Raw genomic sequence first — 55,569 nt, forward strand, 5'->3', positions numbered from 1 at the left:
CTGAGAGCGTTTCGTCTCAACCGAGGCGCGCATTCTACGCTTTCCTCATTGCCTGTCAAGCGTTTATTTTGAAGTTTTTTGAAGCGCCTTACTCGAAGACTTGAAACTTCAACCGCCGACCGACTTTCCCGCTGCGTTACTCGCTGCGAGGTGGCGAATAATACGCGCTTTGAATCTGGAGTCAACCCTTTGATTTAAAAACTTTTGCGCGTGTACCGCCCCACTCCGCGCAACTTAATGAGGCCGCGGTGAATCTGTAGATAAACTCACCACGGAGCGTAGCGGTAATGAGCGAGGCGCAAAGCGAGAAAACCCCGGGCCTATCTGCAGAAGAACAACAGGAGGTCAGCTCCAACCAGCCGCCACGTGCGGCAGTGCTTCACGAAACCATCCGGTTGCAGGGCGACCAGGAACTGGAACGTACATTGGCTGCGCTCTGGTGGTCAGCCCTTGCCGCTGGTTTGTCCATGGGGCTGTCACTGATGGCCATGGGTCTTCTGTACTCGCGCCTGCCGGACGGCGAGAGCGCGCAGGTCATCGCCAGTATCGGCTACAGCGCCGGCTTCCTAGCCGTCATCATCGCACGGCAGCAGTTATTCACCGAGAACACTCTGACCGCCGTCCTGCCGGTGATGACGACGCCAACGCTAGGCAACTTCGGTCGCCTGCTGCGTCTCTGGGGCGTGGTCCTGGCCGGCAACCTGGCCGGTACCTTGCTGGTGGCCTGGGTAATGCTCGAACTGCCCATCTTCGATACCAAGACAGACATCGCCTTCCTGGAGGTGGGGCGTAAGGTGATGGAAAACGACGTCAGCCAGATGTTTGCCAAAGGCATTGTGTCCGGCTGGATGATCGCCACCATGGTCTGGATGATCCCCTCCATGGAGCATGCCAAGATCTGGATCATCCTGGTCATCACCTACCTCATGGCATTGGGCGACTTCACCCACATCGTGGTGGGGTCGGTAGAGGTTTCTTATCTGGTCTGGGCAGGTGAGGAGACCTGGAGCAACTTCCTCCTGCACTTTGCCCTGCCTACGCTGGCCGGCAACATCATCGGCGGCAGTTTCATCTTTGGCCTGATCAGCCATGCCCAAGTGCGCAGCGACAGCGGCAAATCGCCTTCGCAGTTACTTAAAGATGAACAGCCCTCGCGAAAACGCCAAGACGATCAGCAAAATGAAACATAGCCTTACGGCGTGCGGGTAACCTCTTCTCTTCTTCTATAAGGAAGCTGGGCAAAGGCGTGCCGACAACGCTGCCCAGCTTTCCCGTCTTCTTTCAGATCCCAGTCAGGCATACTCGCCTCCACTGCTCGCATCACCCGTGATTTGGCTTGCAAGGCCATGTCTCGTGCGTCGCCCATGGCCCAGAATACTCACGCACGTTAAGCAATAAGCGCCCCGATTAGAGATGACATCCATGGACACACGCACCGGCAAGGGCCTTTCGTTTGCCAAACGGATTTATCTGCCACGGGTACTGGGCAAGGGTGTGGGGCTTTTCGCGGTAATGGCCGCAGTAGAACCCTTGTCTCCCCCCGTCTGGGTTTGGGCATTCATGCTGTTCAACGGCTTGCTGTGGCCACATTTGGCCTATCTGTGGGCGGCCCGGTCCAAAGCCCCCTACCAGGCCGAGCAACGCAACTTTTTTCTTGATTCGCTAATGGGTGGGTTCTGGGCCGGTGCCATGCAGTTCAATCCGCTGCCGACGGTTACCGTTCTATCGATGATCACCATGAACAACGTCGCAGCCGGCGGCAAGGCCTTGGCTATTCGCGCAGGCATGGCGCAAGTGGCAGGCATGCTTACGGCTTGCGTCTTGCTGGGGGCGGGATTTCAACCCGATGCCACCGCCTTTCAGGTCTATGCTTGCCTGCCGATGCTGACGTTGTACCCGGCGGCGCTAGGGTGGGTGTGCTATCGACTGGCAATCAAGCTGGCCGAGCACAAACGCCGACTCAACACCCTCAGCCTGACCGATAGCCTGACCGGGCTGCTCAACCACGGCGCCTGGAAAGACCTTCTAGCGAGGCGTTTTCACGGGTGCAGGAAACAGCGCGGTGAAGCGGTAGTTGCCCTGATCGACATCGATCATTTCAAGACCATCAACGACACCTTTGGCCATGTAGTGGGCGATCAGGTGCTGCGCCAGGTGAGCATCGAGTTGCTCGGCGCCCTGCGCGAGGGCGACAAGGCCGGTCGCTACGGGGGTGACGAGTTTTGCGTGATACTGCCGAGCACCACTGAAGCCCAGGCCTGCCAGGCCATGGAGCGCCTGCGCGAGCGCGTAGCGGCCTACCGCGACCCGCAGACGCCGCACCTGCGCATCAGCTTGAGCATTGGCCTGTGCCCGTTCGACCCCTCGCTGGAGACGCCGGACGGCTGGTTACGCCAGGCGGACACCGCTTTGTATGTAGCCAAGCGCAACGGTCGGGATCGCGTCATGGCCACTCATCGAGCCGATACCAGCGTGACGCCTTCTGCCGAGCCCCCCGCCTTCATATCCCTGGCGCGATGACGCCTGCCGGGTGCAAGCGCCGCTCGGCCACAATCTCCGGCAGGTCCTGCCGACGTAGGTAAGCCCTCAGCGGCTCACTCACATTCAGCCGCTCATCCATGCGTTGCTCCAGCAACAGGCCCAGCCGCTCGCGACACAAGGCCATGCGATGCCCCTGCTCAGGTCGCCATACGAACTCGTTGCACGGCATGATGCTGTCGTCGGCGATATCCATGCCGAAGGCATCCTCGGAGAAACGCATGAGATAGAGGCCACGTTTACCGTGAAAGCCGACGAAGCCCTTGAGCTGCTCGGCTGCATTGCAGATATCCTGGGATGTAATGGTCATGCCCCACCTCACGATGAATGGAACGCGCTGCGCAGTCATCAAACGCAAATGCTTGCCGCTGCCAGCCACGCCCGCGCGTAACGGCCCACGTCGCCGGAACAAATGCCAGGCAAAAAAATGGGCGACCGAAGTCGCCCTAAATGCCTTGCGTGCTCGTGAATCGAGAAGGTCAAGGGCGCTTGCGCTTGCTCGAGTCCTTCCAGATGAAAATGCCTAGACCGGCGAAGAAAGCCACCATCAACCCCACCGTTACCACCCCTGCGATAACCACGTTGTCGAAGAACATGCCGACCTCTCCATTTGTTTGCCGTTGTCCGATGGGAGAACAGTAACCAATGCCAGACGGGAGAAAATTGACCAGGGTCAATGACGCCCGGGGACGGGCGCGCGGGGCGGGTGCAGGGTTGACCTGCGTCAAGCATCAGCGCTTCTTGGGCTTGCGCTTGGACTTCTTCTTGGCAGCATTCAAGGGCAGTGCCTGCTCGAAGGCATCGCGCATCTCGTTCAGGCGCTTTTCCTTGATGTCATGCACGCGGCGTGCACGTTCGGCATCGAAGTCAATGAGATTGTCTTGGCTCATACTGGGCTCTACACGCTACGGATACTGCATGATGGGGCCAGAACCAGACGCTTGCCAGTCCCGTTTCATACTTCGATGTCCACCAGCAGCCCCTGGCGCACGGGCTCGCCCATCAAGGGCACCACTGGCACGGTATTGTCGGCGTTGACCTCATTGCCCGGCAACGCGTCGAATCGCTCATCGTGACCTTTGCCTTTACCCTGGCGTTGCTGCTGTCGGCGCTGCTCCTCGCGCAGCAGCAACTGCTGGTCCTGCGGGTCACGCTGGCGCTTTAGGTCGATTGCACTTTCACCGGACGCAGGCTGCGCCGGCACTACCGGCTTTATATCCGGGGTCGGTTTGACCGGGTCCTGCTGCGAGGTGACCGGGGCAGCGCTGAGCGGAATGATCGGTGGCAGCATGGCGGTTCTCCTGTACCCCTGTATCGGCAGCCCTGCTGCTGCCTTGAAGTCATGGACAACATTTAGCCCGGTTCGTCCGCCGCCTCATCCTGGTCCTGCAAGGCGGTTTCGCTCCAGGGACGCTGGTAGACCTGCTGCCACACTGCATCCATATGGGCCCGAACCCAGGCCGGGGCGGCCTTGAGCGAGGCACTGTCCTGGCGCTCGCCGCCGATCGGGTCTTCGCCTGCCGGGGTGATCAGCGACTGGCCCGTGATGCTGTAGACCGTTTGCCCGTCCCGCATCTCGATGGCGATGTCATGGGGCTCGACACCTCCTCCGCAGAACGCATGACTGGCCACCGTCACCTCGGCCGCACCGTTCTGGTCGAGGTCGGCCACGTCGCTGACATCGGTGTAGAAATCCACATCCAGGTCCAAACCCGGACACGTGGCTTGCTGATCGATCTGCCAGCGCGCCTGGAAGGCTTCCTGCGCTTTGCTTCGGCCGTACAAGGTGGCCTTGAGCACAACCTTGTCCACTTCCTGCTCACTTTCAGGGTCGCTGGCCTGGCCATCGACACGGCTCAAGACCAACAGCCCTTCGCCGTCCCTGTCGCGGTAGTGCACACTCTTGAGCGGTGCCTGTACGCCCAGCACCTCCAACTGCTCCAGGGGGATAGGCGGCAACCTTTCGAAGGTCTTCGGCTTGCATCCTGCCAGGAGCAAACCGCCGACCGTGAGGCTCAAGACAACGCAAAGAGGCTTGGCAGGCATGGGATGCAGAACCCTCGTCGGCACGGCAGGAAGCGACGAAACGGCTAGACTGATGCACCGGCCGAGACCGTTCGGCACCCTCAGGTGCACTCGGCACTTTGGTCTGCCCGGCCGATCCGTTAACATAATCGGCTTTTTCATCGCGGGAGTGCAGGCAGTATGGCGCAGCAGTATCAACCGGGGCAACGCTGGATCAGCGACAGCGAGGCAGAGCTCGGCCTGGGTACCATCCTGGCGCAGGATGGCCGCCTCCTGACCGTCCTCTACCCGGCCACTGGCGATACCCGCCAATATTCCCTGCGCAATGCGCCGCTGACACGCGTGCGCTTCTCGCCAGGTGACCAGATCACTCACTTCGAAGGTTGGAAGTTGACCGTGCGGGAAGTCGAGGACATCGACGGCCTGATGGTCTATCACGGGCTCGACGGGCAGAATCAGCCCCGCACGATGCCGGAGACCCAGCTGTCGAACTTCATCCAGTTCCGCCTGGCCAGCGACCGCCTGTTCGCCGGCCAGATCGACCCGCTGTCCTGGTTCAGCCTGCGCTATAACACCCTGCAGCATACCAGCAAGCAGATGCAGTCCACGCTATGGGGCCTGGGCGGCTGCCGTGCCCAGCCCATCGCCCACCAGTTGCACATCGCCCGCGAAGTAGCCGACCGCAGCGCACCTCGCGTACTGCTCGCCGACGAAGTGGGCCTGGGCAAGACCATCGAGGCAGGCCTGGTGATTCATCGCCAACTGCTGACCGGCCGCGCCAGCCGGGTGCTGATCCTGGTGCCCGAGAACCTCCAGCATCAATGGCTGGTGGAGATGCGCCGGCGCTTTAACCTGCAGGTCGCCCTGTTCGATGCCGAACGGTTCATTGAAAGTGATGCCAGCAACCCCTTCGAGGACGCCCAGCTCGCGCTGGTCGCGCTGGAGTGGCTGGTCGACGACGAGAAGGCCCAGGACGCGCTGTTCGCGGCGGGCTGGGACCTGATGGTGGTCGATGAGGCGCACCACCTGGTCTGGCACGAGGAACACGCCAGTGCCGAATATGCACTGGTCGAACAGCTGGCCCAGGTCATTCCCGGCGTGCTGCTGCTCACTGCAACCCCTGAACAATTGGGCCAGGACAGCCATTTCGCACGTCTGCGCCTGCTCGATCCCAACCGTTTCCATGACCTGGCGGCCTTCCGCGCCGAAAGCGAGCATTACCGCCCGGTGGCCGAGGCGGTGCAAGAGCTGCTGGACGAGGGACGCTTGTCGCCAAAGGCCCACGCCACCATCCAGGGTTTCCTCGGGGCCGAGGGCGACGCACTGCTCGCGGCGGTCAACGACGGGGACAGCCAGGCCAGCGCCCGACTGATCCGGGAGCTGCTCGATCGTCATGGCACGGGCCGAGTGCTGTTCCGCAACACCCGTGCCGCCATCCAGGGGTTCCCTGAGCGTCAGTTGCACCCTCACCCACTGCCTAACCCAGAGCAATACGCCAGCTTGCCTGAGGGCGAACACGCCGAGCTCTACCCTGAGGTCGCGTTCCAGTCCCAAGTGGACCAGGCGCAGGAAGAGCGCTGGTGGCGCTTCGACCCGCGGGTCGACTGGCTGATCGACACCTTGAAAATGCTCAAGCGCACCAAGGTGCTGGTCATTTGCGCCCATGCCGAAACCGCCATGGACCTGGAAGACGCCCTGCGCGTGCGTTCCGGGATTCCGGCTTCGGTCTTCCACGAGGGCATGAGCATCCTGGAGCGCGACCGCGCGGCGGCCTACTTCGCCGATGAAGAATTCGGCGCCCAGGTGCTGATCTGCTCGGAAATCGGCAGCGAGGGGCGCAACTTCCAGTTCGCTCATCACCTGGTGATGTTCGACTTGCCTGCCCACCCCGACCTGCTCGAACAACGTATCGGCCGTCTGGACCGTATCGGCCAGAAGCACACCATCGAGTTGCACGTGCCGTACCTGCAAGGCACGCCGCAAGCGCACCTGTTCCAGTGGTACCACGAAGGGCTCAACGCCTTCCTCAACACCTGCCCCACCGGTAACGCCCTGCAGCATCAGTTCGGCCCCCGCCTGCTGGCACTGCTGGACAGTGATGACAGCAAGGCCTGGGACAGCCTGGTCAACGAAGCGCGAAGCGAACGTGAGCGGCTCGAAGCCGAGCTGCATACCGGCCGTGACCGCTTGCTCGAACTCAATTCCGGCGGCGCCGGAGAGGGTGAAGCGCTGGTGGAGGCCATCCTCGAGCAGGACGATCAGTTCGCCCTGCCGATCTACATGGAAACCCTGTTCGATGCGTTCGGTATCGACAGTGAAGACCATTCGGAAAACGCGCTGATCCTAAAGCCCAGCGAGAAGATGCTCGATGCCAGCTTCCCTTTGGGCGATGACGAAGGTGTGACCATTACCTATGACCGCGGCCAGGCGCTGTCGCGTGAAGACATGCAGTTCCTGACCTGGGAGCACCCGATGGTGCAAGGCGGCATGGACCTGGTGCTGTCCGGCTCGATGGGCAATACCGCTGTGGCGCTGATCAAGAACAAGGCGCTCAAGCCTGGGACCGTGCTGCTCGAGTTGCTGTTCGTCAGCGAGGTGGTCGCGCCGCGCAGCTTGCAACTGGGCCGGTACCTGCCGCCAGCCGCCCTGCGCTGCCTGCTTGATGCCAACGGCAATGACCTGGCGTCGCGGGTAGCATTCGAGACCCTGAACGATCAGCTCGAAAGCGTACCCCGTGCCAGTGCCAACAAGTTCGTCCAGGCACAGCGCGACGTGCTTGCAAAGCGTATCGGCAGCGGCGAAGAAAAGATCGTCCCGCTACACGAGCAACGGGTGGCCGAAGCCCAACGACGCCTGGCCGCCGAGGCCGACGAAGAGCTCGCACGCCTGGTGGCACTGCAAGCGGTCAACCCAAGCGTGAGGGACAGTGAAATCGACGCGTTGCGCAAGCAGCGCGAAGAGGGCCTGGCCATGTTGGCCAAAGCAGCGCTGCGCCTTGAAGCGATCCGCGTACTGGTCGCAGGCTGACCGCAGCGGGCCCGCCTGACCTGCAGCGGCCTTACCCGTCTTGGGATGAGGCCGCTGCAGGTCAGACCGTCCCAACCTCGCGCGGTTTCCCTACCGCGCGCTTGGGCAGCACCTAGTCCTGGCGTTTGATTCGATACTGCTCGACCAAGGTCGAAGGGTCCTGGTCCAGGTAACCCTGACTGCCGTGCAAGCGCATCAATTGGGCAGCCAGACCCGTCAGCGGTGTCGCCGCGCCCTGTTCGCGTGAAAACTTCACGGCACCATCCAGGTCCTTGAGCAGCGTTCGCACATGCCACTTTATGGGAGCGAAACGGCTTTCTGCCATCTGCGGGGCCAATATCTGCAAAGGCTTGGAATCAGCAAATCCGCCTGCCAGGGCCTGGGCGATCAACCCGGCGTCCACCCCGGAACGCTCGGCCAGCGCGATGACCTCGGCAATGACCAGGGCATTGCACGCCACGATCATCTGGTTGCAGGCCTTGGTCACTTGGCCCGCGCCAACGCCCCCCATGTGCGTCACCCGCTGACCAAGTACCTCCAGCACTGGGCGAGCACGCGCCAGGTCAGCCTCCTCCCCGCCCACCATGATGGCCAGTGTACCTGCCTGCGCGCCCGCCGTGCCGCCGGACACCGGGGCATCCAGCCAGGCCATCCCACACAAGGCGCCCAGTTGGGCTGCCATTTCCCGGGTAGCGCCAGGCTCCAGGCTGGAAAAATCCACCAGTAGCTGGCCCTGCCGCCCGCCTGCAGCAACGCCCTGATCGCCAAATACCACCTCGCGCACCACGGCGGTATCGGCCAGGCATAGCAATACCATGTCCACCTGCCGTGCAAGCTCGGCGGGGCTTGCGGCCAGTCGTGCGCCTGCGGCAACCAGCGCCTGGCATTTTTCCGGGCTGCGGTTCCATACCCACAGCCGATAGCCGGCCGCCAGCAGGCGCTTGCACATCGGCAGGCCCATCAGACCGACATCAGCGAAACCAAGTGAAGGTAATGCGTTGCTCATCAGGTACTCCTGGCTGAAAAAGGGGCTGGGGCAACGCCGCGCTGCGTGACTGCGGCGACGACCACCTTTACGCATGCCGTAAACTGTTACCGCCACGCCGAATTGTTACTTACCTCTACCTCAATTGAGCAATGACGAGCACCCAAAAGAGGCGCCTGCGCGTTTTCGCGCACCAAAAAAGCACAAGGCTGCTATTCACTGCCTGACTTGAATGACGATGAACGGCGCCACAACCACCGCCCAGATCTCTGGATCGCGGGTTTGCAGTTCACTGGCCTGTTCTGCCGTCACCGGGCCGACAGTGCCATCAGTGCGCCACTTATCGAAGAGATCACTGCGGTTTTCGGCCATTGCCGTGGCCACGGTGATCAGATCCAGGGCGGGATCGACCCAAATCAGGTCACCTTTTGCCCAGAATCTTTCCAGGGCTTTCCACTCGATGGTGGCGGTCTCTCCGAGCAATTTGGCATAGAGGGTGCTTGTTCGATCAGTCATGGGAATATCCGCTGGAAATCTGGCTTTGAAAGGGCCGGCATTTTTGCAGAAAAACCTGGTTTCAAATATGCAATTGGCTGGCAGGCCGCATCTTTTCGAGGTGCGACTGCCAATATAGGCCATCTGATGGCGCCTTTTTGTACTTTAGTGTCAAGCAAGCGACAACCGTGAAACCAGGCGCTTTTTGCCCGCTTTTCAAGCGCGCAGACAGCGCTCTACACTGTACCGGTACAGTTCCGGGACATGTTCCGGGGAAGGTGGGCTTGCGCGTTGGCATGACCACGCCGCAACCCGCCTGGTCTGTAGCCCTGGCCGCCAGGACTATAAGAATTACAACAGAATGAGTGGAGCACTATGATCAAGATTTCCAAGCTGTTCGCTGCAATGGTTCTGGCCGGGGTAGCCAGCCATTCGTTTGCCGCCGACACCATCAAGATCGGGATCGCCGGGCCCAAGACCGGCCCCGTGACCCAGTATGGCGACATGCAGTTCATCGGTGCCAAGCAAGCCATCAAGGACATCAACGCCGCAGGCGGTGTCGATGGCAAGATGCTCGAAGCCAAGGAATATGACGACGCCTGCGACCCTAAACAGGCCGTGGCCGTCGCCAACAAAGTGGTCAACGACGGCGTCAAGTTCGTCATCGGCCACCTGTGCTCCAGCTCTACCCAGCCAGCGTCCGACATCTACGAAGACGAAGGCGTGATCATGATCACCCCGGCGGCAACGTCCCCGGAAATCACCTCCCGCGGCTACAAGCTGATCTTCCGCACCATCGGCCTGGACAGCGCCCAAGGCCCTGCCGCCGGCAACTACATCGCCGACCACGTCAAGCCCAAGGTAGTCGCGGTACTGCACGACAAACAGCAGTACGGTGAAGGCATCGCCACGGCCGTCAAGCAGACCCTGGAGCAAAAAGGCACCAAGGTTGCCGTGTTCGAAGGCCTCAACGCCGGCGACAAGGACTTCTCGTCCATCATCCAGAAGCTCAAGCAGAACAACGTCGATTTCGTGTACTACGGCGGCTACCACCCAGAGCTGGGCCTGATCCTGCGTCAAGCGCAGGAAAAAGGCCTGAAAGCCAAGTTCATGGGCCCGGAAGGCGTGGGTAACGACTCCATTTCGCAAATCGCCCAGAATGCCTCCGAAGGCCTGCTGGTCACCCTGCCCAAGTCGTTCGATGCCGACCCTGAGAACAAGAAGATCGTCGACGCGATCAAGGCTGACGGCAAGGACCCGAGCGGCCCGTTCGTCTTCCCTGCCTACTCGGCCGTCGAGCTGATCGCCCAAGGCATCAAAGCCGCGAAATCCGAGGACACCGACAAGGTGGCCGAGGCTATCCACAGTGGCTCGTTCAAGACCCCTACCGGCACCCTGGCCTATGACGACAAGGGTGACCTCAAAGACTTCAAGTTCGTGGTTTACGAATGGCACTTCGGCAAACCGAAGACTGAAGTCTCCCCTCAGTAACAAGCGTGACTAATAGCTGACCGAGAAGCCCACTGTGCGAGCAGTGGGCTTTGTTTTACGAGGTTCATGGGCCCGCCCCCGCGATCCGGGGACGGGCTCACCTGAAAATCTTAAAACCGTCACCCGCGGTTTCCTGGCCGTACCCCGGCCAGCGAAATGCAAATCAGGTTTTTAGGAGCGCTGTAATGCCTGAGATCTACCATTTCTTCCAACAACTGGTTAATGGATTGACCATCGGCAGCACCTATGCCTTGATCGCCATCGGCTACACGATGGTGTACGGCATCATCGGCATGATCAACTTCGCCCACGGCGAGGTTTACATGATCGGCTCGTATGTGGCGTTCATCGCCTTGGCGGGTCTGGCCATGATGGGTATTCATTCGCTACCGATCCTGATGACCGTTGCCTTCGTCGCGACCATTTTCGTGACCAGTGCCTATGGCTACAGCATCGAACGGGTTGCCTACCGCCCGCTGCGCAACAGTAACCGGCTGATTCCGCTGATTTCTGCCATCGGTATGTCGATTTTCCTGCAGAACACCGTGCTGTTGTCCCAAGACTCCAAGGACAAGTCCATTCCCAACCTGATTCCGGGCAGCTTCTCGTTCGGACCAGGCGGCGCAGAAGAAGTCCTGGTGTCCTACATGCAAGTACTGGTGTTCGTGGTAACACTGGTGGCCATGACCCTGCTGACCCTGTTCATCTCCCGTTCGCGACTGGGCCGCGCGTGTCGCGCCTGCGCCGAGGACATCAAGATGGCCAACTTGCTGGGCATCAACACCAACAACATCATCGCCCTCACCTTCGTCATCGGTGCTGCCCTGGCGGCCGTCGCGGCCGTGCTGCTGAGCATGCAATACGGGGTCATCAACCCTAACGCCGGCTTCCTTGTTGGCCTGAAGGCCTTTACCGCCGCGGTGCTAGGCGGTATCGGCAGCATTCCGGGCGCCATGCTCGGTGGGCTGGTGCTGGGTGTGGCCGAAGCGTTCGGCGCCGACATCTTCGGCGACCAGTACAAGGACGTCGTGGCATTCGGCTTATTGGTTCTCGTCCTGTTGTTCCGGCCGACCGGCATTCTGGGCCGCCCGGAGGTTGAAAAAGTATGAACAAGAATCTCAAACCGGCGTTTTTCAGCGCCTTGCTGGTATGGGCCGTGGCCTTCCCGGTGCTCGGCCTGAAGCTGAGCATCGACGGCATCAGCCTGGTGGTGCATAGCCAGGGCTCGTTCACTATCAGCATCATCGCCGTTTGCTCGGTGCTGATGTTCCTGCGGGTGCTGTTCGACCGGCAGTGGAGCTCGGTGATGAGCCGTCGCTCGGACCGCAAGCTGATCCCACCTGCGCTAAGCAACTACCTGACCCTTCCCAAAACCCAGCGCTGGGTGATTCTGGGGCTGGTCGTGGTGGCCCTGATCTGGCCCTTCTTCGGATCGCGCGGCGCGGTCGACATCGCCACCCTGATCCTGATCTACGTGTTGCTCGGCCTTGGCCTGAACATCGTGGTCGGCCTGGCCGGGTTGCTGGACCTGGGGTATGTGGGCTTCTACGCCGTGGGTGCCTACAGCTACGCCATGCTGTCGCACTATCTGGGGTGGAGTTTCTGGGTCTGCCTGCCGATTGCCGGACTGATGGCCGCCACCTTTGGCTTCCTGCTCGGTTTTCCGGTGTTGCGCCTGCGGGGTGACTACCTGGCGATCGTGACGCTGGGCTTCGGCGAGATCATTCGCCTGTTCCTGCGTAACCTCACCGACTGGACCGGTGGCCCCAACGGCATCAGCAACATTCCCAAGCCCGAATTCTTCGGCCTTACCTTCGAGCGACGCGCCGCCGAGGGCATGCAGACCTTCCACGAGTATTTCGGCCTGCCCTACAACTCGATCAACAAGGTCATCTTCCTGTACCTGGTTGCACTGTTGCTGGCACTGCTTGCGCTGTTCGTGATCAACCGCTTGTTGCGCATGCCCATCGGCCGTGCCTGGGAAGCGTTGCGCGAAGACGAGATCGCCTGCCGTGCCCTGGGCCTGAACCCCACCGTGATCAAGCTCTCGGCCTTCACCCTGGGTGCCTGCTTCGCAGGTTTTGCCGGCAGCTTCTTTGCCGCTCGCCAAGGGCTGGTGACGCCGGAATCGTTCACGTTCATCGAGTCGGCCATCATCCTGGCCATTGTGGTGCTCGGCGGCATGGGCTCGCAGCTTGGCGTGATCCTCGCTGCCATCGTCATGATCCTGCTGCCGGAGCTGATGCGCGAATTCAGTGAATACCGGATGCTGATGTTCGGTGCGCTGATGGTGCTGATGATGATCTGGCGTCCGCAAGGTCTGCTGCCAATGCAACGTCCCCACATGGAGCTGCGTCGATGAGCCGCGAAATTCTGCAAGTCAGCGGCCTTAGCATGCGCTTCGGCGGCTTGTTGGCGGTCAATGGCGTAGGCCTGACCGTCAAGGAAAAACAAGTGGTGGCGCTGATCGGTCCGAACGGCGCCGGCAAAACCACGGTGTTCAACTGCCTGACCGGTTTCTACCGGCCCAGCGGCGGCACCATCCTGCTCGATGGCGAGCCCATCCAAGGCCTGGCCGGGCACCAGATCGCGCGCAAGGGAGTGGTACGCACCTTCCAGAACGTGCGCCTGTTCAAGGAAATGACGGCGCTCGAAAACCTGCTGATCGCCCAGCACCGGCACTTGAACACCAACTTCTTCGCCGGGCTGTTCAAGACCCCGGGGTTTCGCCGCAGTGAAAAGGAAGCCATGGAGCGGGCGCAGTACTGGCTGGACAAGGTCAACCTGACCGAATTCGCCAATCGCACCGCCGGCACCCTCGCCTACGGCCAGCAACGGCGCCTGGAAATCGCCCGCTGCATGATGACCCGCCCGCGGATCATCATGCTCGACGAGCCGGCTGCCGGGTTGAACCCGAAAGAGACCGAGGACCTCAAGGCATTGATTGCCTATTTGCGTGAATCACACAACGTGACCGTGCTGCTGATCGAGCATGACATGAAGCTGGTGATGAGCATTTCCGATCACATTGTGGTCATCAACCAGGGCACGCCCCTGGCCCACGGCACGCCCCAGGAAATCCGCGACAACCCTGAAGTGATCAAAGCCTACCTGGGGGAAGCGTAAATGCTGAAGTTCGAGAACGTTTCCACTTTCTACGGCAAGATACAGGCGCTGCACAGCGTCAACGTGGAGATCAACCAGGGCGAAATCGTCACCCTGATCGGCGCCAACGGCGCCGGCAAATCCACTTTGCTCATGACCCTGTGCGGTTCACCCCAAGCCCACAGCGGCAGCATCAAGTACCTGGGCGAGGAACTGGTCGGCCAGCCCTCCTCGCACATCATGCGCAAGAGCATTGCCGTGGTGCCCGAAGGCCGCCGGGTGTTCGCCCGGCTGACCGTCGAGGAGAACCTGGCCATGGGCGGGTTCTTCACCGACAAGGGCGACTATCAGGCGCAGTTGGACAAAGTGCTGCAGCTGTTTCCGCGCCTGAAGGAGCGGTATGCCCAGCGCGGCGGCACCATGTCCGGGGGCGAACAGCAGATGCTGGCCATCGGGCGTGCCCTGATGAGCAAACCCAAGTTGCTGCTGCTCGACGAACCCTCCCTGGGCCTGGCACCGATCATCATCCAGCAGATCTTCGACATCATCGAACAACTGCGCCGTGATGGCGTGACAGTGTTCCTGGTAGAACAGAACGCCAACCAGGCACTGAAGATCGCCGACCGGGCCTATGTGTTGGAGAATGGGCATGTGGTGATGCAGGGTACGGGCGAAGGGCTGCTGACCGATCCAAAAGTGCGTGACGCCTATCTAGGCGGTTGATGCCAGCGGGGCCTGCCAGGGCCCCGTTATCTTGACACTGCACGCTTGCACCCCCGGTTCACGATCAAACAGCACGGACTGCGCGCAGGTGGCAGCCGTCTATTTATCTTCGCCGGGCTTGTATTGCCCCTGCCTGCCTCAGTAACGTGACGGCCTCTCGAACACCGGAGCCCGTCATGCGCCTGACCCCTTCCCTGCTACTGACCGCCTTGTTGCCCCTGTTCGCGGGCTGCCAGCTCCTGGCCGAAAAACCCGCCGACCCTGATATCGGCAGCACCCGCATGCAAGGCCAGGTTCACGCTGCCGGTGGGCAGTTGCTATTCAAGCCCTGCAACGAACCCCGCAGCTTCGTCATCAACGATGCCGCCGCCACGGGTATCCTGCAGGAAGCAGCGAACCTTGCAACCGGTGCCAACGACACCCTGTTCGCCGACGTGCGTGGCCGGCTTACAGGCAGCAAGCAGGCCAATACCGATGGGCAGCTGGACCTGCGCCGCCTGTACCGCCTGGAACACGCCAGCAATGGGTGCATCGACCCCAACTTCAAGCAGCTCACCCTGCGAGCCGGTGGCCACAAGCCTGACTGGGACGTCAAGGCCAATAGCCGGGGCATGGTGCTCAACCGTGCCGACCAACCCCCGCTTGCCCTGCCCTTTTTGGAGGAGCAGGTACCCGGTGGCGGCTTGACGCTGACCAGCGAAGCCAATGGGCAGCGCGTCGAACTCTGGCTGGCGCCACAGCGCTGCATGGACCCGGCCACGGGCGCGTTCAACCATCTGCGCGCCGAGCTGCGCATTGATGGCACGACCCTGCAAGGCTGCGGTTATTACGGTGGCGCGCGCGATGACTGATGACCGGGCGGCTTAATCCTGCCAGTCGAGGCGGCTAAAGCTTTATACTTGGCGGTTTGTGTTAAGCCGCCGGCCGCCCATGGCCGGGATACTGGACCCTGCCATGCTACGAATCACCGAACTCAAGCTGCCCCTGGACCATCCCGATGAAGCACTGCGCGAGGCCATCGTCCAGCGCCTGGGCATCCGCGACGAGCAGCTGATCAGCTTCAACCTGTTCAAGCGCAGCTACGATGCGCGCAAGAAGAACACCGAACTGCTGTTCATCTACACCATCGACCTGCATGCCAGCAACGAAGAAGAGTTGCTGCGCAGGTTCGCCGACGACCATAACGTCGGGCCCGCGCCGGACGTGACCTACAAGTATGTCGCCCATGCTCCTGAGGGCCTGGGCGCAAGACCCATCGTGGTGGGCCTGGGCCCGTGCGGGATTTTCGCCGGTTTGCTGCTGGCGCAGATGGGCTTCAAGCCGATCATCCTCGAACGCGGCAAGGAAGTGCGCCAGCGCACCAAGGACACCTGGGGCCTGTGGCGCAAGAGCGTGCTCAACCCCGAGTCCAACGTGCAGTTCGGCGAAGGCGGCGCCGGGACATTCTCCGACGGCAAGCTGTACAGCCAGATCAAGGACCCGCAGCATCACGGCCGCAAGGTGTTGGAGGAGTTCGTCAAGGCCGGCGCGCCTGACGAGATCTTGTACATCAACAAGCCGCACATCGGCACCTTCCGCCTCACCGGCATGGTCGAGCAGATGCGCCAGGAAATGATCGCCCTGGGGGCCGAGGTTCGTTTCGAACAAAAGGTCACCGACCTGCTGATCGAAGAAGGTCAGGTTCAGGGCGTGGTGCTTGAAAGTGGGGAGCAGCTGCTTTCACGGCATGTGGTTCTGGCATTGGGCCATAGCGCCCGGGACACCTTCCGCATGTTGCATGCTCAGGGTGTGTACATGGAAGCCAAACCGTTTTCCGTCGGTTTCCGCATCGAGCACCCGCAATCGCTCATCGACAAGGCGCGCCTGGGCAAATATGCAGGCCACCCCAAACTGGGTGCGGCGGACTACAAGCTGGTGTATCACGCCAAGAACGGGCGGTCGGTCTACAGCTTCTGCATGTGCCCAGGCGGCACGGTAGTGGCCGCCACCAGTGAACCCGGCCGCGTCGTCACCAATGGCATGAGCCAGTACTCACGCAACGAACGCAATGCCAACTCCGGCATCGTCGTCGGCATCGACCCGGAACGGGACTACCCCGGCGGCCCGCTGGCCGGCATCGAGTTGCAAGAGCGCCTGGAAGCGCACGCCTACGTCATGGGCGGGAGCAACTACCAAGCACCGGCGCAGCTGGTGGGCGATTTCGTGGCTGGCAAGCCTTCGACCGCACTGGGCAGTGTCGAGCCGTCCTACAAGCCTGGCGTGACCCTGGGTGACCTGGCGCCAAGCCTGCCGGCCTTCGCCATTGAGGCAATACGCGAGGCCTTGCCCGCCTTTGATCAGCAAATCAAGGGCTATAACCTGCATGACGCGGTGTTGACCGGGATCGAGACCCGCACCTCTTCGCCGCTTCGCATCACGCGGGGCGACGACTTCCAGAGCCTGAACGTAAAGGGGCTGTTCCCTGCCGGCGAAGGGGCGGGCTATGCAGGTGGCATTCTGTCTGCAGGGGTTGATGGCATTCGGGTTGCTGAAGCGGTGGCCAAGGCCATGCTGGCCCAGTAGCAAGCCCTGAAATGCCGGTACAAAAAAAACCGACCAGGCCAGAAGCCTGATCGGGTTTTTCCAGGGCGTTGATCAGTGCGAGACGCGGCTGGTGCCATCGACCGTCATGATGCGCACACGGTCGCCCACTCGGAAAATCTCGTTTTCCTGCACGGACTGCACATAAGCGCGCATGCTGCCGTCGTCTTCGCGCACCGTGATCTCCACACCCTGGGTACGGGTGATGCCCTCTTCGGCGGCCGAACCGGCCAGGCCACCGGCAACGGCACCAATCACGGCAGCGACGATGCTGCCACGCCCGCCACCGACGGCGCTGCCCGCCAGGCCACCCACTACGGCACCAGCGCCTCCGCCAATCGGCGTCTTGGTACCTTCGATCTTTACAGGGCGCAGCGATTCGATGGTGCCCATGCGCACGGTTTGCACACGGCGGGCCTCATCGCGCGAATAGCTGTCGCCGCTCAAGTTTGACGCACAGCCACCGAGTAGCAGCGCGGTGGCTGTGAAGGTCGCAACCAGCAAAGCGGATTTACGCATGGGTAGAATCTCCATAAGTCAGGTACTCATTAGACGCTGCACATTGACGGCTGTCACGGTACTCACTGCATAAAATTGCTTTCATTCAGCCAGCGTACAGCCAACGCGGTCAGGCAGGGCGCTTACCCATCAGACCAAGGATAACCATGGATTACTTCATCGTCGTGGTCGCCACCCTCGCCGGGTTGGGTTTCCACGCCTGGCTGTACGTGCGCATGCGGCGATGGATGGACCGTGACCTGGCGCTGTCACTGGCAGGTGGCGACCCGCACAAGCAGGCGTACATGCTGCAGCGGTTGCAACATGCGCGTCAGTCGAAGATGGGGCGCAAGGCACTGGCTCAGTGGCTTGCGCAGGAGGCGGCGGCGTATTCGCGCTGAAGAACAGAGCCGATGGGGCTATCTCGTAGCCCCGTGTATCAAGGCGCGAGACGCTCGCGATGCCAGCCTTGGGCCGCCTTGCGGTAGTTCAGGCGGTCATGCAGGCGACTGGCGCGCCCTTGCCAGAACTCGATGCGCTCTGGCAGCAGGCGATAGCCACCCCAATGCTCGGGGCAATGAGGCTGGGTGTCGGAGAAACGCGCCTCGGTCGCCTTGACCAAGGTTTCGAGCGCCTCGCGCCCAGCGATCACCTGGCTCTGGGGCGATGCCCAGGCGCCCAGGCGGCTGCCCAACGGCCTGACCTGGTAGTAATCGTCCGATTCCTTGGCCGAGACCTTCTCGACACGGCCCTCGATACGCACTTGCCGTTCGAGCGCCGGCCAGAAAAAGGTCATGGCGGCGAACGGGTTGGCCTGCAGCTGCCTACCCTTGGCGCTGTCGTAGTTGGTGAAGAACGTGAAGCCCTGCTCGTCCAGCCCCTTGAGCAACAGCACACGGCAGTGCGGTCGCCCATCGGCGTCCACCGTGGCCAGGGTCATGGCGTTAGCTTCCACCGGCGCCTGCTCTGTTTGCACGGCATCGCCGAACCATTGGTGAAACAAGGCGAACGGCTCGGCCGGGGCCTGAGCCTCGGTCAGGCCGTCGCGGGTGTAATCGCGGCGCATATCGGCCAGGGATTGGGTCATTGCTGCGTTCCTTGACGATCAGTTGGTCTTCGCAGGGCTGTTGGCAGCTACCTTCTTGTCAGTGGCAGCTTTCTTGGCGGCAGGTTTGGCGGCCGCCGCTTTTTTGGTCGCCGTCTTGGCCGGTGACTTGGCTTTGGCGGCAGGCTTCTTGGCAGCGGTTTTGCCGGCTGGCTTGGCTGCAGCTTTGCTTGGCTGGGCCTTGGCGGCTGTAGCCTTGGTCACAGGTGCCTTGGCATCCTGCACGGCTACCATGGCAGCCGGCGACGGCGTTGGCGTGGCCTGTTGATACTTGCTCAGCAGCGCGACCATGGTGTTCTGTGGGGTCAGCAGCATTTCCACGCGGCGGTTCAGCGCACGGCCTTCGGCACTGTCGTTGGCGGCGCGAGGCATCACCGAGCCCATGCCCTTGAGGATCAGGCGATCACGTTGTAACCCGCTCAGGCGGAAGATGGCCGATACCGAGGCAGCCCGCTCAAGGCTCAGCTTCTGGTTGGCAGCCACCACGCCGCTGGTGTCGGCGTGGCCCAGCACCAGCACGGCCGTCTTGGGGTCGCCTTCGACCGTCTTGGCCACGCGGGTGATGGGGCCCAGGGTGACGGGCAATAACATGTTCGGACGGTCAGGGTTGTACGCGCCGTCTACTGGCAAGGTGACTGCCAGCACGTTGTCGCGCCGCTCGAGCTCCAGCTTGCTGTCCTTGATGGCCTCGCGCAGCTTGGGTTCGTACTCGTCCAACCAGGCCTGGGTGGCCTGTTGGTCGATCTTCGGCACCACCGGCCCTTGGGCCTGCTTCTGCTCACCGCCAAACGGCCACCACCAGCGGCTGCTGCTTTCGGATTTGGCGTCGGCCTTGGCGACCTTTTCCGTGACTGCTGCCTTCACTTCCTGTTCGGCGACCTTGTCCGAGCCGAATGGCCACCAGCTTGAACTGGCGCTCTTGGCAGAACCCTCGGGATGGCTGGCGCAGCCGGTGACAGCGGTCAGGCACAGGGCGAGTGCTAAGGTTTTATGTGAAGACATCAGCGATACACCATGAATTAGAAAGAAATTTTGCCCACACTCTTGAGGCGTCGGCATTGAGGATAGTCAAAGAGGCTGGGCAATACCCGCACTAACCGATCAAAGGCATTGCCCAAGTACGCGCACCAGTTTCTGGGCGCGAGGGTCCATCAGCACGTAGGGGCCCAAGGTATTGACGACAAAGCCAAAAGCCACATCTCGCTCCGGATCTGCAAACCCGACCGAGCCCCCGGCACCGGGGTGACCGAAGGCGCGAGCACCCAAGCCGAAGGTGGCATTGGCCACATCAGGCTGGTCGAGCATGCAGCCCAGCCCGAAGCGCGTCTGGGTCAGCAAGGTCCGGTCCTGGCCTAGGCTGTGTTGGCGAGTGAACGCCTCCAGCAGCTCCGACTCCAGCAGGCTGCCTTCGAGCAGGCCTGCATAGAACCCAGCCAGGCTGCGGGCATTGCCATGGCCATTGGCTGCGGGTTGCTGCATGCGCCGCCACTCAGGTTTGTTGGTACTGGTCAGAATGGCGGGTGGGTTGGTAAACGCCCTTGTAGACAGCGCCTCGGGCTCACGCAGCGTCACCTGCAGCAGGCGCTGGGCAGCAGCGTCACCAGGGTTGCCCTTGCCGCGTGCAATATGGGCCACCCGATGAAACTCCTCGTCGGCCAGCCCCACATGGAAGTCCAACCCCAGCGGCCGCGCCGTACGCGCCACGATGGAGTCGCCTGGGCCGCGCCCATCTGCGCGACGAATCAACTCACCGATCAGCCAACCAAAGGTGATAGCGGCGTAGCCGTGCTCGCTACCCGGTGTCCACCACGGTGTTTGCGCGGCCAGGGCATCGACCATTGCCTGCCAGTCGTAAAGGGCCTCGGCTGGCAGCAGCTCGCGAATCGCAGGCAGACCGGCACGGTGGCTGAGCAATTGTCGTAGCGTGATAGCCGCTTTGCCCGCCTGACCGAACTCAGGCCAATAACGCGCCACCGGGGCATCCAGTTCGAGTTTGCCCTCGCCCACCAGTTGCAAGGCGGTGACGGCGGCAAAGGGTTTGGTGCAGGAAAACAGGTTGGCGATGGTGTCGCTGTGCCAGGGCTGCTGGCCATCCTTGTCGGCGGTGCCCGCCCACAAGTCCACTACCGTTTCACCGCCCACCTGAATGCACAGCGCAGCCCCGCGTTCCTGGGGATCATCGAACAGCGCCGCGAAGGCTTCGCGCACTGCTTCGAATTTCAGCTCAAAATGACCCTGAATCTGCACCCTGTGTTCTCCATGCGGCATGTTGGCAAAAGGGCCTGCATTGTTTCAGTAGTTCGGCCTTTTGCCTACAGGCGCCCATCGCTCGTCACGGCGACGCTGGCGCTTGGCTGTGCGCGCGCAACTGGTCCAATGCTTCGAGGTTGCTCTTGCGCACGGCCTGGACGAAGCCTGGGTAGGCGATGTCGGTGATGGCAACCAACCCCAGGTGCCCGTTCTCTGCGTCCAGCAATCGGCCGCTGGCAGGCTGGTCAAGGTACTGGAACCAATGGGCGCCGACGATCGTGGGTTGGGCGAGCGCCGCCTTGAGGAAATTGCCATAGGCAGGCCCGCGGTCTTCCTCGCGTGCGACCTCCACCGGCCCCGGCCAGAACGGCCCGCGATCGCGCGAGCCGAATTGGAACTCGGACACCAGCACCGGCTTGTCCAGCTCCGCCAGGCGCGCGAAGTCATAGCCGTCCTGAGGCTTGAGGGTATAGAAATTGAAGCTGAGCACATCGCAGAACTCGGCGCAGGCCTTGACCGCTTCGGGCGTACTCACGGCAAACCGCCCACCCAGCAAGAGGTGATTCGGCGCATGCCACTTGAGCGAGTCGGCGAGGGTCTTGAAATAGGTCTGGGCGAACACCTGCTGGAAATACTGGTAGTCGCGTTCGATTTCCGGGTGTTCCGGGCTGGGCAGTGGGGCCTCGAAACCGGGGTCTTCCATCAACTCCCAAGCCGACAGCTCGATGCCCCAGGCCTTGGACAAGCCTTCCTGATTTCGGTACTTGTCACGCAGCTGCTTGAGGAATGCGCGCTTGGCCGGTACGTCGGTGGTCAGGCGCAATGTACCGTAGGCCAGCCCATAGCGCGCTTTCGGGTCATCGCCCGGGGCCGCCCAGGCCAGCTCGTTGTCGGCAAAATAACCAATCAGCCAAGGGTCATCGCGGTGGTCGCGGGCGGCGATGGCCACGGCCCGTTCGGTGGCCATCGCAAAGCGTGGGTCGAAGGGATCGGGCATGCGGCCCCACCAGTCCATGCCGGTGCTGATGCTCGCGTAATCGCCCACGATGGACAGCGGCAAGGTGTAAGGCACGCGCTGGTGCTCGCCTAAGGCCGCATCGCTCCAGTTGCCCAATGTGTTGAAGCCCCAGGCCTGCAGCCGGTCGAGTGTATGGCGCTGCCAGCGGGCGCTGTCCAACTTGGCAGGAGGGCAATTGGCTGGCTGCGCTGGCGCCTGCGGGTCGGCCCCCTGGCACGGTGCTCCGTAGGTGCGTTCGAGATTGGCGGCATAGAAGTCGAACCACTGCCCCTTCTTGAAGGCGCGCCCCTGGGACGAGGCATTGCCGTCATCGTTATTGCCCTGGCCATAGAAGGCGGACAAGGGCTCGCCCTGTTGCGGCAGCGCCTTGAACATCCCCTCGCGCCCCGCCACATACGTGCGCCCGCCATCTGCGGCCACGGCATTGACGCCCAGGGAATAGAACGGGTGCCCCAGCGGCGTCACCAGGTACCAACGACCCTCGCGTTTTTCGGTACGGAAGAACCCGGTAGCCTCGAAGGGCGTGCCTGCCGTCAAGCCGCCATAGGTGTCCAGCGGCTGCTTTTCACGTTCGGCCAACCACCCCCTGATCTGCTGTTGTTCACGCCCGGCGCTCGCCTTGAGCTGCTCATCACTGGTTACTTTCTCAGGCCAGGTGCTGCGCGTGGACTGGCCGTAGGCGTCGATGAGTTCGCGGTAGGCCGCCTGCCACGCCTGGTCGTCATCCTGAATACCCACGCGCTCGATCAGCAGGCTCTGGGCTGCCTTGGGACCAGGGATGCTCAGGCTGACCGCCGCGACCTGTGCCAGGTCCACCGCGCCCGTGCTGCTGCCGAGTAGCACGCGCTGGCCGCCGAAGCTCCACGGCATGGGCGGGCCTGCACGCAGCCCTTGCTGCAGGGGCGAACGCGCTGTCAACGGCACCATCACTGTTTGCGCAGGTCCTGCCGGCAAGTCGATACGGCTGGTCAGCGTACGGCCGTCATTGCCCTGCACCGTCACATCCAAGGTCAGCGCCCAGGCCATCGCGTTTTGCAGGCGCAGGGTCAGGAAGCGGCCGCTAGACCAGTCCCAGGTGCCGCTTTGCGGGCTCATGCGCAAGGTCGGCCGCTCGGCGGCGTTGAACACCACGCGTCGCAACACCTCGCCCTGGGCGGTCTGCTCGGCGTTGTACTGGGGCATGCCGGCATCCACGGTTGCGACATTGACCACCGAGGCCGGGCGCACGAAGCTGAACAACGTCTGCTGCCCCGCCAGCAACGGCGGACTCAACAGCAGGGCGATGACAGCGGGCAAGGTACGGCGAACCATAGGGCGGGGTCTCTCCTTCAGGGCCCTCATGGCCCACGACTGAGGTTGGACAACGTGCCGGCGCAAGCGCTCCGGCCGTCAGGAAATCTCCCGCCGAAATGGCGGCAGCGCATTGAGAATAGCCTTGCCGTAGCGCTGGGTGACCAGGCGCCGGTCCAGCAAGGTGATGACACCGCGGTCCTGCTCGGTGCGCAACAGTCGGCCACATGCCTGGATCAGGCGCAACGAGGCATCAGGCACGGCAATTTCCATGAACGGATTGCCGCCTCGCGCTTCGATCCACTCTGCCAAGGCCGCCTCGACAGGGTCGTCAGGCACGGCGAACGGGATCTTGGCGATGACCACGTGCTCGCAATAGGCCCCCGGCAAGTCGACGCCCTCGGCGAAGCTGGCCAGGCCGAACAGCACGCTGTGCTGGCCGTCGTCGACGCGGGCCTTGTGCTTGTTCAGGGTTTCCTGCTTGGACAAGTTGCCCTGGATCAGCACCAGCTTGCGCCAGTCCCGGTCCAGGCCATCGAACACGTCCTGCATCTGCTTGCGTGACGAGAACAACACCAGCGCGCCGCGGGCATCTTCGACGATGCCCGGCAACTCGCGAATGATGGCCGCGGTGTGGCCGGCGGCGTCACGGGGGTCGGCCTTGAGGTCGGGCACCCGCAGCAGGCCTGCATCACCGTGCACGAACGGGCTGGGCACCACGCAGGAAACCGCATCGCGGGGCAACCCCGAACGCATGCGGAAGCGGTCGAACTTGCCCAGCGCTGTCAGGGTCGCAGAAGTGACCAATGCGCCGTGTGCCACGTTCCACAAGCTGCGCCGCAGCATCTCGGCCGCCAAAATGGGGCTGGCATTGACCTCGATATCGAACAGTGCCCCACTCTCGGCCAAGGTCAGCCAGCGGGCCATGGGCGGACTGTCCTCGGGGTCTTCGGCGGTGAACGCCGTCCACAATTCCCAGTTGCCCTGGGCACGGGTCTGCAGGCTACCGAACAGCGGGTACCACTCCTCGGCCTGGTGGCTGGCGATGCCAATGCTGACCTCGCCGCCCATGCCTTCCTTTAGCAGGTCGGTCAGGCGGGTGAACACATCGTTCAGGCGGGCAAAGCCTTTTTTCAGCTCGACGCCGACCTCGCGGATTTCATCGGGTACCACGCCACCTGGAAAACGGTAGCGGGGGCGTTCACGCCCTTCGTTGTCTTCGCCTGGACGAAAATCGGCCACCTGCTCGCAGAGCGTGAACATGAACTGCTGCTGGGTGCGGATTTCGCGGGCAAGCTCGGGCACCTGTTCGATCAGCTTGCCCAGATCGCCCGGCAGGGGGTGCTGGGCCAGCAGCTTGGTCAGGTTCTTGGCGGTTTGCTCAAGCCAGTCGGCGGTTGAACGCAACCGTGAATAATGGGCGAAGTGGCCGATGGCCTTGTCTGGCAGGTGATGCCCTTCGTCGAACACGTACATGGTGTCCCGGGGGGCCGGGAGCACCGCACCGCCGCCCAGTGCCAGGTCGGCCAGCACCATGTCGTGGTTGGTGACGATTACGTCTACCTTGCCCATGCCTTCACGGGCCTTGTAGAACACGCACTGCTGGAAATTGGGACAGTGGCGGCCGGTGCATTGGCTGTGGTCGGTGGTCAGCCGTGCCCAGTCCTCGTCTTCGAGGCTGTCTGGCCAACTGTCCCGATCACCGTCCCAACGGTTGCCGGCCAGCTTTTCGATCATGCTGTTGAACAGCTTCAGGCTGCGCTCGTCCACGTCGATGCGAAAACCTTCTTCCTCCAGCAACTGCGCCTGGGAGGTCTGGGCGTGGCCTTCCTGGACCAGGATGTCGAGCTTGGACAGGCACAGGTAGCGGCCCCGCCCTTTGGCCAGGGCAAAGCTGAAATTCAGCCCGCTGTTGCGCATCAGGTCAGGCAGGTCCTTGAAGACGATCTGCTCCTGCAGCGCCACGGTCGCAGTGGCGATGACCAGACGCTTGCCTGCCGCCTTGGCCGCCGGAATGGCCGCCAGGCTGTAGGCAACCGTCTTGCCGGTACCGGTGCCCGCCTCCACCGCCACGACGGCGGGCTCGCCGGCACGACGGCCTTCGTCGTCGCAGGGAATGTCCCCGAGGACCTTGGCTACCTCGGCGATCATCAGGCGCTGGCCGTAACGCGGCTTGAGGCTCTTGGCTTCGAGAAATCGCGTATAGGCGCCCTGGATGGTGGCTTTGAGTTCAGTGCTGATCATGGTGTGCAGGCGCCCGAAGGGCTGGATATATTTTCAGTATCGCGCATAGGGCGGCTATCATACCCCGCTCACGCTGTTTATGCCGCATGGAGATCCGGATGACTGCCTTTGCCCTGCCCTACACCCTGCACGTTCTGGCCGCCCTGGTCTGGGTGGGGGGCATGTTCTTCGCCTGGATGGTACTGCGCCCGGCAACGGTTGCAGCGCTGGACGGGCCTGCCAGGCTACGGTTATGGGCGGAAGTTTTCCGACGCTTCTTCGGCTGGATCTGGGTGGCCGTGGCGATTTTGGCGATAAGCGGCGTGGGCATGATCCACCTGCGCTTCAATGGCTTTGAAACCGCGCCGCGGTACGTCCAGGTGATGATCGGGGGCGGTATCGTCATGTTCGCCCTGTTCATGCGTATCCAGGCGTTGCTGCTTGCGCAAATGAAAACGGCGATCCAGGCCGAGGATTGGCCGGGGGCAGCGGCCGTGCTGGGGCGCATCCGCCGGATGGTGGGGGTGAACCTGCTGCTGGGCCTGGCCGTGGTCGCCGTGGCCAGTGCCCGCCTGATGTTCTGAGCGTACCCGCAGCGATCAGAGTCGCTGCAGGATCAGCTCGCCAGCAGCCCCGGCAAGGCCTGGCTGACCCGGTTGCCCGGCGCGGCCACTGTGGCCCGGCGAGGTGCGGTAGACCAGGCAACCCTTGCTCGCACCGCCCTTGCCCGCCTTGCCTGCGGCACCAGGCTTACCCGGCGCGCCCCCGTCAAGGCGCACCCTGATGCGATCGGCCGGGAAAGCCTCGGGTACGCTCAGGCGAATTCGACCACCCGGTGCACCGTCGTGGCCATTGCCGCCATCATCCCCGTTGAAACCACGGCTGGCACGGCCCCAGGTGCAGCCACCGGCCTGGCCGTTGGCGCCATCGAGCCCGGCGAATCCTGGCGCACCCGCGCCACCGCGGGCATCGATGGACAGTTGTTCGCCCTCTAGCTGGGCAAGCTTGAGGTCAAGCCCGCGCCCTGAACGCGCGGCACGTTCATAGGTCCCAGGCGCGCCCGGCGCACTGAACTCACTGCCAGCACCCAGGGTGGCACTGGCGGCCTCGATCAGGAGCGGGGTATCGGCCGGTGCCACGGCGATACGGGCATCACGGCCCAGCTCCAGCCGATCGACCGTCAGCGAGGCGAGCGTGGCGGGAAGCAGCAAGGTGGCATCGTCCGCCACCCTGAGCTGCTCCAGGTGCACCTCGGCCGACTTGGTCGGCAGGCGCAGCATGGAATTGGCGGGTACTTCCAGGTTCTGTGCCTGCGCAAGCGGCGCGGCCAGCAGGGCGAACAACATCAGATTACGCATTTCGTGGCGCCTCTTGCGCGCGGGGGATGGACATGATGTGGAAAATGCCCGTCAACAGGATCTGCAGACGGTCGAACCAGCGATGGCTACGGCCGCGCAGACTGGCATTGAACACCAGCATTTCGAGCAGGTGCAGCAGCGCCAGCATCAAGCCCGTGGCGTTGATCAACAGGTTCAACGGCACAGGTTGCGGCACCATCTGGTTGTACAGCACTACGCCCCAGAAGACTATGGTCAGGAGCTTGCCCAGGCTCAAGATGAATTTCATGCTCTGCCCCACCGTATGGCGTACTGCCGGGATGGCCAACGCGACCGTTTCACAGTAACTGCTCGGTCGGGAACCGCGCCAGCGCATATCCTGCTCGGCAAGGTCTAGTCCTCCGGCCATTACCGCCCAAGGCGATTGCAGAGCGCCCGCGCTGTAACGGTGCGCGGGCGCCATTGCCTCACCGTTGGATCTTGATTTCCGTACGACGGTTCATCGCGCGCCCCTCGGCAGTGGCGTTGTCGGCAACCGGTTGGGATTCGCCAGCCCCGACCACGGACACGAAGCTGTTGCGCGGAATGCCGCTTTCAACCAGATAGTCGGTAACCGAATGGGCACGGCGCTCGGAGAGTTTCTGGTTGTAGCTGTCGGCGCCCACGCTGTCGGTGTGGCCGCTCACGCTCAAGCGGGCCGAAGGCGCTTCCTGCTTCAGGCGTGTGGCGATGGTATTGAGGCGCTGCTTGTCGGCAGCGGTGAGCCTTGCAGAGTCGAATTCGAAATGCACGTCGCGGATGACGATCACTTCTTCTTTCTCGACCACCACCTGCTCGACGACCACAGCTTCGACCTGCGGCGCAGGCGGCGGGCAACCGTTAGCATCGACCTGGACGCCGCGCGGTGTACCTGGGCACTTGTCGCGGCTGTCCGGTACGCCGTCGCCGTCTTCGTCGCCATCCCCATGGGCCCAGCAATACCCCGCTGCAAGCCCGCCCCCGAGCAGTGCACCCCAACCTGCCCAACTCGAGCTTTCAATAGCGCCAAGTGCCGCGCCGCCCACACCGCCGACCGCCGCACATTTGGGCCAGTCGGTCTTTTGCAAACCCGCGCAACCAGTCAACACACTGGTGAGCAGAACCAGAGGTACAGCTGTGCGTACTATGCTCATTTCATAGCCTCTTTTAGGGGGGAATCGGCATCGTGGCCGATCAGGGCAGTAAAGACGCTGCTTGCTCAGCCTGCCAGCCATTTGCCATGACCGCATGCCACGGCCCTATGCCAACAGGCGCTGGCCCGATAGTCTTGGCTAATCTTGATGAGGACTGGCAATGACCGACGGTTTTTCCCAACGCACGCCGCAGCAGGCGCTCGCTGCCTTGCTCGAGCGCGTCACCCCGCAACGCCTGTTGCTGGTGGGCACGCGGTTCCCGGCACTTGATGCCTTCCTGCTGGCCCACCCTGAGGCGAGCCTGGCGAGCGCACCGCCGGGCCCGCTGCCGGCTGAACTGGCAGCACAGCGCTTCGACTTGGCGCTTCTGGTCGATTGCCTGGAGCACCTGCCCAAGCGCAACGGGTTGGAACTGCTTGGTGGCATCCGCAATCTCAACGCCAGTCGAGTCGCAGTGCTGGCCGACCTGACGGCCTGCGGCTGGCAGGACACGGACTTCTTCGCCCTGGCCCTGTCGGCCAGCGAGAAGTTTCAGCGCGACCAGCAGGTGTTAAGCCTGTTCACCTATGATCTACATGACTACAAGCAGGTCCCTGACTGGCTGAACGCGCGGTTCTGGGCCAACCCTGAAAACTTCGGCAAATACTGGTGGTGATGATGAGTGTTTCGGTCTGCCCATGTGGCAGTGGCAACCTGCTCGACGCCTGCTGCGGGCATTACCACGCTGGCACGCCGGCACCGGATGCCCAGGCGCTGATGCGCTCACGTTACAGCGCCTATGTGCTGGGGCTGGTCGATTACTTGGTGGCGACCACCTTGCCAGCCCAGCAGGCCGGCCTGGATCGCGCCGCCATGGCCGCCTGGAGTGCCCAGAGCACCTGGCTGGGCTTGGAGGTGGAGGACGCCGAGCTGATCGGTGGCCAGCCCGAGCACGGCTTCGTGACCTTCACTGCCCGCTGGCATGACCAGGACGGCGATCATCAGCACCGCGAACGCTCGGCCTTCGTGCAGCACGAAGGCCGCTGGTATTTCATCGACCCCACCGTGGGCCTGAACGCCACGCGCAACGATCCCTGCCCTTGCCAAAGCGGGCAGAAATTCAAGAAATGCTGCGCCAGCTATGTGGGTGGCTGAGCATGATGATTCGCCTGCGTGTCCTGCTGCCTGCCTTGCTGGTGATGCTTCTGGGCGGCTGCGTCAGTTGGGGCGGTGAGCCCTGGCGGCAACCGGAGATCCACCTGATCAGGGTGGAAACGGTCAAGGCCCGCCTGCTGCAACAGGAATTCGTGCTCCATGTGCGGGTGGAAAACCCCAACGACAGTCGCCTGTTCATCCGCAACCTGTCCTATGCCCTGCGGTTGAACGATGTGCTGCTGGCAGAGGACGAAGCCAGCCTGTGGCGCAGCGTTGGCGGACACGACCAGCGCACCTTCAAGATCACCGCCCGTACCAACCTGTGGCAGCGCCTCAAGCCACTGGCCAAGATGCTCAAGAGCCACCAGCCTTTGAAATACACGCTCAAGGCCGAACTGGGCACCGGCCTGTTGATCCATCGGAACCTGCACTTGTTGCGCGGTGGTGAGATAATGCCCGGCGATCATTACCTGGAGTAACCCCGCAATGTCCCAACAGCCTCACGTTCACGGCCCTGACTGCGACCACGACCACGATCATCACCCTGATCACGGCCATGTCCATGGGCCGCACTGCAACCACGGTCACCAGGAGCCGGTGCGCAACGCCCTCAAGGATGTTGGCCGCAACGACCCGTGCCCGTGCGGCAGCGAGAAGAAATTCAAGAAGTGCCACGGCGCCTGACCGCCGCCCCGCCGTTCGACAGCACCGCGCCTGTCCTTTAGCGCGGGCGCGGCGCGGTCTGCAGCTTGGGCGCCGAGGTGCCCGGCTTGGCTGGCAACCGTAGCGCGGTGGCCAGCAACAGCCCCAGGCACAGCACCATGCACAGACCGTTGGTGCCCTTCCAGCCTGCCGTGTCCAGTAACAAGGAAGGCGTAAAGGCCCCGAGCGTGGCACACACGGCAATGGCCAGGTCATTCTTGCCCTGCAGGCGCATCGCGCACGGGCTGTCCTGCAATGCCTGCGCCAGCAGCGCGCCCCCGCCCACATAGGTCAGGTTCCAACCCAGGCCCAGTGCGATCAGGGCCGCGGTCATCACTGCATAACTGCTGGACCCCATGTTCAAGGCCGTGCTCACCACGAACAGGCCCAACCCTGCGCAGATCGTTACCTTGATGCCCAACCGTTTAATGATGCTGCCTGTGAAGAACGACGGCGCAAACATCGCCACGACATGCCACTGGATGGCCATGCGCACGTCGGCGAAGTCCTGGTGCATACCTTTCATGTGCAGCGAAGCCTGGATCATCAACAGGTTCATGATGCCGTATCCCAGCGCCGCCACGCTCATTGCCACCACCAACACCGTGCGTGGCGCAGGTCGCACCGTCTCGGACGCTTGCAGGCCCTGCTGCGGGCGATTCACCGGCATCTCCTTGGGCAAGCACAGGGCTATCAACCACGACACGAGCGCCAGACCAATAAAGGCGGCATAGCACAGCGAGAACAGTGGATACCCGCCCACATCCCTGAGCCACCCGGTCAAGGCCGGCCCCGCCACGGCCGCGATCACGCCGCCTGCCACCACCAGTGAAAGCGCCCGCGCCTTGAGGTGTTGTGTCAGATTGTCGGTAGCGGCAAACCGGTTGAAGTTGGCGAACGCGATGTACACCCCTAAGGCACAGTGGCTGAGTATCAAGGCGAAAAAGTGCTGGTGCTGCACGGCCAGGAACCCGCTGACGCCGGATACGGCCAAGGGCAGAGCCCCCAGCATGAATGCGCGGCGACGACCGATGCGCTCCATCAGCCACGACACCGGGTAAGTCGCCAGCATCACGCAGAGAAACTGAAACCCGTAGGGCACCGTCGCCCACGCAGGATCGGGTGCCAGGGCAGCACCGACAAGGGCTGCCATGGTCACGGACATCACAGCCGTGGTGAGGTTGACCGATTGTGCGATGAAATACAGGTAGGTGCGTGCTGGCAGGATTTCGCTCATGGCGTGCTCGCTGAAGGCGCAGTAAATGAATGCGCCAAAGCTTCTCACTGATCGGCTGACCACGGGCGAACAGTCGACGCGGTTTCCAGCTAACTGTTAGGCTGTTTTTTCTAACACTGACGGGCCAGTCGATGCGTGCTGACACTCTCCTTCATCAACTCCGGCAGCGTCTGGCTGCCAGCGAATGGCTGCCCGGGCAACGCATGCCGTCGATTCGCAAGCTCACGGCCAGCACGGGTGCCACCTACCACGAGGTCGTGTCCAGCTATGGGCGCCTGGTCAGTGAAGGGTTGTTGACGGCCGTGCCAGGGCGTGGCTACTTCGTGGCCGGTACCATTCGGCCGCCAGCCAGGGACGAGGCGCCCGGGCATATGGCCGGGGACGCGCTGTTCAAGCTGCTGCAAGGCGGCCCGCACTACACCAAGCTCGGCTGCGGCTGGCTGCCCCCTGCCTGGCGCGACACCGAGCTGCTGGCCAAGGCCGTGCGGCGTACGGCGCGCCTGGAGCAAAGCTCACTGGCCGACTATGGCGACATCCAGGGTTACCTGCCCATGCGCAAGCAGTTGTGCGTGCACCTGCGGCGCATGACCCAGATCGATGTAGGCCCGCAGCAATTAATCAGCACCTTGGGCGCCACCCAGGCCCTGGACCTGGTGGCCCGCCTGCTGATCGCCCCTGGCGATCACGTGTTCGTTGACGAGCCTTGCAACGGCAACCTGGTCAAGCTGATCGAGCTGGCCGGGGGGCACGTGGTCGGCATCCGTCGACTGCAGGACGGTCCGGACCTTGAAGACATGCAGCGGCACCTGGCCCAGCACAAGGTCAAGGCCTTCTTCTGCAACAGCACATTCCACAACCCCACCGGCAGTAACGTCAGCCCGCACAACGCCTTCGGCGTGCTGAGACTGGCGATCGAACACGGCTTTTACGTCGTCGAAGACGACGTGTACGGCGACTTCAGCCCGGGTGTGCGCCAGACCTTCGCCGGCTTGGATAACCTGCAGCAGGTCATCTATATCGGCAGCTTCTCCAAGTGCCTGTCCGCCTCCCTGCGCGTGGGTTACATCGCCTGCCCGGCTGCACTGGTCGAACCGCTCATGCGCCTAAAACTGCTCACCTGCGTGGCCGTGCCTGCATTCTGCGAGCGCTTCGTCAATACGATCCTCACCGACGGCACCTACGCCAGGCACATGAGCGACTTGCAGCAACGCCTGATTCGACAGCAGGTTCAGACCCAGCGCACGCTGACAGACCGCGGCTGGCGCTTCGACATCACGCCGCACGGCGGCATGTTCCTGTGGGTCCATCACCCCGATATTGCCAACCTGCATCCTTTCTTGCGCCAACTCGAACAGCACGATGTGCTGCTGATGCCTGGCGAATCCTTTGCGATCACGCGCAACTACGTTCGGTACACCCGCATCAACTGCACGCACTTTTCCGACGCCATGGCTGTGCATTTCGAAGTTTGACCCGCTGCAACGCGCCCCTGGATACCCCGGCGTCACGGCCGGGGATTGGCAAATGGCCGACAAGGTCTTGCCACTCATCCAGCGCTGGGCCGATGTGCCGAAATAAAGCCAGGGCAGGCCTTGCACCCAGGCGGCCTGCTCACTACCTTAGCGCCTTTCCATCCCCGCTATGCCTTGCAGGAGCCTTGCCATGGCCGCCCCCGCCCTTTTCTTTTTCCGCCCGCGCGCTGCAACGGCTGCCCTGCTGCTCGGTTCACTTGGCCTGGCCGGTTGCCAGACCACTGCCCAACAGGACAGCCTGCCGCCGGCCAGCGGCGTGCAGCCGCTCAAGGGCCTGGCCCAGAACGTGTCGGTCAGGCGCAATGCCATGGGCGCTCCGCTGATTGAGAGCAGCACATTCCATGACGCGCTGTTCACCTTGGGCTACGTGCATGCCGGGGACCGGATCGAGCAAATGGTTGCCATGCGGTTGCTGGCCCAGGGGCGGCTGGCTGAAGTGGCGGGCCGCGATGCACTGGATATCGACCGTTTGATGCGCGCCGCCAACCTCAAGCAAAGCGCGGCACAGCTGTACGCCGACGCATCGCCACGGCTCAAGCGTTTCTTCGACGTCTATGCGCGCGGGGTCAACGCCTACCTGTTCCGCTACCGCGACAAGCTGCCGGCGGACCTGGCCAACAGCGGCTACCGCCCCGAATACTGGAAGCCTGAAGACTCCGCGCTGATATTCGCGTTGTATGCCTTCAGCCAGTCGGTCAACCTGCAAGAAGAGATCAGCGCCTTGACCCTGGCGCAGAAAGTCGGCAGTGACAAGCTGGCCTGGCTGCTGCCCGGCGCCGCCGACGAACCGCTGGCCGAAGGCGAAGCAGCCAAGCTCAAGGGCCTAGACCTTGCCAGTCAGTTGCCGGGGTTGTCTGCCCTGGCAGCCGCCAGCCAGAAACTGGTCGACCTTGACCTGCTGGGTAGCCCCGGTTCAGCCAACCTGGCCATCAGCCCGCAACGCAGCCGCAGCGGCAAGAGCCTGCTGGCCAGCGACAGCCGTGCAGTCTGGGCGCTGAGCCCGGTACAGATCCACACCAGCAAGTACCAGGTGGCCGGCCTGTCGCTGCCGGGCCTGCCGATCGTGCTGGCTGGCTACAACGGCCAGCTGGGATGGACCAGCAGCGCGGTGATGGCCGACAACCAGGACCTGTTCCTGGAAAAGCTGCGCCACCAAGGCAACCAGGTCAGTTACCTGGCGGACGGCAAATGGGTTGCAGCCAGGGCACACACCGAGACCTTCCTGGTGCGCGGCGAGCGCCCACAGCGCGAAGTGATGCATGACACGCGTCATGGCACGCTACTCGGCCAGCCAGGCAATGCCAGCCTGGGCATTGCCCTGAACTTGCCGCAGTTCAAAGGTGATCGCAGCCTTGATGCACTGTTCGACCTGACCCGTGCCAAGACCGTGGAGCGCGCGTTCGACAGCACCCGTGATGTCACGGCTGCTGCGCTGAACTTCGTCTTTGCCGAACCTTCGCACATTGGCTGGCAGGTGAGCGGGCGCTACCCCAACCGCCGAGAAGGCCAAGGCCTGTTGCCTTCGCCGGGATGGGATGGGCGCTATGACTGGGATGGCTATGCCGACCCCATGCTGCACCCGTACGACCAGGACCCGACCGCTGGCTGGATCGGCCACGCCAACCAGCGCAGCCTGCCGCGCGGCTACGGCATGCAGCTGTCGAGCAGCTGGTACTACCCGGAGCGTGCCGAGCGCCTGGGCCAACTCGCTGGCAATGGCCGCCTTGATGGCCGCAGCCTGATGGCATTACAGAACGATCAGGTCACCTTGTTGGCCGGCAAGCTCAAGCAGATGTTCGACGCGCCAGGCATGGCAGGCCCGCTGCAGCAGGCCATCAATGCCTTGCCCACCGATCAGCGCGACAAGGCCCGTACGGCGCTGGCCAGGCTCAAGGCATTCGATGGCCGCTTGAGCCCGGTGTCGTCCGATGCTGCGCTGTACGCCCTGTTCCTCCAGGCCGTTGCCCGTCAGACGTTCCTCGATGAACTGGGGCCGGAGTCGGGGGCGGCCTGGCAGGCATTCGTGAGCAATGCACGCCTGTCGTTCTCGGCACAGGCCGATCACCTGCTGGGCCGGGATGACAGCCCGTTCTGGGACGACCGCGGTACGCCCCAGAAGGAAGACAAACCCGCCATCCTGGCCCGCAGCCTGGTTGCGGCAATGGACACGGGCATCGTCCAACTGGGCGCCGATCGCAGCGCCTGGCAATGGGGCAAACTGCACCAATACCAATGGCCTGCACCGGCCTACCACGGGCTGGGAGATGCCATCGGCCGTCCTGCACAGCCTGCAGGCGGCGACTTCAGCACGCTCGCCTTTACCCCCTACGCCTGGGGAAGCGACTTCGTCACCCGCCTGCCGGCATCGGCGCGGCTGATCGTGGACTTCAGCCAGGCTGAACCCCTGCAGGTGCTGACCAGCAGCGGCCAGTCCGGCAACCCGGCCAGCCCGCATCATGGGGATGGCCTCGATGCCTGGTTCAAGGGCCGCTTCGCGGTCATGCCGCTTGCGCCCCAGCACTTCGCACGTGCCTATGGCACCCAGCGCCTGACCCTGATACCGGGCAAGTAGAAAAGGTCCGCGGCGTGCAGCAGCTGCGATGGTCAAGGGCTGAACAAACCACCGGTCGAACTTCCCTTGGCCGCTGCGGCTCCTAACTGGTAACTCCCTACCAGTGCGTGTGCCATGGACCTCGTCATCGCTCGACCCGAAGGCCTGTACTGTCCGCCCGGCGATTTCTACATCGATCCCTGGCGGCCGGTAGACCGCGCCGTGATCACCCACGGCCACGGTGACCACTCGCGTTCCGGCAATCGCCATTACCTCACCGCAGACCCCGGCGCCGGTATCCTGCGCAGCCGCCTGGGCATGGACATCAACTTGCAGACCCTGCCTTACGGCGAGCGCCTGTTGCACCACGGCGTGACCCTGAGCCTGCACCCTGCCGGGCATGTGCTGGGATCGGCACAGGTGCGCCTGGAATATCAGGGCGAGGTCTGGGTGGCGTCGGGCGACTACAAGGTCGAGCCAGACGGCACCTGCGCGCCCTTCGAGCCAGTGCGCTGCCATACCTTCATCACCGAATCGACGTTTGGCCTGCCCATCTACCGCTGGCCGACCCAGGCGGATGTGTTCGCCGGCATCAATGCCTGGTGGCGGGCCAACAGCGAACAGGGCAAGGCCAGCGTGCTGTTCTGCTACGCCTTCGGCAAGGCGCAGCGCATCTTGCATGGCCTGGACCCCAGCATTGGCGCGATCCTGGTGCACGGTGCCGTCGAGCCGCTGAACAGGGTGTATCGCGAAGCGGGGGTGTACCTGCCCGAAACCCGCTATGCCGGCGACATTGCACGCAACGATCCGCTGTTGCGCACGGCCCTGGTGATGGCCCCGCCGTCCGCTGGCGGCAGCAGCTGGATGCGGCGCTTCGGCGATTACAGCGACGCGTTCGCCAGTGGCTGGATGCTGCTGCGCGGCACCCGGCGCAGACGCGGTGTGGACAAAGGCTTCGTGCTCTCGGACCACGCCGATTGGCCTGGGCTGCTGTGGGCCATCGGCCAGACGGGCGCCGAACGGGTCATGGTCACCCACGGATCGGTGGGCGTGCTGGTGCGCTACCTGAATGAACAGGGGCTCGACGCCCGCGCATTCGTCACCGAATACGGTGAGGAAGATGACGCCACAGCCGGGGAGAAGGGCGCATGAAAGCCTTCGCCGAACTGTACTTGCGCCTCGATGGCACCACCTCCAGCAATGCCAAGCTTCAGGCCCTGCGCGAATACTTCGCCAGCGCACCGGCCCAGGACGCCGCCTGGGCGGTGTATTTCCTGGCGGGTGGGCGCCCGCGTCAACTGGTGCCCACCCGAGTATTGCGCGAACTGGCCGGCGCGATGGCAGGGTTGCCGGACTGGCTGTTCGAGGAAAGTTACCAGGCGGTGGGCGATCTGGCCGAGACCATTTCGCTGTTGTTGCCCGACACCCAGCAGGGCGATGACGAAGGTCTGGCGCATTGGGTCGAAACCTACCTGCTGCCGTTGCGCGGCCTGCCCCCGGAGGAACTTCAGCAACGTCTGCCACCTCTGTGGGCACGGCTGGATCGCCCCAGCCTGATGCTGTGCCTGAAGCTGATCACCGGCAGTTTCCGCGTCGGCGTATCGAAACTGCTGGTCACACGCGCCCTGGCTCAGTTGGCGGAGCTGGACGCCAAACGGGTAGCCCAGCGGTTGGTCGGGTATACCGACATCAGCCACCGGCCAACCGCCGAGCGCTACCTTCAACTGATAGCGCCCGAATCTGCCGACGAGCATAGTCAGCGTGGCGGGCAGCCCTATCCCTTCTTTCTCGCGCACCCCCTACAGGCCCCGGTCGAACAGTTCGATACGCTGCTCGGGCCGCCCAGCGCGTGGCAAATCGAATGGAAGTGGGATGGCATCCGGGCACAGGTGGTCAAGCGCGACGGGCAGCTGTGGGTATGGTCGCGCGGTGAGGAGCTGGTCACCGAACGTTTTCCCGAGTTGCAGAGCCTGGCCCAGACCCTGCCCGATGGCGTGGTGCTCGATGGCGAGATCCTGGTCTGGAAAGCGAGCGATGCCAAGGCAGAGGCGTCCGTTCAGCCCTTCGCCCTGCTGCAGCAACGCCTGGGTCGCAAGACCTTGGGCAAGAAACTGTTGAGTGATGCCCCAGTGGTGTTGCAGGCCTATGACTTGCTGGAATGGCAAGGCGAGGACTGGCGCAGTCGCCCGCAGCATGAGCGGCGCGCGCAGCTCGAACGTGTGCTTGAAGCCTGCCCACTTGCGCCTGTGCTGCTCTCCCCGCTGCTGCAAGGGCCCGACTGGGCGGACCTTGCCCGGCAGCGGGAGCAGTCACGCAGCCTGGGCGTGGAAGGCATGATGCTCAAGCAGCGCGAGGCACTGTATGGCGTTGGCCGCACCAAGGACATGGGGACCTGGTGGAAGTGGAAGATCGATCCGTTCAGCGTCGACGCCGTGCTGATCTACGCCCAGCGTGGCCACGGACGGCGCGCCAGCCTGTACAGCGACTACACCTTCGCAGTCTGGGACGGCCCTGCCGGCACCCCGGACCGCACGTTGATCCCCTTCGCCAAGGCCTATTCCGGCCTGACCGACGAGGAGATGCGCAAGGTCGATGCCATCGTGCGCAAGACCACCCAGGAAACCTTCGGCCCCGTGCGCAGCGTAACGCCCACGCTGGTGTTCGAGTTGGGCTTTGAAGGCATTGCTCTGTCCAAGCGCCACAAGAGCGGCATCGCCGTGCGCTTTCCACGCATGTTGCGCTGGCGCCTGGACAAGCCTGTCGAGGAGGCCGACGACCTGGCGACCTTACAGGCCTTGCTGGCCTGATCAGGGATCACAGGCAGCTGTGAGGGGCTGGCGTGAGGCGCTGGCAGCGAAATTGTGCTTTCATCTGAAGGCTCAGCCCGTGCTCCAGACCGTTCCAGCCCCGTATTCAGGACCATCATGCACCACTCGACCCACGACATCCTCTCCCCTGTTCCGGGGGTAACCCGCCAACTGCACAGCTTCCACTTCGGGCCACGCGGTGGCCGCAAGGTGTACATCCAGGCCTCGCTGCATGCTGACGAATTGCCCGGCATGCTAGTGGCCTGGCACCTCAAGCGCCACTTGCTGGAACTGGACCAGCAAGGCCGCCTGCAGTGCGAGGTCATCCTGGTGCCGGTTGCCAACCCGGTAGGCCTTGAGCAGGTGCTGCTCGACGCCCCGCTGGGCCGGTTCGAGTTGCAAAGTGGCGAGAACTTCAACCGCAATTTCGTCGACCTGTCAGACAGCATCGGTGATCAGGTCGAGGCCCACCTGACCCAAGACCCGCTCCACAATCAGGCCCTGATCCGCGAATACCTGCGCCGCGGCCTGGATGCTCATCCGGCGCGTACTCCACTGCAAGCGCAGCGCCTGATCCTGCAGCGCCTGGCTTGCGATGCCGACCTGGTCCTGGACCTGCACTGCGACTTCGACGCTGTCGAACATCTCTATACCACCCCGGACGCCTGGCCGCAGTTCGAGCCCTTGGCCCGTTACCTGGGTGCCCAGGCCAGTCTGTTGGCGACCGATTCGGGCGGGCAGTCTTTCGACGAGTGCTTCAGCCTGCTGTGGTGGCAACTGCAACAGCGCTTTGGCAAACGCTTCCCCATCCCGGCGGGCACGTGTTCAGTCACCCTCGAATTGCGCGGCCAGGCGGATGTGAGCCACGACTTGGCGCGCCAGGACTGCCAGGCCATTCTCGACTTCCTGACCCATGCCGGCGTGATACAGGGCCATGCCCCTGCCCTGCCGCCCTTGCGCTGGCCAGCCACGCCACTGGCTGCCGTGGAGCCGATCACGGCCGCTGCGGGCGGGTTGCTGGTTTACCACGCCAAGCCAGGTCAGTACCTGGAGGCAGGGCAACTGATTGCCGAGGTCATCGACCCGCTCAGTGATCGCGTCATGCCCTTGCGCAACAGCCAGCCTGGCCTGCTGTATGCGCGCAGCGTGCGGCGCATGGCCACGGCAGGCATGGTGATCGCCCATGTTGCCGGCGAGCAGGTGTGCCGCAGCGGCAATCTGTTGGCCAACTGACAAGTAAACCAATGCCTTGCAGCGGTGGTCTCTAGAAGCACAGCCTTCGAGGGACTGCCCGCTTGATGCCCACCGCCACCGATCTTGCCAATGCCTGGTTCGCCCAACGCGGCTGGAAGCCGTTCGCTTTCCAGCGCAAGGTATGGGCCGCCGTCGAGCGCGGGGAGTCGGGCCTGCTCTATGCCAACACTGGCGCTGGCAAGACGTATGCGGTCTGGCTGGCGGCACTGCGAGCGTTCAAGGCCCAGGCCCAGGGGCGCCACGCGGCGCCGCTCCAGGTCATCTGGATCACCCCCATGCGCGCCCTGGCCGCCGATACGGCACGAGCGCTGCAGGCGCCCATCGACGAGATGGGCTTGCCCTGGAGCGTTGGCGTGCGCAGCGGCGATACCGGCAGCGCCGAGCGCGCACGCCAGGCCCGTCGCATGCCCAGCGTGCTGGTCACCACACCTGAAAGCCTGACCCTGCTACTGACCAGGGCACAGGCCAGCAATGACTTCGCGACGCTGCGCATGGTTGTGGTGGATGAGTGGCACGAACTGCTCGGCAACAAGCGGGGGGTTCAGCTGCAACTGGCGTTGGCCCGCCTTCGGCGTTGGCACCCTGGCCTGCCGACCTGGGGGCTGTCGGCCACCCTCGGCAACCTGCAGCATGCCCTGGACGTGTTGCTGCCCCAAGGTGGTCAGCTGGTCCGCGGGCGCCAGGACAAGGTGCTGCAGGTCGATACCCTGGTGCCTGAGCACATCGAGCGCTTCCCATGGGCAGGGCACATCGGCCTGAAGATGTTGAAGCAGGTGAGCCGGGAAATCGACGCCAGCAGCAGTTGCCTGGTGTTCACCAACACCCGGGCGCAGGCCGAGCTCTGGTACCAGGCCCTGCTCGAAGAGCGCCCCGACTGGGCGGGCCTGATCGCGCTACATCACGCCAGCCTGGCACGTGACACCCGCGACTGGGTCGAACGCAGCCTCAAGGAGGGCACGCTCAAAGCCGTCGTCTGTACATCGAGCCTGGACCTGGGCGTGGACTTTCTGCCGGTCGAGCGCGTCCTGCAGATCGGTTCGGCCAAAGGAATCGCCCGGTTGATGCAGCGCGCAGGCCGCTCCGGGCATGCGCCTGGACGGCGCTCGCGTATCACCCTGGTGCCCACCCACAGCCTGGAGCTGGTGGAAGCCGCCGCCATGCGCCAGGCCCTGGCGGCCGGCCACCTGGAGGGCCGCCGGTCACCGCGCCTGTGCATGGATGTACTGGTCCAGCACCTGGTCAGCATGGCCCTGGGCAGCGGGTTCGAGCCGCAGCAACTGCTCGCTGAAGTGCGCAGCACCTGGGCCTTCGCCGACCTGCGTGACAGCCAGTGGCAATGGGCACTGGACTTCGTTTGCCATGGCGGCAGCTCGCTCAGCGCCTACCCCGATTATCAACGTGTTGAAATGCACCCAGACGGCTTATACCGGGTCGCCAGTGAGCGCCTGGCGCGCCGCCATCGCATGGGCATCGGCACCATCGTCAGTGACGCCTCGCTGCACCTGAAGTACTGGAGCAAAGGCGGTGGCGGCAAGAACCTGGGCAGCGTGGAAGAAGCGTTCATCTCACGCTTGAGGCCCGGGGACACATTCGTCTTCGCCGGCCGCGTGCTGGAGCTGGTTCGCGTGGAAAACATGACCGCCTATGTGCGCCGCAGCAACGCGCGCAAGGCGGCGGTGGCCCGCTGGAACGGCGGGCGCATGCCACTTTCCAGCGAACTGGCAGATGCTGTGGTCCAGCAACTTGACGCCGCAGCGCACGGTCGCTTCGACAGCCCTGAAATGCGCGCAGTAAAGCCGTTGCTCACGGTACAAGCCCAGTGGTCGGCGCTGCCGACGACAGGGACGCTGCTGGCAGAGACATTCAAATCCAGGCAGGGCTGGCACCTGTTCGTGTACCCGTTTGCCGGGCGCATGGCCAACATGGGGTTGGCCAACCTGATCGCCTGGCGTGTCAGCCGTGAGCAACCGCTGTCGGTTTCCATCGCCGTCAACGACTACGGCTTCGAGCTGCTAAGCCCTGGGCCGGTGGATTGGGCCAGCTACCTGCCCCAGGCGTTGAGTACCGAAAATCTTCTGGAGGATGTGCTTGCCAGCCTCAATGCCGGGGAAATGGCGCTGCGCCGGTTCCGGGAAATCGCCCAGATCGCTGGGCTGGTGTTTGGTGGCTATCCTGCGGCGCAAAAGAGCATGCGCCAGATCCAGGCCTCGAGCGGGTTGTTCTACGAGGTATTCCGCAAGCACGACGCAGGCAACCTGCTGCTGGGCCAGGCACGTGATGAGGTACTTAGCGAAGAGTTGGAAATCGATCGGCTTCGGGCCCAGTTGCTGAAACTGACCGACCTCAGGCTGGACTTGCGTGTGATGGAGCGCACCGGGCCGCTGGCGTTCGCGCTACTGGTCGAAGGGCTGCGTGAAACCCTCAGCACGGAAAAACTGGCAGACCGCATCGCGCGGATGGTAGCGGAATTGGAGAGCATTGCAGGTTGAACCAGATAACGATCAGACGCATTCATGGGGTAGCGGTCATATCGCTGGCCATCGACGGCCTGGCGATCCGCACATGACGACACATTGCGCCATCGAACTGGCCGGGCAGAAACTCTGGCTGCTGCCGGACAAAGCCGTGTATTGGCCAGCCCGCAAGGCGTTGCTGCTGGCCGATGTGCACATCGGCAAGGCGGCGAGCTACAGGGCCTTGCACCAACCCGTTCCCAGAGGCACTACCGAAGCCACGTTGGCCCGGCTCGACACACTGCTGGCCGAGCATGACTGCGAGCAACTGATCGTGCTCGGTGATTTCCTGCATGCCCGGACTGCGCGGGCGCCGGCTACGCTGGCCCGGGTGCAAGCCTGGCGGGAGCGTCATCCGGAGTTGAGCATCGTGCTGATACGCGGCAACCATGACCGCAACGCAGGCGATCCACCTGTTGAGCTGGGGATCGACGTGGTAGACGAACCTTATGTAGTGGGGCCGTTCGCCCTGCAACACGAACCCAAGGCGCATCCGGCACTCGCGGTGCTTTCAGGGCACGTCCACCCGGTCTTCGTGCTGCGCGGCAGGGCTCGCCAGCGGCTGCGCCTACCGTGCTTTCTGATCGACGAAAAAGTCAGCCTGCTGCCAGCTTTCGGAGAATTCACAGGCGGTTGGGAGATCGAGCCCGCCGGCACCAGCCAGGTCTATCTGGCCGGTGCCGGCCGGGTGTGGCCGCTATGAAATGAATCAGGCCACAGGCGCCGGAGGCGGCTCATCGGGAAGGGTGGGCTCGCCAGGCTCCATAGGCGTATCACCCGGCTGGCCAGGCTGCGGCGTGTCCGGGTCAGGCTGCCCTGGCACACCGCCGGCATGCAGCGGCAATGGGTCAGCCAACAGCGACCAGGACAGCAGCCCGATGTGATTGGGCTGCAAGCCAGCCAACTTCGCACTGATCGTTGGGTGGAGTTTCATTGGCACCTCCTGACAACAGCCGACCCGCTTTATGCAAATCGGCAGGGTTACCCCTTGGAGCGTCAAAAGCCGATGAAATTCCCGACGCCTGTCGGTCAGGTGCGTGGCAGGGTGACGCCACGTTGGCCCTGGTACTTGCCGCCGCGGTCCCGGTAGGACACTTCACAAGGCTCGTCCGATTGCAGGAACAGCATCTGCGCCACCCCTTCGTTGGCGTAGATCTTGGCCGGCAACGTGGTGGTGTTGGAGAACTCCAGCGTCACGTGGCCTTCCCATTCGGGCTCGAGCGGGGTCACGTTGACGATGATGCCGCAACGCGCATAGGTGCTCTTGCCCAGGCAGATGGTCAGCACGTCGCGCGGGATGCGGAAGTACTCCACGGTGCGCGCCAGTGCAAAGGAGTTGGGCGGGATGATGCACACGTCGCTCTTGATGTCGACGAAGCTGCCGGCATCGAAGTTCTTCGGGTCGACGGTGGCCGAGTTGATATTGGTGAAGACCTTGAATTCGTCGGCGCAGCGCACGTCGTAGCCGTAGCTGGAAACGCCGAAAGAGATGACCCGGTTATCCTGTTCGCCACGCACCTGGCGCTCCACGAACGGCTCGATCATGCCGTGTTCCTGCGCCATGCGGCGAATCCACTTGTCCGATTTGATGCTCATGGCGGGATGTCCTGAAGAGTCTGCAAGGTAAAGATAGACGCGCATCTTACCGGTCCCGGCGCGGTCTTCAAAGTTCCATCCAGCGTTTGCCGCCCGCCGCGGCTACAGTGCCCGCGAGGCGTGGCTTGCAGCCGCCGTCGATCTCTTTTCGGGGAAAGCGGCGTCTGGCCATTGGCAGCTTGGGCAAAGTGGGGTAAGGTGTTGCCACTGTGCTGCACGTGACACCGAGAATCTCTAGTTTGATGCACGATCCTGATCGGCCCATCGCTGAATTTTCTGCTCTCTTTGCGCTCAGTCCCGGGCAGGGTTTTTCCTGACCGAAATCAAATTGTCCAAGGAGACAGAAAAATGTCCAATCGTCAAAGCGGTACCGTCAAGTGGTTCAACGATGAGAAAGGCTACGGCTTCATCACCCCTCAGTCGGGCGACGACCTGTTCGTGCACTTCAAAGCCATCCAAGCTGACGGCTTCAAAACCCTGAAAGAAGGCCAGGCTGTTACTTTCGTCGCTACCCGCGGCCAGAAAGGCATGCAGGCTGAAGAAGTTCAGATCGCCTAAGTCGATCTAGCTTTCTAGCTTTCAAAAAAAACCCGCTTCGGCGGGTTTTTTTATGCCTGCTACTCAGTCAGCAGGCGCCAGGGCGCGCTGACCATGGTCAAGGATCGCCCGTTGAACAGATACGCGCCTGGCCTCCTCTGAGCACGACCTGTCAGCACGAGCGGCTCACCGAGCCGCCCTCTGGTCTTGATCTGAAAGGCTGCGGTACTACAGCCGACTAGTCTTCGCTGATGGTGATGCTCGGCATCGCTGGCGCTGCCGCCTCACGCAGTACGATACGCGCCCCCACCTTGCGCGCCAGCTCCTGGTACACCATGGCGATCTGGCTCTCAGGCTCGGCGATGGCCGTAGGCTTGCCGTTGTCGGCCTGCTCGCGGATCAACATCGAAAGCGGCAACGACGCCAGCAGATCGACGCCGTACTGGCTGGCGAGTTTCTCACCGCCACCCTCGCCGAACAGGTGCTCAGCGTGGCCGCAGTTCGAACAGATGTGTACGGCCATGTTCTCGACCACGCCCAACACCGGAATGTTGACCTTGCGGAACATTTCCACGCCTTTTCTGGCATCGAGCAGCGCCAGGTCCTGGGGCGTGGTCACGATGACCGAACCTGCCACCGGCACTTTTTGCGCCAGCGTCAGCTGGATGTCGCCGGTGCCAGGCGGCATGTCGATGACCAGGTAATCGAGATCATTCCAGGCTGTCTGGGTTACCAACTGCAGCAGCGCCCCCGAGACCATGGGGCCGCGCCACACCATGGGGGTATTGTCATCGGTCAGGAATGCCATCGACATCACTTCGACCCCATGGGCCTGGATAGGCACGAACCATTTCTGATCACGAATCTGCGGCCGCGTACCTTCGGCGATGCCGAACATCACGCCTTGGCTGGGGCCGTAGATATCCGCATCGAGGATGCCTACGCGCGCACCCTCACGGGCCAGTGCAAGCGCCAGGTTGGCGGCGGTGGTGGATTTGCCCACGCCGCCCTTGCCCGATGCCACGGCGATGACGTTCTTGACGTTGGCCATGCCGGGCACTTGGGCCTGGCCCTTGTGGGCCGCGATCACGCACTCGATGCTCACCTGTGCGCGGGTCACACCCTCAAGGTTACCGATCGCCGTTTCCAGCACCTGCGCCCAGCCCTGCTTGAACAGGCCTGCGGCATAGCCGAGCTGCATCTGTACGCTGACACACCCATCCTGGATTTCGATGGCACTCACGCAACCGGCAGTGACCGGATCCTGGTCGAGATAGGGGTCGGTGTACTGGCGAAGCACGCCTTCGATGGCGGCGCGATTGAGGGCACTCATGGACACTCCCATTGGCAAACTGAATGTAAAACAAGCGCCTATCCTAACCCGTCAATCGTCAGCAGATGCGTGCGCGGGGTGAAATATATTCGTCAGCCCTTTATAGTGGCCGATCATCCTCATTTTCACCCGTCGCCAGATAAGTAGCCGAGCCACCATGTCCGAGCCACGTCAGATTCTCGTCACCAGCGCCCTGCCCTATGCCAATGGATCCATCCATCTTGGCCATATGCTCGAGTACATCCAGACAGACATGTGGGTCCGCTTTCAAAAGCTGCGCGGCAATCAGTGCATCTATGTCTGTGCCGATGATGCGCACGGCTCGGCCATCATGCTGCGAGCCGAAAAGGAAGGCATCACGCCAGAGCAACTGATCGCCAACGTACAGGCCGAGCACAGCGCCGACTTTGCCGATTTCCTGGTGGACTTCGATAATTTCCACTCCACCCACAGCGAAGAAAACCGCGAGCTGTCGGGCATGATCTATACCCGGCTGCGCGAGGCGGGGCATATCTCCACTCGCTCGGTGACCCAATACTTCGACCCTGAAAAGGGCATGTTCCTGGCAGACCGCTTCATCAAGGGCACGTGCCCGAAGTGCGCGGCCGAAGACCAGTATGGCGACAACTGCGAAAAATGCGGCGCGACCTATGCACCGACCGAATTGAAAGACCCCAAGTCTGCTATTTCAGGGGCTACACCGGTGCTGCGCGACTCCCAGCACTTCTTCTTCAAGCTGCCCGACTTCCAGGCCATGCTCCAGCAGTGGACGCGCAGCGGCACGTTGCAGGACGCCGTGGCCAACAAGCTCGCCGAATGGCTGGATGCCGGTCTGCAGGAGTGGGACATCTCCCGGGACGCGCCTTATTTCGGTTTCGAGATCCCTGGCGAGCCTGGCAAGTTCTTCTACGTCTGGCTGGACGCGCCGATCGGCTACATGGCGAGCTTCAAGAACCTGTGCGCGCGTCGCCCGGACCTGAACTTCGATGCCTTCTGGAACCAGGGCTCCAGCGCTGAGCTTTACCACTTCATCGGCAAGGACATCGTCAATTTCCACGCCCTGTTCTGGCCCGCCATGCTCGAAGGCGCTGGCTTGCGCAAGCCGACCGCGGTCAACGTGCACGGCTACCTCACCGTCAACGGTGCGAAGATGTCCAAGTCGCGGGGCACGTTTATCAAGGCCCGTACCTACCTCGACCATTTGCAACCCGAATACCTGCGTTACTACTATGCCGCCAAACTCGGTCGCGGGGTCGATGACCTGGACCTGAATCTTGAGGACTTTGTGCAGAAGGTTAACTCCGACCTGGTGGGCAAGGTGGTCAACATCGCCAGCCGGTGTGCCGGGTTCATCCATAAAGGCAACGACGGCGTGATGGTGGCCGGTGATGCAGCTCCAGAGCTGACCGAAGCCTTCCTGGCAGCTGCACCGTCCATTGCCGAGGCCTACGAGGGCCGAGACTTCGCACGCGCCATGCGTGAGATCATGGCACTGGCCGACCGCGCCAATGCCTGGATTGCCGAAAAAGCGCCTTGGTCGCTGGCCAAGCAGGAAGGCAGGCAAGACGAGGTGCAAGCCATCTGCGCCCAGGGCATCAACCTGTTCCGTCAGTTGGTGATCTTCCTCAAGCCTGTGCTGCCAGTGCTTGCGGCCGATGCCGAGGCCTTCCTGAATGTGGCCCCCTTGACCTGGGACGATCACCGTTCGCGCCTGGAAAATCACTCACTCAACCCGTTCAAGGCCCTGCTCAGCCGCATTGAACCTGCCAAGGTGCAAGACATGATCGCGGCCAGCAAGGAGGACCTGTTGGCCGCCGAGGAGCCCAAGGCACCTGTGGGTAATGGCGAGCTGCACAAGGACCCGCTGTCGGCGGAAGTCGACTTCGACACCTTTGCCGCTGTCGACCTGCGCGTGGCACTGATCGTCAAGGCCGAGGCCGTACCGGGTGCTGACAAGCTGCTGCAGTTGACCCTGGACATCGGTGATGAGCGCCGCAACGTCTTCTCCGGCATCAAGTCAGCCTACCCTGACCCCGCTCAGCTCGAAGGCCGGCTGACCATGATGGTCGCCAACCTCAAGCCACGTAAAATGCGCTTTGGGGTTTCCGAGGGAATGGTGATGGCCGCCGGCCCTGGCGGTGAAGAAATCTACCTGCTCAGCCCCGACAGCGGCGCCAAGCCCGGTCAGCGCATCAAGTGACCCACAAGCGGGACCTGCATCAGGCCCCGCCTTGCGACGATGGCGCGCAGCCACGGGCTGCTGCGCCTTGCCTGCCTTGCTCACGTTCTCCAGGAACGCTACGAATTCATGAATGCCGTCAAACGTCGAGAAATCTTCCGTCGACTGCACGAAGACAACCCGACACCCAAAACCGAGCTGGCTTACACCACACCCTTCGAGCTGTTGGTAGCCGTGACCCTTTCCGCGCAATCCACCGATGTAGGTGTGAACAAGGCCACAGCGCGGCTTTTTCCAGTTGCCAACACCCCTGAGGCTATCTACGCGCTCGGAGTCGACGGACTGAGCCAGTACATCAAGACCATTGGGCTCTACAACAGCAAGGCCAAGAACGTCATCGAGGCCTGTCGCCTACTCATTGAGCGGCATGACGGGCAGGTGCCGGACACGCGCGAGGCCCTCGAAGCCTTGCCGGGCGTTGGCCGCAAGACAGCCAACGTAGTGCTCAATACGGCATTTCGCCAACCGGCGATGGCAGTGGATACCCATATCTTCCGCGTCAGCAACCGCACGGGCATTGCTCCGGGCAAGACGGTGCTGGAGGTGGAAAAAAAGCTGCTCAAGTTCGTCCCCAAGGATTACTTGCTCGACGCACACCATTGGTTGATCCTGCACGGACGCTATGTATGTCAGGCCCGCAAGCCCAGGTGCGGCAGCTGCCGAATCGAGGACCTGTGTGAATTCAAGCACAAGACCAGTTATGATTGAGGCAATAGTAGAAAGATTGCGCTTCGATTGAAAAAATCTTTTTTACCAGCGCCCACTTTATGGTTATAAGGTCGGCCATTGGCCCTTGCCGTGGAGCGACTCATGAGCACTGATAAAGACGACCTCACGATTGAAGATGATTTTGTGACCGCTGAAGAAGAAGTCGAGCCGCAAGTAGAACCGGCGAAAACCAATCTGAGCAAGCGTCGCACCATCGACAATCTGCTGGAAGAACGTCGACTGCAAAGGCAACTGGCCGATTTCGATTACGATCTCTAGGAGGTGCTGGCTGGCGGGCCTCCGAAAGACCCGCTCCCTCTCCGTTCAGGCCTCGAATTCGGTGCAGAGCCCTCCTGCAGGAGGCTCTGCATACCGTCAGTTCAACCCGTGTCGCTGTGCCAGTTCGATCAAGTCCACCAATGACCGCGCGTTGAGTTTGAGCAGCAACCGAGATTTGTAAGTACTGACCGTCTTGTTGCTCAGGTACATGCTGTCGGCGATTTCCTTATTCGACCGGCCCCGCGCCAATTGCTGAAGCACTGTCATCTCCCTTGCCGAAAGGCGGTTGACCATTTCCGCTTCACTGCCGCCGCTGCGCCCTCGCGAGGCGTGCAGCGCCTGGTTGGGGAAGTAGCTATAGCCCGACAACACCGCCTTGATCGCGCTGAGCAGTTCGGTCAGTTCCTGTTGCTTGCACACGTACCCTGCCGCCCCTGCCTGCATGCACCGCATCGAGAAGTTGCCGGGTGCCTGGGAGGTCAGTACCAGTACTTTGCTGCATGGGCTTGAACTGGCCATGCGGGCTATGACTTCGAGGCCGTCGAGCTTGGGTATGCCGATGTCCAGCACGACGATATCGGGAAGATGTTGCCGTGTCAGTTGCAGCGCGGCCACTCCGTTGTCCGTTTCAGCGACGACATCGTACCCATGCCGCTCCATCAGCATGCGTACGGCCAGACGTATCACAGGGTGATCATCCACGATAAGCACTTTGTTCATGCGATATCCATTCATTGCTGTTGCATTGGCAGGCCACGATAACCGAGAGAAGAACTCATGGCGCGGCGTTTTCGCCTAGAAACGGACGTACAGACACGGCTTACTAAACTTACGGAAGTTTCCTACACACAAGATGAAGAGTTGTTACAAGCTAATTAATAAAAGCGGATAAGAACTCCCTTAGAGGGCAACTCCCGACAACTTTTACATCAAACACTGACACCGTGGTCGTGACGCTTGAAGCGCTTGGCAGGCGCAGGCCCGGCATGGGAAACAGTGCAGGGTTTAGCTGAGCAAGGACCTAGGTTATAGATGTACGAAAGCGCAGGAGAAGGCTCCATGAATCAAGCACAACCCGTTGCTCCGCTGACAATCGTCGCTATCTTTGCGGGCATAATCGAAGCCTCCGCCCTGGCTACCTTGCCCTTTCTCAGCGAAGCCAGCCAGACGCTGTATACATGGTTTCTGGTTGGGTTTCCCTTCTTCCTGACCGCCCTGTTCTTCTTGACGCTGAACTTCAATTACAAGTCTTTCTATACGCCTGCTGGATCGCGTATCGAATCAGTGGACAGTGCGCAGAGCGCACGGAAGATCACGTCCACGACCCTGCCAACCGCAAGCGCAATCGTGCACGGCGAGCCGGTGACCTTCATGTTCAGCGGGCCAGAGGCAAATCAGTTGATGGAAAAGGAGGTATTGCAAGCGCTCGCCCAAGCGCCTGAGCCGGCTCGCACCTGGCAGTTCTGCAATGTGCCAAGAGGGCAATGTGTCCGGCTTTCAGTCAGCCCCCTCGAGTAAAGGCAAAAAACCCGGCACTAGGCCGGGTTTTTGCAGAACGGCGTGCTGAATCAGAGCAACGAGCGGCCCTTGTTCGCAGCGATACGCATACGCAGCGCATTGAGCTTGATGAAGCCCGCCGCGTCTTCCTGGTTGTAGGCACCGCCGTCTTCTTCGAAGGTGGCGATGTTGGCATCGAACAACGAATCGTCGGATTTGCGGCCGACCACGGTAACGTTGCCCTTGTAGAGCTTCAGGCGTACGACACCGTTCACATTGACCTGGGACGCGTCGATCATCTGCTGGAGCATGACCCGCTCCGGGCTCCACCAGTAACCGGTGTAGATCAGGCTGGCGTACTTGGGCATCAGCTCGTCTTTGAGGTGAGCGACTTCGCGGTCCAGGGTGATCGATTCGATGGCGCGGTGCGCCTTGAGCATAATGGTGCCGCCAGGGGTCTCGTAGCAGCCACGCGACTTCATGCCCACGTAGCGGTTTTCGACGATGTCCAGTCGACCGATGCCGTTGGCGCCGCCGATACGGTTCAGATCGGCCAGCACGGTGGCCGGGCTCTTCTCTACGCCGTCAATTGCGACGATGTCGCCGTTGCGGTAGGTCAGCTCAAGGTAGGTTGCCTGGTCTGGGGCGTTTTCGGGCGAAACGCTCCAACGCCACATGTCTTCTTCATGCTCGGTCCAGGTATCTTCCAGGACGCCGCCTTCATAGGAGATGTGCAGCAGGTTGGCGTCCATCGAGTACGGCGACTTCTTCTTGCCATGACGCTCGATCGGGATACCGTGCTTTTCGGCGTAGTCCATCAGTTTCTCGCGCGAGAGCAGGTCCCATTCACGCCATGGCGCGATGACCTTGACGCCGGGCTTGAGGGCATAGGCGCCCAGTTCGAAACGAACCTGGTCGTTGCCTTTGCCGGTAGCGCCGTGGGAGATGGCGTCGGCACCGGTTTCGTTGGCGATTTCGATCAGACGCTTGGCGATCAGCGGACGGGCAATGGAAGTACCCAGCAGGTACTCGCCCTCATACACGGTGTTGGCGCGGAACATCGGGAATACGAAATCGCGCACGAATTCTTCGCGCAAATCGTCGATGTAGATTTCTTTGACGCCCATTGCCTGAGCCTTGGCACGCGCCGGCTCGACCTCTTCACCCTGCCCCAGGTCGGCGGTGAACGTCACCACTTCGCAGTTGTAGGTATCTTGCAGCCACTTGAGAATCACCGAAGTATCAAGGCCGCCGGAATACGCCAGTACGACCTTTTTTACGTCCGCCATGCCATCACTCCACGGGGTTGTACGGAAAAGGCCCGATTCTAACGGCGTTGAGGCTCAATTTATAGAGGCGCGACAGCTTCTGACGACAAAGCGACAAGAATTGTCGATGGCGCGACGGCCGCTACTTTGCAGTGGCGGGTTTGTCCGGGACCGACTTGGTGGCACTTGCAGCCTGCGCCGGGGCAGCGGAGGCAGCGGGGGCCTCGACCGCCTTTTGCGTGGGCTGCGCCTGGGCAGGGCCTCGCTCAAGTTCGATGTTGACCCGCCGGTTACGGGCGCGATTGCCGGCGCTGTTGTTCTTGACCAGCGGATAACGCTCGCCGTGGAAACGCACGGTTATCTGGCTTTCAGGCACGCCGTGGGCCATGAGGTAATCGGCGACCGCTAGTGCTCGCCGGCGGGACAGGTCGCGGTTGGTCAACCGATTGCCGCTGTTGTCGGAATGCCCGTCCAAGGCCACCTGATTGACGCTGGGGTCGGCCTTCATGTATTCGAGCAGCACATCGAGGCGGGTCTTGGCCGCCTGATCCAGCACGATGCCGCCACCGGGGAAGCCCACCTGGGTCTGACGCACCTGGTCGTAGTTCATCGGCAACAGCTTGCTGGCGCAGGCCTGGTAGTCACTGTAGGCCTTGGCGAAACTGACCGGCAGCACGCGCACTTCCATTGCCCGCCCGCCCTCCCCGGCGAAGTTGCGCACCACGGCGCTGCGGCCATCGAGCAGGCCGTTGATCAAGCGGCTGGCCTGGCCTTGGGAGGAGTTGAACAGCACGCCGGTACGTGCCATGCGCACATTGCCCAGGTTGATGTCCCCGCGCCCAGGTTGCCAGGGCGCTGCAGCAGCCAGCAAGGCGGCACCGCCGGCACCCATCGCATTGGTTTGTGAGCGCAGGCGGAACACCGGTTGCTCACCGGCACGGCGTACGAACTCACCGCTTCCGAAACCATCTATCGGCTGGGTCAGCCGGCATTCGAACGCGTCACCCTCCACCGTCCAGGCAATGCGCTCCATGCGTGTCTGAAACGTCAAGGCACCGGCCGGCACGCTGGCAAACACGATAAACAGGGCTAGGTAACGCTGGCGCACGGCGGGCTCCACATAATTCGACACTCACCTTTACACTATCGGGCGGCCGCGGGAAAACTTGATACCTGTGCTCTGGAGGGGCTTTTCCGGTAGCATTACGGCTTGAGTTCGACCCGCCTGGAATCCTCAATGTCCGATCGCCTGACCCTTCTGCGCCCCGACGACTGGCACATCCATCTGCGTGATGGTGCCGTCCTGCCTCACACCGTTAGTGATGTGGCGCGCACCTTCGCCCGTGCCATCATCATGCCCAACCTGGTGCCGCCGGTGCGCAATGCCGCCGAAGCCGGGGCCTATCGTGACCGTATTCTGGCTGCTCGCCCGGCTGGCAGTCGGTTTGAGCCGTTGATGGTACTGTATCTCACCGACCGCACCACCCCACAAGACATCCGAGATGCCAAGGCTAGCGGTATCGTGCACGCCGCCAAGCTCTACCCGGCAGGCGCCACCACCAATTCCGATTCTGGCGTGACCAGCATCGACAATATTTTCCCGGCTATCGAGGCGCTGGCTGAAGTCGGCATGCCATTGCTGGTGCACGGCGAAGTCACGCGCAGCGAGATCGACGTGTTCGACCGTGAAAAGCGCTTCATCGACGAGCATATGCGCCGCCTGGTCGAGCGCTTCCCCTCGCTCAAGGTGGTCTTCGAGCACATTACCACCAGCGATGCGGCCCAGTTCGTGACCGAGGCTTCGGCCAACGTTGGCGCCACCATCACCGCGCAGCACTTGCTGTACAACCGCAACCATATGCTGGTGGGCGGCATACGGCCGCATTTCTATTGCCTGCCCATCCTCAAGCGCAACACGCATCAGGTGGCGTTGCTCGACGCCGCCACCAGCGGCAACCCGAAGTTCTTCCTCGGCACCGACTCGGCTCCCCACGCCCGCCACGCCAAGGAAGCGGCGTGTGGATGCGCTGGCTGCTACACCGCCTATGCGGCCATCGAGCTCTATGCAGAGGCGTTCGAACAGCGCAACGCTCTGGACAAGCTCGAAGGCTTTGCCAGCCTGCACGGTCCTGCTTTCTACGGCTTGCCAGCCAACACCGACACCATCACCCTGGTTCGTGATCAATGGACGGCCCCAGAAAGCCTGCCCTTCGGTGAGCAAACCGTGATTCCGCTTCGCGCCGGGGAAACACTGCGCTGGCGCCTGCTGGAGGAACACGCGTGAGCGAAGACCTGTACGAAGATGAACTTGAATCCTCTGGCAGCGGTGGTCACCGTCACCCGATGGCCGAACGCTTTCGGGGTTACCTGCCCGTGGTGGTGGATGTGGAGACGGGTGGTTTCAATAGCGCCACCGACGCCTTGCTGGAAATTGCTGCCGTCACCATTGGCATGGACGAAAAGGGTTTTCTGTTCCCCGAACATACCTATTTTCACCGGGTAGAGCCCTTCGAAGGCGCCAACATCGAGGCCGCGGCGCTGGAGTTCACCGGCATCAAACTCGACCACCCGCTGCGCATGGCGGTGAGCGAGGAAACGGCCCTGACGGATATCTTCCGAGGCATCCGCAAGGCGCTCAAGGCCAATGGTTGCAAGCGCGCCATCCTGGTGGGCCACAACAGCAGTTTCGACCTGGGTTTCCTTAACGCGGCGGTAGCGCGCAACGACCTCAAGCGTAACCCGTTCCACCCGTTCTCGAGCTTCGACACGGCCACCCTGGCAGGGCTCGCCTATGGGCAGACCGTGCTGGCTCGCGCCTGCCAGAGCGCTGACATCGATTTCGATGGTCGCGAGGCGCACTCGGCACGCTACGACACCGAAAAAACGGCTGAGCTGTTCTGCGGTATCGTCAACCGCTGGAAAGACATGGGCGGCTGGCGACAGGATTGATCCGCGCGTTTCAGCGCTAAAGCCAGCCCGTGCGGCTGGCAAAAAAAACCGGCCATGAAGGCCGGTTTTTTTTGCTCGACGCGGGCTTACAGCTTGCCGGCGTTCTCGCTCAGGTAGGCAGCAACGCCTTCTGGCGATGCGTTCATGCCCTTGTCGCCTTTTTTCCAGTTGGCAGGGCAGACTTCGCCGTGCTCTTCGTGGAACTGCAGGGCGTCGACCAGGCGCAGCAGCTCGTCCATGTTACGGCCCAGCGGCAGGTCGTTGATGATCTGCGAGCGCACGACACCGTTGGTGTCGATCAGGAAGGCGCCACGGAAGGCCACGCCGCCTTCGGACTCTACGTCGTAGGCCTTGCAGATTTCGTGGGTCATGTCGGCAGCCAGGGTGTACTTGACCGGGCCGATGCCGCCGTTGTTGACGGGGGTGTTGCGCCATGCGTTGTGGGTGAAGTGCGAATCGATCGATACGCCGATCACTTCCACGTTGCGCGCCTGGAAGTCAGGAATGCGATTGTCCAGAGCAATCAGCTCGGACGGGCAGACGAAGGTGAAGTCCAGCGGGTAGAAGAACACCAGGCCGTACTTGCCCTTGATGGCCGAGGCCAGGTTGAAGCTGTCGACGATCTCGCCGCTGCCCAGTACGGCAGGTACGGTGAAATCGGGGGCTTTCTTGCCAACGAGTACGCTCATTGTTATCTCCTGATGTGAGTGAAGAACCATTGCCAGGCCGAGTCGCCGACCCGACATGCAACAAAGGTTGACCATCATACACAGGTTACGGTGGCAGGCCGAATGCTGAGCGCGCGACCGTTGGTCACTCGGGGCGAATGCCTTCTGAAACCACTTTGACAAGCATTCTCATTCACATTAAGCTCCTACCCATCGAACCCGCCAGCGATGGTCAGCCCTATGTATGTGTGTCTTTGTGTCGGCGTCACCGACGGACAGATCCGCGATGCGATCTATGAAGGATGCTGCAGCTACAAGGAAGTCCGAGCCGCCACCGGTGTCGCCAGCCAGTGTGGCAAGTGCGCCTGCCTGGCCAAGGAAGTGGTGCGCGAAACACTGACCAATCTTCAGGTCAGCCAGGCCGCCCTGCCCTACCCAGTGGAATTTACCGCTGCCTGATATACGGAATGACGAAAACCGGACCCTGTGTCCGGTTTTTTTTCGCCTTAATTCAACAAGTTAGCGTACCAACGCGGTTCACAAACATTCTTATTCCTATTAATTTTCATTTATTATTCAATTACTTAGGTTTGACAGGCTTGGTCATCAGGCTCAAACTTCCCTGTATTGGCACACTTCGACAGGGCAGGAACCCCAATGAAAGGCGACATCAGCGTCATCCAGCATCTCAACAAGATCCTCGGAAACGAGCTGGTCGCAATCAACCAGTATTTCCTGCATGCGCGCATGTACGAAGATTGGGGCCTGAACAAACTCGGCAAGCACGAGTACAAAGAATCGATCGACGAAATGAAGCACGCTGACAAACTGATCAAGCGTATTCTGTTTCTCGAAGGTATTCCCAATGTTCAGGACCTGGGCAAGCTGCTGATCGGCGAGCAC

At 62.4% G+C, this 55,569-nt stretch carries 56 protein-coding genes (1 of these 56 only partly in view); 32 read left to right on the top strand and 24 right to left on the bottom strand.

The window, feature by feature from the left end; genetic code table 11:
- The first annotated feature begins 287 nt into the window (after window positions 1-287).
- On the top strand, window positions 288-1,190 hold the full coding sequence (locus tag FS777_RS17000; protein WP_145256563.1) for a formate/nitrite transporter family protein: 903 nt from the start codon (window positions 288-290) through the stop codon (window positions 1,188-1,190).
- Between the two features lie 232 nt (window positions 1,191-1,422).
- Window positions 1,423-2,520 (top strand): diguanylate cyclase, encoded by a 1,098-nt coding sequence (locus tag FS777_RS17005; RefSeq protein ID WP_145256566.1) that lies wholly within the window; start codon window positions 1,423-1,425, stop codon window positions 2,518-2,520.
- Here FS777_RS17005 and FS777_RS17010 read toward each other — a convergent pair.
- The 5 genes from FS777_RS17010 to FS777_RS17020 form a co-directional block, all read right to left on the bottom strand.
- Complete coding sequence (locus FS777_RS17010) at window positions 2,501-2,848, bottom strand: DUF2025 family protein (RefSeq protein WP_145256569.1); 348 nt, start codon at window positions 2,846-2,848, stop codon at window positions 2,501-2,503. The genes FS777_RS17005 and FS777_RS17010 overlap by 20 nt on opposite strands.
- 169 nt (window positions 2,849-3,017) lie before the next feature.
- A complete protein-coding gene (gene ccoM / locus FS777_RS21790; protein ID WP_023535213.1) occupies window positions 3,018-3,134 on the bottom strand; it encodes a cytochrome c oxidase subunit CcoM in 117 nt (38 codons plus the stop codon).
- 135 nt (window positions 3,135-3,269) lie between these two features.
- A complete protein-coding gene (locus FS777_RS21445) occupies window positions 3,270-3,428 on the bottom strand; it encodes a hypothetical protein (RefSeq protein ID WP_088523537.1) in 159 nt (52 codons plus the stop codon).
- 65 nt (window positions 3,429-3,493) lie between these two features.
- Window positions 3,494-3,829, bottom strand: coding sequence for a hypothetical protein (locus FS777_RS17015; RefSeq protein ID WP_058637975.1), 336 nt, complete (start codon window positions 3,827-3,829; stop codon window positions 3,494-3,496).
- A gap of 62 nt (window positions 3,830-3,891) precedes the next feature.
- Window positions 3,892-4,584, bottom strand: coding sequence for a M949_RS01915 family surface polysaccharide biosynthesis protein (locus tag FS777_RS17020; protein WP_145256572.1), 693 nt, complete (start codon window positions 4,582-4,584; stop codon window positions 3,892-3,894).
- 159 nt (window positions 4,585-4,743) lie between these two features.
- Here FS777_RS17020 and rapA point away from each other — a divergent pair, with 159 nt between their 5' ends.
- A complete protein-coding gene (rapA, locus tag FS777_RS17025) occupies window positions 4,744-7,590 on the top strand; it encodes an RNA polymerase-associated protein RapA (protein ID WP_145256575.1) in 2,847 nt (948 codons plus the stop codon).
- A 112-nt stretch (window positions 7,591-7,702) separates the two neighbouring features.
- On the opposite strand, the gene FS777_RS17030 is transcribed toward rapA, so the two are convergent.
- Both FS777_RS17030 and FS777_RS17035 read right to left on the bottom strand, forming a co-directional pair.
- Window positions 7,703-8,596 (bottom strand): NAD(P)-dependent oxidoreductase, encoded by an 894-nt coding sequence (locus FS777_RS17030; protein WP_145256578.1) that lies wholly within the window; start codon window positions 8,594-8,596, stop codon window positions 7,703-7,705.
- Window positions 8,597-8,791: 195 nt separating this feature from the next.
- Window positions 8,792-9,091 (bottom strand): DUF2288 domain-containing protein, encoded by a 300-nt coding sequence (locus tag FS777_RS17035; protein ID WP_058637980.1) that lies wholly within the window; start codon window positions 9,089-9,091, stop codon window positions 8,792-8,794.
- 354 nt (window positions 9,092-9,445) lie between these two features.
- Here FS777_RS17035 and FS777_RS17045 point away from each other — a divergent pair, with 354 nt between their 5' ends.
- The 7 genes from FS777_RS17045 (at window position 9,446) to FS777_RS17075 (ending at window position 16,951) form a co-directional block, all read left to right on the top strand.
- Window positions 9,446-10,561: a branched-chain amino acid ABC transporter substrate-binding protein gene (locus FS777_RS17045; protein ID WP_058637971.1), complete on the top strand. Its 1,116-nt coding sequence runs from the start codon at window positions 9,446-9,448 to the stop codon at window positions 10,559-10,561.
- A gap of 185 nt (window positions 10,562-10,746) precedes the next feature.
- Entirely contained in the window at window positions 10,747-11,670 is a 924-nt protein-coding gene (gene livH, locus FS777_RS17050; RefSeq protein WP_023535272.1) for a high-affinity branched-chain amino acid ABC transporter permease LivH, read from the top strand.
- Window positions 11,667-12,923 carry a high-affinity branched-chain amino acid ABC transporter permease LivM gene (locus FS777_RS17055; protein WP_058606033.1) on the top strand — a complete coding sequence of 419 codons (1,257 nt, stop codon included), beginning with the start codon at window positions 11,667-11,669 and terminating at the stop codon, window positions 12,921-12,923. The genes livH and FS777_RS17055 overlap by 4 nt, the downstream gene beginning before the upstream one ends.
- On the top strand, window positions 12,920-13,687 hold the full coding sequence (gene livG / locus FS777_RS17060; RefSeq protein ID WP_023535212.1) for a high-affinity branched-chain amino acid ABC transporter ATP-binding protein LivG: 768 nt from the start codon (window positions 12,920-12,922) through the stop codon (window positions 13,685-13,687). The genes FS777_RS17055 and livG overlap by 4 nt, the downstream gene beginning before the upstream one ends.
- Window positions 13,688-14,389 (top strand): ABC transporter ATP-binding protein, encoded by a 702-nt coding sequence (locus tag FS777_RS17065; RefSeq protein WP_023535231.1) that lies wholly within the window; start codon window positions 13,688-13,690, stop codon window positions 14,387-14,389.
- Window positions 14,390-14,565: 176 nt separating this feature from the next.
- Window positions 14,566-15,240, top strand: coding sequence for a COG3650 family protein (locus FS777_RS17070; protein ID WP_058606034.1), 675 nt, complete (start codon window positions 14,566-14,568; stop codon window positions 15,238-15,240).
- A 103-nt stretch (window positions 15,241-15,343) separates the two neighbouring features.
- Window positions 15,344-16,951: an NAD(P)/FAD-dependent oxidoreductase gene (locus FS777_RS17075; RefSeq protein WP_145256580.1), complete on the top strand. Its 1,608-nt coding sequence runs from the start codon at window positions 15,344-15,346 to the stop codon at window positions 16,949-16,951.
- A 72-nt stretch (window positions 16,952-17,023) separates the two neighbouring features.
- Here FS777_RS17075 and FS777_RS17080 read toward each other — a convergent pair whose 3' ends face one another.
- On the bottom strand, window positions 17,024-17,488 hold the full coding sequence (locus FS777_RS17080; RefSeq protein WP_023535237.1) for a glycine zipper 2TM domain-containing protein: 465 nt from the start codon (window positions 17,486-17,488) through the stop codon (window positions 17,024-17,026).
- A gap of 146 nt (window positions 17,489-17,634) precedes the next feature.
- On the opposite strand from FS777_RS17080, the gene FS777_RS17085 reads away from it, so the two are divergent.
- Complete coding sequence (locus FS777_RS17085) at window positions 17,635-17,868, top strand: hypothetical protein (protein WP_058637969.1); 234 nt, start codon at window positions 17,635-17,637, stop codon at window positions 17,866-17,868.
- A gap of 38 nt (window positions 17,869-17,906) precedes the next feature.
- Here FS777_RS17085 and pdxH read toward each other — a convergent pair whose 3' ends face one another.
- The 5 genes from pdxH to dinG all read right to left on the bottom strand — a co-directional run bounded on the left by pdxH (window position 17,907) and on the right by dinG (window position 25,374).
- Window positions 17,907-18,554 (bottom strand): pyridoxamine 5'-phosphate oxidase, encoded by a 648-nt coding sequence (pdxH, locus tag FS777_RS17090; protein WP_058606037.1) that lies wholly within the window; start codon window positions 18,552-18,554, stop codon window positions 17,907-17,909.
- Window positions 18,555-18,572: 18 nt separating this feature from the next.
- A complete protein-coding gene (locus FS777_RS17095) occupies window positions 18,573-19,574 on the bottom strand; it encodes an OmpA family protein (protein WP_058606038.1) in 1,002 nt (333 codons plus the stop codon).
- A gap of 99 nt (window positions 19,575-19,673) precedes the next feature.
- Window positions 19,674-20,819, bottom strand: coding sequence for a serine hydrolase domain-containing protein (locus tag FS777_RS17100; protein ID WP_058637968.1), 1,146 nt, complete (start codon window positions 20,817-20,819; stop codon window positions 19,674-19,676).
- An 85-nt stretch (window positions 20,820-20,904) separates the two neighbouring features.
- Window positions 20,905-23,151, bottom strand: coding sequence for a beta-galactosidase (locus FS777_RS17105; protein WP_145256584.1), 2,247 nt, complete (start codon window positions 23,149-23,151; stop codon window positions 20,905-20,907).
- Window positions 23,152-23,229: 78 nt separating this feature from the next.
- Entirely contained in the window at window positions 23,230-25,374 is a 2,145-nt protein-coding gene (gene dinG, locus FS777_RS17110) for an ATP-dependent DNA helicase DinG (protein ID WP_023535209.1), read from the bottom strand.
- A gap of 98 nt (window positions 25,375-25,472) precedes the next feature.
- Here dinG and FS777_RS17115 point away from each other — a divergent pair, with 98 nt between their 5' ends.
- Window positions 25,473-25,937 (top strand): CopD family protein, encoded by a 465-nt coding sequence (locus FS777_RS17115; RefSeq protein WP_078478107.1) that lies wholly within the window; start codon window positions 25,473-25,475, stop codon window positions 25,935-25,937.
- A 15-nt stretch (window positions 25,938-25,952) separates the two neighbouring features.
- Here FS777_RS17115 and FS777_RS17120 read toward each other — a convergent pair whose 3' ends face one another.
- The 3 genes from FS777_RS17120 to FS777_RS17130 form a co-directional block, all read right to left on the bottom strand.
- Complete coding sequence (locus FS777_RS17120) at window positions 25,953-26,711, bottom strand: collagen-like protein (protein WP_145256588.1); 759 nt, start codon at window positions 26,709-26,711, stop codon at window positions 25,953-25,955.
- Window positions 26,704-26,979, bottom strand: a complete 276-nt coding sequence (locus FS777_RS17125) for a DUF1145 domain-containing protein (RefSeq protein WP_058606062.1) — start codon at window positions 26,977-26,979, stop codon at window positions 26,704-26,706. Before FS777_RS17125 ends, FS777_RS17120 begins: the two co-directional genes overlap by 8 nt.
- 178 nt (window positions 26,980-27,157) lie before the next feature.
- A complete protein-coding gene (locus FS777_RS17130) occupies window positions 27,158-27,862 on the bottom strand; it encodes an OmpA family protein (protein WP_027915328.1) in 705 nt (234 codons plus the stop codon).
- Between the two features lie 160 nt (window positions 27,863-28,022).
- Between FS777_RS17130 and FS777_RS17135 the strand changes: the two genes are divergently transcribed.
- The 4 genes from FS777_RS17135 to FS777_RS17150 are packed head-to-tail and all read left to right on the top strand — an operon-like array spanning window position 28,023 to window position 29,680.
- On the top strand, window positions 28,023-28,517 hold the full coding sequence (locus FS777_RS17135; RefSeq protein ID WP_058637963.1) for a DUF6231 family protein: 495 nt from the start codon (window positions 28,023-28,025) through the stop codon (window positions 28,515-28,517).
- Between the two features lie 2 nt (window positions 28,518-28,519).
- Window positions 28,520-28,996 carry a YchJ family protein gene (locus FS777_RS17140; protein WP_058606045.1) on the top strand — a complete coding sequence of 159 codons (477 nt, stop codon included), beginning with the start codon at window positions 28,520-28,522 and terminating at the stop codon, window positions 28,994-28,996.
- A 2-nt stretch (window positions 28,997-28,998) separates the two neighbouring features.
- Window positions 28,999-29,475: an LEA type 2 family protein gene (locus FS777_RS17145; protein WP_058637962.1), complete on the top strand. Its 477-nt coding sequence runs from the start codon at window positions 28,999-29,001 to the stop codon at window positions 29,473-29,475.
- A gap of 7 nt (window positions 29,476-29,482) precedes the next feature.
- Window positions 29,483-29,680 (top strand): SEC-C metal-binding domain-containing protein, encoded by a 198-nt coding sequence (locus FS777_RS17150; RefSeq protein ID WP_058637961.1) that lies wholly within the window; start codon window positions 29,483-29,485, stop codon window positions 29,678-29,680.
- Between the two features lie 37 nt (window positions 29,681-29,717).
- Here the strand turns inward: FS777_RS17150 and FS777_RS17155 are convergent, their stop codons facing one another.
- Window positions 29,718-30,935 carry an MFS transporter gene (locus tag FS777_RS17155; RefSeq protein WP_145256593.1) on the bottom strand — a complete coding sequence of 406 codons (1,218 nt, stop codon included), beginning with the start codon at window positions 30,933-30,935 and terminating at the stop codon, window positions 29,718-29,720.
- 131 nt (window positions 30,936-31,066) lie between these two features.
- Here FS777_RS17155 and FS777_RS17160 point away from each other — a divergent pair, with 131 nt between their 5' ends.
- From FS777_RS17160 to pdeM, 7 genes are all read left to right on the top strand, one after another.
- Window positions 31,067-32,407, top strand: a complete 1,341-nt coding sequence (locus tag FS777_RS17160; RefSeq protein WP_078478103.1) for a PLP-dependent aminotransferase family protein — start codon at window positions 31,067-31,069, stop codon at window positions 32,405-32,407.
- Window positions 32,408-32,597: 190 nt separating this feature from the next.
- Window positions 32,598-35,039, top strand: coding sequence for a penicillin acylase family protein (locus FS777_RS17165; protein ID WP_145256609.1), 2,442 nt, complete (start codon window positions 32,598-32,600; stop codon window positions 35,037-35,039).
- A gap of 114 nt (window positions 35,040-35,153) precedes the next feature.
- A complete protein-coding gene (locus FS777_RS17170) occupies window positions 35,154-36,170 on the top strand; it encodes a ligase-associated DNA damage response exonuclease (RefSeq protein WP_145256612.1) in 1,017 nt (338 codons plus the stop codon).
- On the top strand, window positions 36,167-37,825 hold the full coding sequence (locus FS777_RS17175; RefSeq protein WP_058637957.1) for an ATP-dependent DNA ligase: 1,659 nt from the start codon (window positions 36,167-36,169) through the stop codon (window positions 37,823-37,825). The genes FS777_RS17170 and FS777_RS17175 overlap by 4 nt, the downstream gene beginning before the upstream one ends.
- A gap of 117 nt (window positions 37,826-37,942) precedes the next feature.
- Window positions 37,943-39,058 carry a succinylglutamate desuccinylase/aspartoacylase family protein gene (locus FS777_RS17180; RefSeq protein ID WP_145256615.1) on the top strand — a complete coding sequence of 372 codons (1,116 nt, stop codon included), beginning with the start codon at window positions 37,943-37,945 and terminating at the stop codon, window positions 39,056-39,058.
- Window positions 39,059-39,123: 65 nt separating this feature from the next.
- A complete protein-coding gene (locus FS777_RS17185; RefSeq protein WP_145256618.1) occupies window positions 39,124-41,568 on the top strand; it encodes a ligase-associated DNA damage response DEXH box helicase in 2,445 nt (814 codons plus the stop codon).
- A gap of 73 nt (window positions 41,569-41,641) precedes the next feature.
- The gene (pdeM, locus tag FS777_RS17190) at window positions 41,642-42,295 is read left to right on the top strand and encodes a ligase-associated DNA damage response endonuclease PdeM (protein ID WP_145256621.1); all 654 of its coding nucleotides are present in this window, start codon (window positions 41,642-41,644) and stop codon (window positions 42,293-42,295) included.
- Between the two features lie 6 nt (window positions 42,296-42,301).
- Here the strand turns inward: pdeM and FS777_RS17195 are convergent, their stop codons facing one another.
- A complete protein-coding gene (locus FS777_RS17195; RefSeq protein WP_058606055.1) occupies window positions 42,302-42,526 on the bottom strand; it encodes a hypothetical protein in 225 nt (74 codons plus the stop codon).
- Window positions 42,527-42,621: 95 nt separating this feature from the next.
- Window positions 42,622-43,188, bottom strand: coding sequence for a dCTP deaminase (gene dcd / locus FS777_RS17200; RefSeq protein WP_023535255.1), 567 nt, complete (start codon window positions 43,186-43,188; stop codon window positions 42,622-42,624).
- Window positions 43,189-43,536: 348 nt separating this feature from the next.
- Between dcd and FS777_RS17205 the strand changes: the two genes are divergently transcribed.
- Window positions 43,537-43,746: a cold-shock protein gene (locus FS777_RS17205; RefSeq protein WP_016488765.1), complete on the top strand. Its 210-nt coding sequence runs from the start codon at window positions 43,537-43,539 to the stop codon at window positions 43,744-43,746.
- 217 nt (window positions 43,747-43,963) lie between these two features.
- On the opposite strand, the gene apbC is transcribed toward FS777_RS17205, so the two are convergent.
- Window positions 43,964-45,058: an iron-sulfur cluster carrier protein ApbC gene (apbC, locus tag FS777_RS17210; protein WP_058637953.1), complete on the bottom strand. Its 1,095-nt coding sequence runs from the start codon at window positions 45,056-45,058 to the stop codon at window positions 43,964-43,966.
- 157 nt (window positions 45,059-45,215) lie between these two features.
- Here apbC and metG point away from each other — a divergent pair, with 157 nt between their 5' ends.
- The 3 genes from metG (at window position 45,216) to FS777_RS21450 (ending at window position 48,284) form a co-directional block, all read left to right on the top strand.
- The gene (metG, locus tag FS777_RS17215; RefSeq protein ID WP_145256624.1) at window positions 45,216-47,258 is read left to right on the top strand and encodes a methionine--tRNA ligase; all 2,043 of its coding nucleotides are present in this window, start codon (window positions 45,216-45,218) and stop codon (window positions 47,256-47,258) included.
- Between the two features lie 108 nt (window positions 47,259-47,366).
- Window positions 47,367-48,005: an endonuclease III gene (nth, locus tag FS777_RS17220; protein WP_078479391.1), complete on the top strand. Its 639-nt coding sequence runs from the start codon at window positions 47,367-47,369 to the stop codon at window positions 48,003-48,005.
- Between the two features lie 102 nt (window positions 48,006-48,107).
- A complete protein-coding gene (locus FS777_RS21450; RefSeq protein WP_178091282.1) occupies window positions 48,108-48,284 on the top strand; it encodes a PA3496 family putative envelope integrity protein in 177 nt (58 codons plus the stop codon).
- Between the two features lie 96 nt (window positions 48,285-48,380).
- On the opposite strand, the gene FS777_RS17225 is transcribed toward FS777_RS21450, so the two are convergent.
- Window positions 48,381-49,004, bottom strand: a complete 624-nt coding sequence (locus tag FS777_RS17225; RefSeq protein WP_058637951.1) for a response regulator transcription factor — start codon at window positions 49,002-49,004, stop codon at window positions 48,381-48,383.
- Window positions 49,005-49,343: 339 nt separating this feature from the next.
- On the opposite strand from FS777_RS17225, the gene FS777_RS17230 reads away from it, so the two are divergent.
- On the top strand, window positions 49,344-49,802 hold the full coding sequence (locus FS777_RS17230) for a hypothetical protein (protein WP_058637950.1): 459 nt from the start codon (window positions 49,344-49,346) through the stop codon (window positions 49,800-49,802).
- A 50-nt stretch (window positions 49,803-49,852) separates the two neighbouring features.
- On the opposite strand, the gene FS777_RS17235 is transcribed toward FS777_RS17230, so the two are convergent.
- The gene (locus tag FS777_RS17235; protein WP_058606061.1) at window positions 49,853-51,070 is read right to left on the bottom strand and encodes an argininosuccinate synthase; all 1,218 of its coding nucleotides are present in this window, start codon (window positions 51,068-51,070) and stop codon (window positions 49,853-49,855) included.
- A 121-nt stretch (window positions 51,071-51,191) separates the two neighbouring features.
- The gene (locus tag FS777_RS17240) at window positions 51,192-52,157 is read right to left on the bottom strand and encodes an OmpA family protein (RefSeq protein WP_145256628.1); all 966 of its coding nucleotides are present in this window, start codon (window positions 52,155-52,157) and stop codon (window positions 51,192-51,194) included.
- A gap of 129 nt (window positions 52,158-52,286) precedes the next feature.
- Here FS777_RS17240 and pyrC point away from each other — a divergent pair, with 129 nt between their 5' ends.
- Both pyrC and rnt read left to right on the top strand, forming a co-directional pair.
- On the top strand, window positions 52,287-53,333 hold the full coding sequence (gene pyrC, locus FS777_RS17245; protein ID WP_058639703.1) for a dihydroorotase: 1,047 nt from the start codon (window positions 52,287-52,289) through the stop codon (window positions 53,331-53,333).
- Window positions 53,330-53,998 carry a ribonuclease T gene (gene rnt / locus FS777_RS17250; RefSeq protein ID WP_027915348.1) on the top strand — a complete coding sequence of 223 codons (669 nt, stop codon included), beginning with the start codon at window positions 53,330-53,332 and terminating at the stop codon, window positions 53,996-53,998. The genes pyrC and rnt overlap by 4 nt, the downstream gene beginning before the upstream one ends.
- An 86-nt stretch (window positions 53,999-54,084) precedes the next feature.
- Here the strand turns inward: rnt and FS777_RS17255 are convergent, their stop codons facing one another.
- On the bottom strand, window positions 54,085-54,687 hold the full coding sequence (locus FS777_RS17255; protein ID WP_023535284.1) for a peroxiredoxin: 603 nt from the start codon (window positions 54,685-54,687) through the stop codon (window positions 54,085-54,087).
- 219 nt (window positions 54,688-54,906) lie between these two features.
- On the opposite strand from FS777_RS17255, the gene FS777_RS17260 reads away from it, so the two are divergent.
- Both FS777_RS17260 and bfr read left to right on the top strand, forming a co-directional pair.
- On the top strand, window positions 54,907-55,125 hold the full coding sequence (locus FS777_RS17260; protein ID WP_145256631.1) for a bacterioferritin-associated ferredoxin: 219 nt from the start codon (window positions 54,907-54,909) through the stop codon (window positions 55,123-55,125).
- 198 nt (window positions 55,126-55,323) lie between these two features.
- Window positions 55,324-55,569, top strand: partial view of a bacterioferritin gene (gene bfr / locus FS777_RS17265; protein ID WP_058605176.1) — the 5' portion only. The gene runs 228 nt beyond the window's last position; the window shows 246 of its 474 coding nt (coding positions 1-246); it begins with the start codon at window positions 55,324-55,326; its stop codon lies beyond the right edge, outside the window.

This window comes from Pseudomonas sp. DE0157, assembly GCF_007678615.1.
Classification (GTDB): Bacteria; Pseudomonadota; Gammaproteobacteria; order Pseudomonadales; family Pseudomonadaceae; genus Aquipseudomonas; species Aquipseudomonas parafulva_B.

Bases quoted from the DNA above. Each gene is read 5' to 3' on its own strand.
- FS777_RS17120 (WP_145256588.1), bottom strand. From the start codon at position 26,711: ATGCGTAATCTGATGTTGTTCGCCCTGCTGGCCGCGCCGCTTGCGCAG.
- dinG (WP_023535209.1), bottom strand. From the start codon at position 25,374: ATGATCAGCACTGAACTCAAAGCCACCATCCAGGGCGCCTATACGCGA.
- FS777_RS17035 (WP_058637980.1), bottom strand. From the start codon at position 9,091: ATGACTGATCGAACAAGCACCCTCTATGCCAAATTGCTCGGAGAGACC.
- FS777_RS17020 (WP_145256572.1), bottom strand. From the start codon at position 4,584: ATGCCTGCCAAGCCTCTTTGCGTTGTCTTGAGCCTCACGGTCGGCGGT.
- FS777_RS17160 (WP_078478103.1), top strand. From the start codon at position 31,067: ATGCGTGCTGACACTCTCCTTCATCAACTCCGGCAGCGTCTGGCTGCC.
- FS777_RS17195 (WP_058606055.1), bottom strand. From the start codon at position 42,526: ATGAAACTCCACCCAACGATCAGTGCGAAGTTGGCTGGCTTGCAGCCC.
- FS777_RS17165 (WP_145256609.1), top strand. From the start codon at position 32,598: ATGGCCGCCCCCGCCCTTTTCTTTTTCCGCCCGCGCGCTGCAACGGCT.
- FS777_RS17070 (WP_058606034.1), top strand. From the start codon at position 14,566: ATGCGCCTGACCCCTTCCCTGCTACTGACCGCCTTGTTGCCCCTGTTC.
- dcd (WP_023535255.1), bottom strand. From the start codon at position 43,188: ATGAGCATCAAATCGGACAAGTGGATTCGCCGCATGGCGCAGGAACAC.
- pyrC (WP_058639703.1), top strand. From the start codon at position 52,287: ATGTCCGATCGCCTGACCCTTCTGCGCCCCGACGACTGGCACATCCAT.
- FS777_RS17255 (WP_023535284.1), bottom strand. From the start codon at position 54,687: ATGAGCGTACTCGTTGGCAAGAAAGCCCCCGATTTCACCGTACCTGCC.
- FS777_RS17175 (WP_058637957.1), top strand. From the start codon at position 36,167: ATGAAAGCCTTCGCCGAACTGTACTTGCGCCTCGATGGCACCACCTCC.
- FS777_RS17125 (WP_058606062.1), bottom strand. From the start codon at position 26,979: ATGAAATTCATCTTGAGCCTGGGCAAGCTCCTGACCATAGTCTTCTGG.
- FS777_RS17075 (WP_145256580.1), top strand. From the start codon at position 15,344: ATGCTACGAATCACCGAACTCAAGCTGCCCCTGGACCATCCCGATGAA.
- livH (WP_023535272.1), top strand. From the start codon at position 10,747: ATGCCTGAGATCTACCATTTCTTCCAACAACTGGTTAATGGATTGACC.
- FS777_RS17045 (WP_058637971.1), top strand. From the start codon at position 9,446: ATGATCAAGATTTCCAAGCTGTTCGCTGCAATGGTTCTGGCCGGGGTA.
- FS777_RS17230 (WP_058637950.1), top strand. From the start codon at position 49,344: ATGAATCAAGCACAACCCGTTGCTCCGCTGACAATCGTCGCTATCTTT.
- FS777_RS17170 (WP_145256612.1), top strand. From the start codon at position 35,154: ATGGACCTCGTCATCGCTCGACCCGAAGGCCTGTACTGTCCGCCCGGC.
- FS777_RS17055 (WP_058606033.1), top strand. From the start codon at position 11,667: ATGAACAAGAATCTCAAACCGGCGTTTTTCAGCGCCTTGCTGGTATGG.
- FS777_RS17085 (WP_058637969.1), top strand. From the start codon at position 17,635: ATGGATTACTTCATCGTCGTGGTCGCCACCCTCGCCGGGTTGGGTTTC.
- FS777_RS17130 (WP_027915328.1), bottom strand. From the start codon at position 27,862: ATGAGCATAGTACGCACAGCTGTACCTCTGGTTCTGCTCACCAGTGTG.
- FS777_RS17150 (WP_058637961.1), top strand. From the start codon at position 29,483: ATGTCCCAACAGCCTCACGTTCACGGCCCTGACTGCGACCACGACCAC.
- FS777_RS17080 (WP_023535237.1), bottom strand. From the start codon at position 17,488: ATGCGTAAATCCGCTTTGCTGGTTGCGACCTTCACAGCCACCGCGCTG.
- FS777_RS21450 (WP_178091282.1), top strand. From the start codon at position 48,108: ATGAGCACTGATAAAGACGACCTCACGATTGAAGATGATTTTGTGACC.
- FS777_RS21445 (WP_088523537.1), bottom strand. From the start codon at position 3,428: ATGAGCCAAGACAATCTCATTGACTTCGATGCCGAACGTGCACGCCGC.
- FS777_RS17115 (WP_078478107.1), top strand. From the start codon at position 25,473: ATGACTGCCTTTGCCCTGCCCTACACCCTGCACGTTCTGGCCGCCCTG.
- FS777_RS17065 (WP_023535231.1), top strand. From the start codon at position 13,688: ATGCTGAAGTTCGAGAACGTTTCCACTTTCTACGGCAAGATACAGGCG.
- FS777_RS17260 (WP_145256631.1), top strand. From the start codon at position 54,907: ATGTATGTGTGTCTTTGTGTCGGCGTCACCGACGGACAGATCCGCGAT.
- livG (WP_023535212.1), top strand. From the start codon at position 12,920: ATGAGCCGCGAAATTCTGCAAGTCAGCGGCCTTAGCATGCGCTTCGGC.
- pdxH (WP_058606037.1), bottom strand. From the start codon at position 18,554: ATGACCCAATCCCTGGCCGATATGCGCCGCGATTACACCCGCGACGGC.
- FS777_RS17205 (WP_016488765.1), top strand. From the start codon at position 43,537: ATGTCCAATCGTCAAAGCGGTACCGTCAAGTGGTTCAACGATGAGAAA.
- FS777_RS17135 (WP_058637963.1), top strand. From the start codon at position 28,023: ATGACCGACGGTTTTTCCCAACGCACGCCGCAGCAGGCGCTCGCTGCC.
- FS777_RS17155 (WP_145256593.1), bottom strand. From the start codon at position 30,935: ATGAGCGAAATCCTGCCAGCACGCACCTACCTGTATTTCATCGCACAA.
- FS777_RS17185 (WP_145256618.1), top strand. From the start codon at position 39,124: ATGCCCACCGCCACCGATCTTGCCAATGCCTGGTTCGCCCAACGCGGC.
- FS777_RS17140 (WP_058606045.1), top strand. From the start codon at position 28,520: ATGAGTGTTTCGGTCTGCCCATGTGGCAGTGGCAACCTGCTCGACGCC.
- FS777_RS17030 (WP_145256578.1), bottom strand. From the start codon at position 8,596: ATGAGCAACGCATTACCTTCACTTGGTTTCGCTGATGTCGGTCTGATG.
- ccoM (WP_023535213.1), bottom strand. From the start codon at position 3,134: ATGTTCTTCGACAACGTGGTTATCGCAGGGGTGGTAACGGTGGGGTTG.
- FS777_RS17145 (WP_058637962.1), top strand. From the start codon at position 28,999: ATGATGATTCGCCTGCGTGTCCTGCTGCCTGCCTTGCTGGTGATGCTT.
- pdeM (WP_145256621.1), top strand. From the start codon at position 41,642: ATGACGACACATTGCGCCATCGAACTGGCCGGGCAGAAACTCTGGCTG.
- rapA (WP_145256575.1), top strand. From the start codon at position 4,744: ATGGCGCAGCAGTATCAACCGGGGCAACGCTGGATCAGCGACAGCGAG.
- apbC (WP_058637953.1), bottom strand. From the start codon at position 45,058: ATGAGTGCCCTCAATCGCGCCGCCATCGAAGGCGTGCTTCGCCAGTAC.
- FS777_RS17015 (WP_058637975.1), bottom strand. From the start codon at position 3,829: ATGCTGCCACCGATCATTCCGCTCAGCGCTGCCCCGGTCACCTCGCAG.
- FS777_RS17105 (WP_145256584.1), bottom strand. From the start codon at position 23,151: ATGGTTCGCCGTACCTTGCCCGCTGTCATCGCCCTGCTGTTGAGTCCG.
- nth (WP_078479391.1), top strand. From the start codon at position 47,367: ATGAATGCCGTCAAACGTCGAGAAATCTTCCGTCGACTGCACGAAGAC.
- FS777_RS17235 (WP_058606061.1), bottom strand. From the start codon at position 51,070: ATGGCGGACGTAAAAAAGGTCGTACTGGCGTATTCCGGCGGCCTTGAT.
- FS777_RS17095 (WP_058606038.1), bottom strand. From the start codon at position 19,574: ATGTCTTCACATAAAACCTTAGCACTCGCCCTGTGCCTGACCGCTGTC.
- FS777_RS17180 (WP_145256615.1), top strand. From the start codon at position 37,943: ATGCACCACTCGACCCACGACATCCTCTCCCCTGTTCCGGGGGTAACC.
- FS777_RS17225 (WP_058637951.1), bottom strand. From the start codon at position 49,004: ATGAACAAAGTGCTTATCGTGGATGATCACCCTGTGATACGTCTGGCC.
- FS777_RS17010 (WP_145256569.1), bottom strand. From the start codon at position 2,848: ATGACCATTACATCCCAGGATATCTGCAATGCAGCCGAGCAGCTCAAG.
- FS777_RS17005 (WP_145256566.1), top strand. From the start codon at position 1,423: ATGGACACACGCACCGGCAAGGGCCTTTCGTTTGCCAAACGGATTTAT.
- metG (WP_145256624.1), top strand. From the start codon at position 45,216: ATGTCCGAGCCACGTCAGATTCTCGTCACCAGCGCCCTGCCCTATGCC.
- FS777_RS17000 (WP_145256563.1), top strand. From the start codon at position 288: ATGAGCGAGGCGCAAAGCGAGAAAACCCCGGGCCTATCTGCAGAAGAA.